The organism is Aeromicrobium sp. UC242_57 (genome assembly GCF_044452305.1).
Taxonomy (GTDB): domain Bacteria; phylum Actinomycetota; class Actinomycetes; order Propionibacteriales; family Nocardioidaceae; genus Aeromicrobium.
This window is the reverse complement of the sequence record NZ_JBIOAM010000003.1, coordinates 853369-907051: the sequence shown is the minus strand read 5'-3', so window position 1 is coordinate 907051 and position 53683 is coordinate 853369. Positions and strand designations below refer to the sequence as shown.

Sequence of the window (53683 nt, the reverse complement as noted above, 5' to 3'; positions counted from 1 at the left end):
GCCCACCACGATGCTCTACCGCAACCTGATGGCGATGGACACCGAGGAGATGGTGCGCGGCCTCCCCATGGACGCGGCGATCCTGCTCGGCGGCTGCGACAGACAGTGCCCGCGCAGCCATGGCCGCCGCATCGTCGGAGAAGCCGGTGATCCTCGAGGTCGTCGGCCCCATGATGACCGGCAGCTGGCGCGGCGAGCGTCTCGGCGCGTGCACCGACTGCCGTCGCCTCTGGGGCAACCACCGGGGCGGCGACCTGTCGACCGACCAGATCACCGAGGCCCGCAGCGAGCTCGTCACGACCGCCGGCACGTGCGCCGTCATGGGCACCGCATCGACGATGGCGTGCATGACCGAGGCACTCGGCATGATGTTGCCCGGAGGGGCCACTCCCCCGGCGTCGACCGGTGAACGACTGCGCCACGGCGCAGCGACCGGTCGCCGCGCCGTCGAGCTTCGCCCGCAACGGCAAGCTGCCGCGCGAGATCATGACCCGCGAGGCCTTCGACAACGCGATCAAGGTGCTCGCCGCGCTCGGCGGCTCGACCAACGCCCTGATCCACATGGTCGCGATCGCCCGCCGCGCCGGCGTCGACGTCAGCTCGACGACTTCGACACCGTGGCCAAGGACGTGCCTCTGCTGGTCGACCTCAAGCCGTCGGGCAAGCTCTACATGGAAGATCTGCACCGTTCGGGCGGGCTCCCGTCCGTGCTCGAGGCTTAGCCCGCACCTCGACACCAAGACGGTCGGCGTGACCGGCAAGACCCTCGCCGACCAGCTCGACCAGATGGATCCGCTCGAGGACTGGCAGCACGCGATCAAGCCGCTGTCCGATCCGCTCGGCAGTCCGGGAGCGCTCGCGGTCGTCCGCGGCACGCTCGCCCCCAACGGCGCCGTCATCAAGACGTCCGCAGCCGATCCGCGCCTGATGCAGCACACCGGTCCAGCCTTCGTCGTCGACGCCGGCGAGAACATCGCCGCGATCCTCGACGATCCCGACCTCGACGTCACCCCCGATCACGTCCTGGTCCTGCGGTTCGCCGGACCGATCGCCGCCGGCATGCCCGAGGCCGGCGCGCTGCCGATTCCCGCCAAGCTGGCCCGTCAAGGCGTCCGCGACATGGTCCGGGTCTCCGACGCACGGATGAGCGGGACGTCGTACGGCACCGTGGTGCTGCACTGCGATCCCGAGGCGGCGGCCGGCGGGCCGTCGGCAATCGTCCAGAACGGCGACATGATCACCCTCGACGTCGAAGGCCGACGACTTGACCTCCTGATCAGCGAGGATGAGATCGCCGACCGGCTGTCGCGGCTGGAGACGCCCGCCCTCCCTGAACGTGGATGGCGCCGGCTCTATGCGGAGACCGTCATGCCAGCCAGCCAGGGTGCTGACCTGTCGTTCTTGTGACGACATGCTGTACCAATAATCCCCATATGCATGCAACATGTAGTGGACAGCCCTATTCTTCGGTCTGACCCGAAATCTGAAAGGTAGGCCCTTGAAAGCAGTCGTCGACGAGTCCTCGCTGACCGAACGCGTCTACGAGGCTGCGCAGCGCGATCCTCTCCGGCGACTCGCGCCCGGAACGCTGCACTCCGTCGTCGAGATCTCCAACCAGCTCGGCGTCTCACGCACCCCCGTGCGCGAAGCGCTCCTGCAGTTCGCGGCCGACGGCGTCGTGCGCTTCGAACGAAGCCGTGGGGTGCGCATCCTCGAGCTCTCGACCAAGGACATCGAAGACATCTACGAGTCTTCGGCTCCTGCTCGAGGTGCCGTCCGCCTTCCGCGCCGCCACCCACATGTCCGAAGCCGATCGCAAGATCATGCGCAAGGCCTTCGCGAGCATGCGCAAGGCCCGCGAGCAGCAGGACGAGCCGCTCTTCCAGCGGCACGACCTCACCTTTCACGAGGCGGTCCTGCGCGGTGCGGGCAACGAGCGCATCGTCGAGGCCGTCGCGAAGACCCGCTCACAGATGCACGCTCGCGGGCTCTCCACCACGGCCACCCGCACCCTCGACGACATCTTCGAGGTGCACGAACGCATCTTCGACGCGATCGAGGCCGAGGACCCGCACGCAGCGGCCCGTGCGGTGCACGATCACCTGGTCGGCACGCTGCGTCTGCTGGTGCAGCAGTCCGCTGGCGAGGAGATTCCGTACGATCCGCCCATCACGCCCTGGCTCGACGTCTCCAACTTGCTGGGCTGAGCCCCCTAGCCGACCGCGCGCACGAGCTCGGCAGCCGCCGTCTCGAGGTCTTCGTCGGTCGTCGTCCGTCCGAACGTGAACCGCACCGCGGTCTGAGCGACCTCGGCAGCGACTCCCATCGCGGTCAGGACGTGGGACGGCTCGTCACTGCCGGCGGCGCACGCCGACCCGCTCGAGCAGATGATGCCGCGAGCCTCGAGGTCGAGCAGGATCGACTCCCCGCTGGTCCCCGGAAGACGAATGACGCGCTGCCGGGCAGCCGGTGAGCGGCGTCACCGGTCAGCCGGGCGTGCGGCACGCCGTCGAGCACGTGGGCGATGAACCTGTCGCGACGCCCGGTCGCGTCATCATTCTGACCACCGGCCAGCCTCAAGGCCACCGACATCCCCACAGCCGCAGCGACGTTCTCGGTACCGGAACGCCGGCCGCCCTCCTGGCCACCTCCGTGGATCAGCGGCTCGCACGGCACGCGACGGTCGACGTACAGGATGCCGATCCCCTTGGGGGCGCCGATCTTGTGCCCCGAGATGTTACATGGCTTGCACCCCCAGCCGCTTGACGTCAAGGTCGAGCCACCCGGCAGCCTGCACTGCGTCGGTGTGGAACGGGACGCCGCGGTCAGCGGCCAGACGAGCCAGCGTCTCGATCTGCTGGATCGTGCCGACCTCGTTGTTGGCGTACTGGATGCTGACCAGCGTCGTGTCGTCACGCAGCGCCGCGGCCAGCGTCTCAGGCGGCACCATGGCATCGTCATCGACCGGCAAGACGGTGATCTCGAAGCCCAGACGTCCAAGAACTCGGCCGACTCCAGCACTGCGGGGTGCTCGACCGCCGACACAATGACGTGCCGGCCACGGGGCGCGCGAGTGCGATGCCCTTGATCGCGGCGTTGTCGGACTCGGTGCCGCCCGACGTGAACGTGATCTCCGAGGACCGGGCTCCCAGCGCCTGCGCGACATCGGATCGCGCCTGCTCCAGGGCACGGCCGCGGCCTCGCCGACCTCGTGATGGCTCGACGGATTGCCGAACTGAGACCCGAGATAGGGCCACATCGCCTCCATGACCTCACGCTTGACCGGAGTCGTGGCGGCTTCGTCGAGGTAGATCATGCGAGCGCGCGCCTCAGGTGACCGTGATGTCGAGACCGAGGTCAAGAGCCCGGACGCTGTGGGTCAACGCACCGACCGAGATGACGTCGACGCCGGTGGCTGCGACCTCGGCGATCGTGTCGAGGGTGATGCCGCCGCTGGCCTCGACGAGCGCCCGTCCGTCGACCTGGCGATGCCCGCACGCAGCTCGTCGGGGCTGAAGTTGTCGAGCATGATCGTGTGCACGACACCTGATGCCAGCACGGCGTCGATCTGCGCGATCCGGTCGACCTCGACCTCGATGTGCGTCGTGTGGGGCAGCAGATCGGCAGCGCTGACCAGGGCCGCGGTGATGTCGTCGATGACGGCGAGGTGGTTGTCCTTGGCCATCACGGCGTCAGACAGCGAGTACCGGTGGTTGTGCCCGCCGCCGCAGCGCACCGCGTGCCGTTCGAGGGCCCGGAGCCCGGGCGTCGTCTTGCGGGTGTCGACGACCCGCGCGCCCGTGCCAGCCACGGCATCGACGTAGGTCTTGGTCAGCGTCGCGATCCCGCTCATGCGCTGCACGAGGTTGAGCCCGACGCGTTCGGCCTGCAGCACCGCGCGAGCGGGGCCCGTGACCGTTGCCAGCGCGTCGCCCTTGTCGAACGAGTCGCCGTCCTCGGCCAACAGGGTGACCGTGACGGCGGGATCGAGCGTCGTCATGGCGATCACGAAGACCTCCGCACCGGCGAACACGCCGGGCTCCCGGGCAACCCAGCTCAGCCCAGGCAACGGCCGTCTCGGGCACCAGGGTCTGCGAAGTCAGATCACCAAAAGGAGCATCCTCATCCAAAGCCATGTCGACGACCCGCTGAATCTGCCGCCGCTCAAGCATCCTGCCCCCCACTCCCTGACGAGGCCCTTGTCGCCCTCTGACGAGGCCATTGTGGCCCCGCGAGGAGGCACACTCTGCCCGACCTTGGGGCGGCAACCCCCTCCTCGAGGGGCCAGAACCCCCTCCTCAGCGTCATTGGGGGGCTCCTATGGATGAGTGCTTCGCCATGGTGGGGCTCGTTTCTGGGTAGTCGGTGCGGAAGTGGGCGCCTCGGGACTCCTCGCGGGCCAGGGCGCTCGCGACGACGGCGCGGGCCACCACGAGCAGGTTGGCATCCTCAGCGGCCTTGGCATCGGTGACCTCGGGCGCCTTCCACTGCCTGAGCGCGGCCACGGCCCGTTCGAGATCAGCGCCGTCACGGGCCAGCCCGGCGGCATCCCACATGAGCTGCTGCAGATCGCTGCGGTTGACGTCCTCAGCCTCGGGATCGTCCGACAGGTCGAGGTCGATCGGCGCGAGCCAGTCGTCGTCGAAGGCCGTGACGGGTTGCGGATCCACCAGCCCCTCGACGACGCGGGCGCCGTAGACCGCGCCTTCGAGCAGCGAGTTGGACGCCAGCCGGTTGGCACCGTGCAGCCCGTTGCAGGCCACCTCGCCGACCGCGTAGAGCCCCGGCACGGACGTACGTCCCCACTCGTCGGTGCGGATCCCGCCCATGTAGTAGTGCGCAGCCGGGGCAACCGGGATCGGGCACGGTCCCCCAGTCATATCCTTGCGCCCGACAGGCCGCATCGATGTTGGGGAATCGCTTGGCCAGGAAGTCCCCGCCGAGCGCCGTCGCATCGAGCCGCACCGGCACCCCTGGCTGCCGAGCCATTTGCTGGGCGATGCCACGGGCCACGACGTCACGCGGCGCCAGCTCGGCGTCGGGGTGGACGTCGAGCATGAACCGCTTGCCGTCGGCATCGATCAGCACCGCCCCCTCCCCTCTCACGGCCTCGGACACCAGGAAGTTGCCGGGAGCATCGAGCGACGTCGGGTGGAACTGGTAGAACTCCAGGTCGGCGGCCACCGCACCGGCGCGCAGGGCCATCGCCAGCCCATCGGCTGTCGCGACCGTCGGATTGGTCGTGTACGGGAACAGCTGGCCTGCTCCGCCCGTCGCCACGATGACCACGTCAGCTCGAAGCTCTGAGCCGTCGAGCAGCCGGACCCGACGCACTGGCCGTCGTCGAGCAGCAGATCGACCACCGTCGTCCGTTCACGGATCGTCACAGCGCTCTCGCGCAGACGGTCGATCAGCGCGTAGGCGATGCCCGCACCGGTCGCGTCACCGCCCGCGTGCAGGATGCGCGCGTAGGCGTGCGCCGCCTCGAGGCCGTGCGACAGCTCTCCGTCGTGCCGGTCGAACTGCACGCCGCGGGCGATCAGGTCATCCATCGCCTCGGGCCCCTCGGCACACAGGATCCCGACCGTGTCGGGTCGCTGAGACCGGCACCGGCCACGAGGGTGTCGCTGATGTGGGACTCGATCGTGTCACCGAGCTGGGGGGCACCCGGATCAGCCATCTCGTCGAGGACGACGGCAACTCCCCCCTGCGCGTAGCGGGTGTTGCTCTGCGCCAGGTCGGCCTTCGTCACGAGCGTCACGTCGAACGTGCCCACCGCGTCGAGCGCCGCCGTCATGCCGGCGACGCCGCTGCCGATCACGATGATTCGCTTCATCTCGCTGCCCTCCATGTGCGTGAGCCTTACTTCGGGAGCGCCGCGAGCATGCGCTCGAGCGCGACCTTCGCATCGGTGGCGATCTCGTCGGGAACGATGATCTGGTTGGTGATCTCGCCGGCGACCAGACCGTCGAGCGTCCAGGCCAGGTAGCCCGGGTGGATGCGGTACATCGTCGAGCAGGGGCACACGACCGGGTCGAGGCAGAAGATCGTCCGGTCAGGGAACTCGGCCGCCAACCGGTTGACCATGTTGATCTCGGTGCCGATCGCGATGGTGTCGCCCGGCTCGGACGCGATCACGAACTTGCGGATCGCATCGGTCGAGCCGGCGGCGTCGGCAGCATCGACGACCGGCATGGGGCTCTCGGGGTGCACGATGATCTTGACGCCGGGGTGCTCAGCGCGCGCCTTGTCGATCTGCGCGACGCTGAACCGCTTGTGGACCGAGCAGAAGCCGTGCCACAGGATGACCTTGGCGTCGGCCAGCTCGTCGGCGGTGTTGCCGCCGAGCGGCTTGCGCGGGTTCCACATCGGCATCTGCTCCAGCGGGACGCCCATCGCCTTGGCGGTGTTGCGTCCGAGGTGCTGGTCGGGGAAGAACAGCACTCGCTGGCCGCGTTCGAACGCCCACTCCAGCACGGTCGAGGCGTTGGACGACGTGCAGACGATGCCACCGTTGCGTCCGCAGAACGCCTTGAGCGCCGCCGAGGAGTTCATGTAGGTCACCGGGATGACCGGCTGACGACCGTCGGCATCAGGCTCGGTGCCGTACAGGGCGAGCAGGTCTTCCCAGCACGCGTCGACGGATTCTTCGTCGGCCATGTCGGCCATCGAGCAGCCGGCCGCGAGATTGGGCAGGATGACCTTCTGCTCGGGACGCGCCAGGATGTCTGCGGTCTCGGCCATGAAGTGCACGCCGCAGAACACGATCGTCTCGGCATCGGGCTTGGTCAGGGCGGCATTCGCGAGCTGGAAGGAGTCTCCGACGAAGTCGGCGTACTGGATGACCTCGTCGCGCTGGTAGAAGTGCCCCAGGATCACGAGCTTGTCGCCGAGGGTCTCCTTGGCGGCCTTGATGCGAGCGTGCAGCTCGTCGTCGCTCATCCGCTGGTAGGCGGCCGGCAGCTGTCCGGGACGGACGACCGGCTCGGGGATGACGTCGTCCTCGGAGGCACCAGGACCGTATCCGGGGAAGGTGTCGAACTCCCACGGCCCCTCGGCCAGCTCGACATCGCACTGGTGGCCGGCTTCTCGACGATCTGGGTGTTGACGGAACTCATCGCTGCTCCTCGGGGGCGGCTGAGGGGGCGCTGGCCTCGAATCGGTACAGCGCAGGTGGACGGTGGCTGGTGCCCTGCAGGCACGTGCCGGTCGGGATCAGGGTCTTGGAGGCGAGCGCCTGACGACGGAAGTTGGCCGGGGTCGAGGGTCGTGCGGAGCACGGCCTCGTGAACTTCGCGCAGGTCGGCCAGGGTGAACTCGGGCGGCAGGAACGCATGTGCGATCGGGGTGTAGGTGATCTTGGCGCGCAGGCGGGCCAGCGCGTAGGTCACGATCTCGGTGTGGTCGAAGGCCAGCGGCGGCAGCTCGTCGGCGACGAACCACTCGACGTTCTCGCCGTCGACAGCGCGGGCGACCTCGTCGGCTCGCACGAGCGCCCAGTAGACGATCGACACGACCCGGTCGTCGGGAGAGCGGTCGACGTTGCCGAAGGCGTACAGCTGCTCGAGGTAGTTCGGGGTGAGCCCGGTCGTGCGCTCGAGCGTGTGCTGGGCGCTGGCGGCCAAGTCTTCGTCGGCTTCGAGCGGGCCACCGGGCAGCGCCCACTGGCCTTCGTACGGTTCGCGGATGCGGCGCACCAGCGGCAGCCACAGCGTCGGCAGACCAGAGACGGGGTGCGGCCGCAAGGCGAAGATCACGGTCGAGACAGCCAGCGACACGCGCTGGTCGACTGACGTCGAGATCGTCATGGCCACACCTCCTGACTTAGGGTCAAGACGACTCTAAGGCGCACTTAAAGTCATGTCAACTCTAAGTCGGAGGATTTGGAGGCACGTCCTCCCTCAGCGCATCGCCGTCTCACCCCGCAAGCTGTTCAGCAGGTCGACGGTCAACAGGACCTCGATCTCGCCGATGTCGACCGAGATGACCTCGACACCCCAGGCCGAGGTCGCCCCTGACACGAGCGACGGAAGGGCCGACTCGAAGCGGTGGCGCGCGCCCCAGCAGGTCAGTCAGGCGGGTGTACCCGATCTCGCGAGCCAGGTGGGTCTCCAGCTCGGCGAACGTCGCTGCCACGGGGCTCGGGGCGACCACGACCGATCTGGCCGGATCAGTCACATGGCACTGGACCGTGGCGCGGACGTGAACAGAGACCCCGTCCTGGGTCGTGGCGGCCACTCCCAGCAGCTGGTGCTCCGGCCGCATCGACACGACGTTCCAGCGTTCAAGCCCGAGGAGCCTCCACACAGGGCCGGGGCCGACGACCCGCACGACCCCGGCCGAGTCGCGTGACCACGACCCGTTGATGTTCCGGCACGACGCGCATCGACGTGCCCAGCAGTGCGATCAGCAGCACCAGCAACGTCAGACCCCACGCGGCTGGGCTGTGTGGCAGTGAATCGATCATCGACGGAGCCTTTCGTGGGACTGCTCCCACTCTTGCCGGACGTCTGCGCAGAAACTATCGGTGCCACCACCCATCTTTGTCTGGCAGGTCTCCCCTGCGTGGACAACCGCGTAGGGAATGCGTGAGGCTGGCGACATGACGGCGCTGACCCGGTTACCGCTGTACTGGCGGATCTGCCTCATCAACGGGCTCGTGTTCGTGATCGGCACGATCGTTCTCGTGGCATCACCGGCCACCGTGTCGACCCGCGTCGTGGTGTCGGAGGCGATCGTCCTGACGACAGGGCTCCTCATCATCCTGACCGCCAACGCCCTGTTGATCAGGTCGACGTTGGCACCGCTGGAACGACTCACGACGCTGACCGCGAGCGTCGACCTGCAGTCGCCTCGGCCGCTCCTGACCGCCGAGGGCCACGGAACGGTCGCCCGTCTGATCAGCAAGCTTCAACGCGATGCTCGACCGGCTCGAGGCCGAGCGCAGCAGCAGTGACGCCAAGGCCCTGGCCGCCCAGGAGACCGAACGCCATCGCATCGCACACAGAGCTGCACGACGAGGTCGGCCAGGGCCTGACCGCCGTGCTGCTCGGGCTCAAGCGCGCTGCCGACCAGGCTCCTGATGACATCGCCGACGACTGCGGACCGTCGCCGAGATTCGCCCGGTCGAGCCTCGACGAAGTACGCGACGTCGCCCGCCGCCTGCGTCCGGGGGTGCTGGACGATCTCGGCCTGCTGAGTGCCATGGCCGCGGGCTGCACCCGACTTCACGACCCACAGCGGGATCCACGTCCGTCGCGGGGTTCGCGCCGGGGCTGCCTGCGCTGACGTCCGACAAAGGGCTCGTGCTCTACCGCGTGGCCCAGGAGGCGCTGACCAATGTCGCCCGTCACGCACATGCCACGACCGTCACCGTGTCGTTGTCGACGCAGGGCGATGCTGTGCGTGCTGATGGTCGCCGACGACGGTCGCGGCCTCGGCGGGAATCGCGAGGGAACCGGCATACAAGGCATGCGCGAGCGCGCCCGAGATGGTCGGCGGCACCCTCGTCACGCGCACCCGGGTGGGCGGTGGCACCGAGGTCCGCCTGGTGGTGCCGATCGCGGTGATCACGCCGTGACACCGACACGCTGACATCCGCATCCTGCTGGCCGACGACCATGCTCTCGTACGACGTGGTGTGCGGCTGATCCTCGACGACGAGCCGGCCTGACGGTCGTCGCCGAAGCAGGCGACGGCGCTGAAGCCGTCGAGCTGATGCGCACTCACGAGGTCGACCTGGCGATCCTCGACGTCTCGATGCCACGGATGACCGGGCTGCAAGCAGCCCGCGAGATCTCCCGGCGCCGCAATCCCCCACACATCCTGATGCTCTCGATGCACGACAACGAGCAGTACTTCTTCGAGTCGCTGCGGTGCGGGGCATCCGGGTACGTGCTCAAGTCGGTGGCCGACCAGGATCTCGTCGGCGCCTGCCATGCGGCGGTGCGCGGCGAGTCGTTCCTGTACCCAGGAGTCATGAGCGCCCTGGTGCGTGACTACCTCGAGCGCAGCCGTCGGGGTGAGAAGGTCTCGGCGAACGTCCTGACGCCACGCGAGGACGAGGTGCTCAGCCGTCGCAGAGGGCTCGACGTCTCGTGAGATCGCCGAGGCCCTGACGATCAGCCTCAAGACCGTCGAGCACCACCGCTCGAACATCTTGGCCAAGCTCGGCATGCGGGACCGGACAGATCTGACGCGCTATGCGATCCGGGCCGGCCTGGTCGAGCCCTGACCCCGGCATCACTGGAAGTCGCGGCCGCGATGCTTGGCGGGGATCGCGCTGGCCGCCTGAGGGTAGACCTCCTCGATCCGCATCAGCTGTCGGCCACGAGGTTGACGACACCTTCAGGACTGCGTTCGAGGATTCCGCGGATGACCATGCCTGCGGCGTTGCGGCCCACGACCCGGTAACGCTTCCAGAGCGGCTCGGAGCACACGACGTTGAGCATGCCGGTCTCGTCCTCGATGTTGAGGAAGGTGACCCCGGCGGCGGTGGCCGGCCTCTGCCGGTGCGTGATGAGTCCGGCGACCTTGACCCGCCGTCTGGCCTCGGCGGCAGCGGTGTCGGCGACCGACAGGATGCCTTCTTGTCTCAGCAGCGGTCTCAGGTGCTCGATCGGGTGGGTGTCGGGCGAGATGCGGGTCGCCCACAGGTCAGCCAACGTCAGCTCGACGTCGCTCATGCCCGGCAGCATGGGTGGCGGCGCCTGCACGGCGGTACCCTCGAGCTGGTCGGCGCTCTCGGCGTAGCCCGCATTCCACAGCGCCTGCCGCCTGGACAGACCGAAGGAGTCGAACGCCCCGGCGGTGGCCAGCGACTCCATCTGGGCGACCGTCAGCCCGGCCCGGCGCGAGACATCGGCCATGTCGGCATAGGGCCGTCGCTCACGTTCGGCCACGATCCGCTGTGCGACGTCCTTGCCGATGCCCTGCACCTCGTCGAAGCCCAGGCGCACCGCGAAGGCACCGTCGCGCCGGTGCTCGGGTGTCGGATCGGGAGTGCCGGGGATGAAGTCGGGTACCGGTGGCTGCACCCGTTCGAGGCAGCTCGCGCCCCGTCGCTCCCCACCTCCGTCGTCGATCGGCTCGAGGTCGGCCACCGCCCGCGAACGCATGATGTCGGGGCGCAGCACCTTGACCCGTGGCGCCGCGCATCGGCGGTCAACGACTGCGGAGAGTAGAAGCCCATCGGCTGGTTGCGCAGCAGCGCCGCAAGGAAGACTCCCGGATAGTGCAAGCTGAGCCACGAGCCGCGTACACCAGCAACGAGAAGCTCAGCGCGTGGCTCTCGGCGAAGCCGAAGTTGGCGAACGACTTGATCTTCAGGTAGATCGCGTCGGCTTCTCTGGGGACAGCCCGTGCCGCGCCATGCCGGCGAAGGCTTGTCCTCCAACGACTCGATCCGTTCGACACCGCGCTTGGACCCCATCGCCCGGCGCAGCAGATCAGCCTCGTCACCGGTGCAGTCGCCGATCGCGATCGCCATCTGCATCAGCTGCTCCTGGAACAGCGGCACACCCTTGGTGCGCTTGAGCACGGGCTCGAGGATCGGATGTGGGTAGGTGACCGGCTCCTTGCCCATGGCGCGGCGGATGTACGGGTGGACGGCGCCGCCCTGGATGGGCCCGGGACGGATCAGGGCGATCTCGATCGTCAGGTCGTACGCCCTGCGAGGCTGCAGCCGCGGCAGGGTGCCGATCTGGGCCCTGCTCTCGACCTGGAAGACCCCGATCGAGTCGGCCCGGCACAGCATGTCGTAGACCCCGGCCTCCTCCTTGGGGATCGAGTCGAGGTCCCAGTGCTCGTCGAGGTGCTCGGCGACGATCTTCATGGCGTGGTCGAGGGCGCCGAGCATGCCGAGTCCCAACAGGTCGAACTTGACCAGGCCCATGAACTCGCAGGCGTCCTTGTCCCACTGCAGGACCGTGCGGTCGTCCATGCGGCCGCGCTCGATGGGGCACACCTCGCCGATAGGGCGCTCGGTCAGGATCATCCCGCCGAGTGGATGCCCAGATGCCGGGGCGCGGTCATCATCTGCCTCGCCAGCCCCACGACCTGTTCCGGCACGCCCTGCGCGTCCTCGCTACCGATCGCGCCCCAGGCGTCGATCTGCTTGGACCACGCATCCTGCTGGCCGACCGAATGTCCGAGCGCCTTGGCAGCGTCACGGATCGCCGACCGAGGCCGATAGCCTGATGACGTTGGCCACCTGTGCGGCATTGCGACGGCCATAGGTCTTGTAGACCCACTGGATGACCTCCTCGCGACGGTCGGAGTCGAAGTCGACGTCGATGTCTGGCTCCTCCTCACGGGTCGTGGCCAGGAACCGCTCGAACGGCAGGTCGTAGAAGATCGAGTCGATCGCGGTGATCTTGAGGGCGTAGCAGAGCGCCGAGTTGGCCGACGATCCTCGCCCCTGGCACAAGATGCCTTGGCGGCGCGCGAACGCCACGATGTCGTGCACGATCAGGAAGTAGCCCGGGAAGTCCTTCTCCTCGATGACCGCGAGCTCACGCTCGATGCGTTCACGGGCGACGGCCTCGTTGTCGGCGTACCGCTCACGGATGCCGCGATCGGCCAGCTCACGCAGCCAGCTCGTCGCGGTGTGCCCCTCGGGGATGCCCCGTCTCGGCAGCTGCGGGGTGGCCGCCCGCAGGTCGAAGGCCAGCTCGTCGGCCAACGGCACAGTACGTTCGACGGCTCCGGGGTAGCGGCGGAACAGCTGCTGCATCTCGACGCCTGACCGCAGGTACGCCGCACCCGTCGCCGGCAGCCAGCCGTCCATGTCGGCGAGGCTGCGCCGGGCCCGGACGGCTGCCATCGACGCAGCGAGGCGTCCGGCGTCGGGACGGGCGAAGTGGACGTTGCTGGTTGCGACGGTCGCCAGGCCGTGGTCGCGAGCCAGCTGCGCCAAGGCATCGTTGACGGAGCTGTCGGTAGGAAAACCGTGATCGGTCAGCTGACCCGCACCCCGTCGTGCCCGAACAGCTGGATCAACCGGGTCAGCGCCGAAGATGCGGCGTCGTGGCCTCGATTGACCAGCGCCTCGCGTACGTGCCCTTTGCGGCAACCGGTCAGCACGACCCAGTGGTCGCGTCCCAGGGCAGCCAGCTCGTCGAGATCGTAGACCGGGCGCCCCTTCTGGTCGCCTCGCAGCTGTCCCTCGGTGATCGCCGCAGCCAGTCGGTGATAGCCCTCGACGCCGCGGGCCAGCACCAGCAGATGATTCCCTTCGGGATCGGCGACACCGTTCTGCGGCGTTCGCAGGCCCAGGGACAGCTCGGCACCGTAGATCGTCTGGAGCCCGGAAGCATACTTGGCTGCTTCCTCGGCGAATCGCGGCGCACCGTAGAAGCCGTCGTGATCGGTGATCGCGATGCCGTGCAAGCCGAGCGCGATGGCCTCCTCGACCAGCGCATCGGGACCGCTCGCCCCGTCGAGGAAGCTGAAGTGGCTGTGGCAGTGCAGCTCGGCATAGGGCACGACCGGCCCCTCTGGCGGTGCGATCTGCCGCGGGCCCGTCTTGGGACGTTTGCGCGACCAGCCCGGAGCATCGCCGCCGTCGGGCTCTGTCCGGCCAAGGCTGGTGGCCGCCCCGAGATCCGCCGCTCGAGCTCACGCCACGAGATGTCCGGATTGTTCCACCCCATCAGCCCCCCACCTCCCCACCACATCCGCGAGTGGTGCAGTTTGGACGTTCTGGGACGGCGTGTCTGTCCAGGTCGCACCGCTCGCGACCCGGAACGCACCACTCGCGGCTAGTCATACTTCGCTTCGGTCCACCAGTGACCGCCTTCGAGCAGCACCAGATAGGCGCTGCCGTCGACGCCGACGATCTGGAAGCGGGCGATCCGACGGGCAGCAGTCTGGTCCCACCACTGCTCGTCGACCGGCCACGGACCCGCCCACGACGCCACCGGCTGCCACTCGTGGCCGGCCGTGACCCGGAACCTGGCTGGCTCCCCCGACACCACCCCGCGGCCGGTGACCCCGATGGGCTGCCCGTCGGCGGCCACGACCATCGCCTGCTGCGGCTCGGCATAGACCGTCGCGGGCGCTGGTGGAGGCAGGCTGCCCGGCCACGGCAGACCCACGGTCCGCGCGATCGCCGGACGTTCGCCCCACGGCGTGAGCAGCCGCCGCTGCGCTGGTCCTCGACCGCCCTGCACCGCCACCGAGACGACCGACTCATGTCCGACGATGCTCTGCACCCGGGCGACCCCGCGTTCGACCCGCTCGTCGGGGCCCCCGCCGAACAAGCTGTCGGCATGATCTCCCAACGGCTCGGTGACCTCGGGGATCAGCCGAACCGCGTCGACCGGCGCCTTGATCGCATCCTTGACCGACAGCTGCCAGCGCAACCTGTCGACCAGGTCGGTGGGCCCGAACCAACGCGGATGCATCCACCGCCTCGACGACGCCAGGGATCCGTCGGCGTCGACCTCGATCAGCACCGTCGTGCACACCAGACCGTGCCCGGCCAGATCGGTCACGAAGGCCTCAGCCGTCGTACGCAGGCTGAACGCGATCGGCTCGACCAGCTCGAGGGGCGGTTCGAGCAGCAAGGTGGCATCGAACTCGACTGGCACCTGGCGGCGGCTGATGGGTCGCGGATCTTGACCACGCGCCAGCCGGTGCAGCAGCGCACCGTGCGTGCCGAACCGGGTGTGGATGTCGCCCGGTGGCAAGCTGGCGAAGTCCCCCAGAGGTCAGCAGGCCCATCCCGCCGCGGCAGTCCGACGAGCTCGGCATCACCCAGCGTGTCGATCGGCAGATCTCGCAGGAACTGTCCTGACTCCCCCGCCTGCACGACGAGGCTGTCCTGGGGCAAGGCCCGACGGGCAGCCTGCTGCCGCGGCGAACAGGCCGTCGGCCACCCCCGCCCTGACGTCCCACACCCCGAGCTCGACGAGCCGTTCGGCGATGACGGCCGCCGCCTCGGCCTCGCCCCCCGTAGAACCTGGCCGGAACCCCCAGAGCGCACAGCCCGGGTCGCAGCGGCGCCACCCCGGGGCTGAGCTTCGATCGCTGCCAGCACCGTCTCGAAGGCCCGCGCATCGGCATCGGGGTTGTAGTCACGCAGGATGAGCCCCGGCGACCTCGACTGGGCGTCACGACGCCGCATGCCTCGGCGGACGCCTTCGGCCCGCGCGACCTGCGAGCACGCCAGCACCTGCCCCTTGTCGAGCACCGCGACCGGTGCAGTCGCCGGCGCCTCGACCGCCACGATCGGCCAGTCGGGTGCCCACAGCACCATGGTGCGCCCCGAGGCCGCCCTCATGAGACGCTCCGCAGGAGGACGGGAGCCGTGTCGACCCGGCGGATGACCTGGGTCGCATCGGGCAGCCACAACCTCGCCCGACGGGGCGGGGCCGTGCCGCGCTGGACCTCGACCGTCGCCTGCCGAGCTTGCAGATGCCCGTGACCGCGGCCGACGCCGACCCATTCGACGTCGCGCAGAGCCACCTGAGCCTCGCTGCGCGGCCAGTCGCCGTGCGCGATCAGGATGCCGCCGCGTTGCCGCAGCCTGGCGCTGATCCGGCTGACGTCCTTGGCCGCGACATGAGCCGGGGCGCGCAGCAGGACGACGCCCAGCACGTCGATCAGCGCAGCCGTGACCTCGAGCCACGCTTCTCCGGGATCGGGCACCAGGATCGTACGGCGCAGCTCGACGCCGGCCGCAGCAGCCGCCTCGAGCCCCAGCTCGGCCGTACCGACCACAGCGCACCAGGCGCCGTCAGCCGAGGGCCCTGCCATCAGCGCCAGTGCCAGGCTCATGGAGCTGACCGAGTCAGCGCGCCGGCCTGCAGCTGCAGGAGACCGGCGAAGACCGGGTGGGTCGCCACCGGCTGGGCGGCCGGGCGGCCCTGCATCTGCTGCACGCGTTCACGCAGCTCAGTCAGGGTCGGCGCAGCAGCAGAGCTCATTGACCCATGATCGAACATATGTTCGATCGAGTCAATCTGGCCTCAACCGCGAAAGGTGCGAACCGATCCCCGAGTGGTGCGCCTTGGACAGACTCACCGTCTCAGAAAGACCAATCCGCACCACTCGCGGTTCTAGGCGCCGAGGGAGATCGACCCTCCGGGGATCGCGTCGAGCAGACGTCGGGTGTAGCCCTCGGACGGGTTGTCGAACACCTGCGAGACCGGCGCAGCCTCGACGACCTTGCCGTTCTGCATCACCAGGACGTCATCGGCGATCTGACGCACCACCGCGAGGTCGTGCGTGATGAAACAGATAGCTGAGCCCCAGCTCGGCCTGCAGGTCGTTGAGCAGCTCGAGGATCTGCGCCTGGACCAGGACGTCGAGGGCCGAGACGGCCTCGTCGCAGATCACGACCTCAGGATCGAGGGCCAGTGCACGTGCGATGGCCACCCGCTGACGCTGACCACCCGAGAGCTCACCCGGGTAGCGCGACATCACGGTCGTCGGCAGCGAGACCTTCTCGAGCAGGTCACGGACCTTGGCCTCGCGGTCCTTCTTGGTGCCGATGTCATGCGTGCGCAACGGCTCCTCGATCGACTGGTAGATCGAGTACAGCGGGTCGAGCGAGGCGTACGGGTTCTGGAACACCGGCTGCATCTGTCGACGCAACCTCAACCGCTCGGTGTTGGACTTCAGGTCACGCAGGTTCTTCCCGTCGAACTCGACGCTTCCGGACGTCGGCGGCAACAGGTCGAGGACCATGCGTGCCACGGTCGACTTGCCCGAACCGGACTCACCCACGATCGCCGTCGTCGTGCCCCGGCGCAGCCGGAACGACACGTCGTCGACCGCCGTGAAGTCGATCTTCTCCCACGGCTTGGCGCCACGGAGCTTGAAGACCTTGGTGAGGTTCTCCACGACGAGGATGTCGTCGCGCCCCTCACCGAGCGCCACGGTGCTCTCGGCAACCTCTGCCGCGATCTCCGCTGCGGTCTGGACGGCTTGTGCACGCACCTCGGCGCGCGCCCTGACCGACGACAACCGCTGCGAGGCGATCGACGGGGCCTTCGACACCAGACGCTGGGTGTACGGGTGCTGCGGGTCTTGCAGGATCTCGAGCGCCGGACCGGACTCGACGATCTTGCCGCGGTACATCACGACGAGGTGGTCGGCCCGTTCGGCCGCGAGCCCCAGGTCGTGGGTGATCAGCATGACCGCCACGCCGAGCGTGTCGGTCAGGGTGTCGAGATGATCGAGGATCTGCTTCTGCACGGTCACGTCGAGCGCCGAGGTCGGCTCGTCGGCGATCAACAGCTTGGGTCGCGCCGCAAGGCCCATCGCGATGAGGGCACGCTGTCGCATGCCGCCGGAGAACTCGTGCGGGTACTGGCGTGCCCGGTTCTCCGCATCGGGCAGACCGGCCTCCTCCAGAAGCTCGACGACTCGCTTGTCGGCCGCAGCTCCGGTCGCGACACCGTTGGCGACCAGGGCTTCCTTGATCTGGTGGCCGACCTTCCACAACGGGTTGAGGTTGGACATCGGATCTTGCGGGACCAGGCCGATGGACGATCCACGCAGCGCGAGGATCGCATCCTTCTTGGCGTGCGAGATGTCGTTGCCCTCGAACAGGATCTCGCCGCCACTGACCTGACCGTTGCCGGGCAGCAGCCCGATCACCGCGTGCGCCAGCGTCGACTTGCCCGAACCGGACTCACCGACGATCGCGATCGTCTGACCGGGATAGATCGTCAGGCTCGCGCCGTCGACGGCGGTCAGGGAGCTCTTTGCCGGCACGGAAGCCGACCTTCAGGTTCTTGATCTCTAGCAGCGGCTGTGCGCTCATGCGATCGGTACTCACTTCTTCCTCGCCTTCGGGTCGAGCGCCCTCGCGAACGGCCTCACCCAGCAGGACGAAACCGAGCACCGTCACGGCCAGAGCCGTGGCCGGAACCCACATCACCGTCAGGTGCTGTCCGGAGCGGACGAGGTTCTGTGCGGCTGACAGGTCATTGCCCCACGACACGATGCCTTGCGGCAGGCCGAGTCCCAGGAACGACAGCGCCGACTCCGAGACGATGAACACGCCGAGCATGATCGTGGCGGTCACGATGACCGGGGACAAGGCGTTGGGGACGATGTGGCGACGCAGGTTGGTCAGCTTGGACGCGCCGATGGCCGTGGCGGCATCGACGAACTCGAGGTTCTTGACCTCGAGCACCGCACCACGCATCTGGCGAGTGACCTGGGGCCACGCGAACAGAGCCAACGCCAGCACCACGACCAGCACCGAGCCCCAGAACCCACGATCGGGGAACACGTTGTTGATCACCGAGATGACCACGATGCAGGCCAGCAGCAGCGGGATGGAGAAGAAGATGTCGCTGAGTCGCGAGACGATCGTGTCGATCCAGCCACCGTAGAATCCGGCGATCGCGCCAGTCAGCATGCCGATCAGCACCGTGAAGATCGTGGCGAGCACGCCGACGGCCACCGAGGCCCGTGCGCCATAGATCGTGCGCGCCCAGACGTCATAGCCCTGCTCGGTGAAGCCGAACGGATGACCCTTGCTCGCCGGCGCGTAGCTGTTGGACAGCGAGCCGGCTTCGGGGTTGGCATCGGTGAACAGGGTCGGGAAGGCGATCATGACCGCGATGACCGCGAGGATCAGCACGGCCAACCAGAACAGCACCGAGCTGCGCAGCCGCTTCCAGGCTTCGCGCCACTGGCTCTCGGGGACGGCGTCGACGTCGACGGCGTCGATGGCCCGCAGCGGGGTCTCGTCGAGCGGGGCCACGAAACGCTCTTGGCCCGGATAGGTCTCAGACATAGCGGATCCTCGGGTCGAGAACGGCATACAGCAGGTCGACGATCAGGCTCATGAACACGTAGATCATCACCATCACCGCGACCACCGCGACGGTCACGGGGGCGTCGCCTCGGCTGACCGCCTGGAAGGCGAGGTTGCCGATGCCTTGGACGTTGAAGATGCCCTCGGTGATGATGGCACCGGCCATCAGCGATCCGAGGTTGATGCCGATATAGGTCACGACCGGGACCAGCGAGTTGCGCAGCACGTGATTGCGGATCACCGAGCCTTCGGAGAGGCCCTTGGCTCGCGCGGTGCGCACGTGGTCGGCGGTCAGGTTGTTGGCCACCGACGTGCGGGTCAACCGGGTCGTGGTCGCGATGTTGGCGATCGCCAGCACGAAGGCCGGCAGGATCAGCTTCTCGATGTTCCAGTCGGCGCCGACCGTGGGCGGGAAGATGCCCCACTTGACGCCGAACAGCAGCCGCAGCACGAAGCCGACCACGAAGATCGGGACGGACAGCAGGATCAGCGAGAGGACCAGCGTGACCGAGTCGAACCAGCCGTTGCGGCGCAGACCGGCGATCGTGCCGACGACGATGCCGATGACGGCGTCCATCGCGAGCGCCATGAGGGCGAGGGTCGCGGTGACGGGCAGTGCGTTCTTGATCTTCTCGAACACCGGCTGACCGTCGAGCCCGACGAAGTCGGGATTGAAGGTGATGACGTCCTTGAGGAAGTAGAACCACTGGACGAGGAAGAAGTCGTTGAGGTGGTACTGGTCGCGGATTGCTTCGCGGACCTCTGGCGAGACGGGCTTGTTGCCGATCAGGCCGTTGATGGGATCACCTGGGCGCAGGAACACCAGCGCGTAGATGATCAGTGTGGCCCCGAGGAACACCGGGATGGTTTGGAGCAGCCGCTTGGCGACATACCACCACACGAGGCCTCCTATGTGTCAGAAGTGTGGAACCGGCGCACTGCCTGGGTCGAAGGCCACTGCCCTGCCCATAAGTCATAGTGCACCGATAACGGACGCGGCGCACGGAGGCAGTCCGGATGAGGACTGCCTCCGTGGCCGATGATGCCGGTCGAGCTACTTCGTCAGTGCGTAGTAGTCGGGCTTCTGCTTCCAGTTGAACACGAAGTCCTTGAGGTCTGTCGTGGTCACTGCTGTGGCGTTCTGGTACCACAGCGGGAGGGCCGGAAGGTCCGTGAGCAGGAGCGACTGGGCCTCGGTGATCAGCTTGTAGCGGTCGTCGCCCTGTGCGGACGAGGCCTGGCTGATCAGCTTGTCGAACTCCTTGTTGCTGTAGTCGCCGTCGTTCGATCCAGCGCCCGTGGCGTAGATCGGTCCGAGGTAGTTGAGCATCGACGGGTAGTCGGCCTGCCAACCGGTACGGAACGGCGTCTTGATCGTGCGGTCGGTGACAACCGTGCGCAGCTCGTCGAACGTGGGGTACGCCTTGGGTGCGGCGTCGATGCCCAGCGTGTTCTTGATCTGGTTGGCCATCGCCTCGGAGAACTCCTTGTTGCCTGCTCCGTCGTTGTTGTAGGCGAGCTCGAACTTGCCGCTCCACTTGCTGATCTTGTCAGCTTCGGCCCACTTGGCCTTGGCCTCGTCGGCGTTGAACTCGAGCACCTCGTTGCCGGGCACGTCCTTGGTCCAGCCATCGAGGACCGGCGACGTGAAGTCGCTGGCCGGCGTACGCGTGTTGTTGAAGATCTTCTCGGTGATCTCGGCACGGTTCGTGGCCATCGAGATGGCCGCACGACGCAGCTTGCCCTCTTCGTCGTTGCCGAAGTGGTCGAGACGCTCGGGGATCGTGAACGACGAGAAGTTCGAGCCGGGCTCGTTGAACGCCTTGACCGAGGAGTCGGTCTCGAACGTCGTCAGCGCGCTCGGGGGAACCTGGTCGAGGACGTCGAGGTTGCCGGACTGCACGTCGGTGTACGCGGCATCGGTCGAGTTGTAGAACTTGAAGACCAGTCCGCCGTTCTTCGGCTTGTGGATTCCGTCGTAGTCCGGGTTGGGCTCGAGCGAGATCTGCTTGTTCTTCTCCCAGCCGGTCTTGGTCAGCTTGTAGGGACCGTTGCCGATCGGCGCGTCGCCGTAGGCCTTGGTGATCTTGCCGTCGGGGCCGTAGGCGGCCTCCGGGACCGGGAAGTAGGCCGAGTAGCCCAGACGCAGCGGGAAGTCGGACTCCGACTCCTTCAGCGTGATCGTGAACGACGTCGGGTCGACGACCTTGAGGCCCGAGACGGTGTCGGCTCCCTCTTCGGTGTTGCCGACCTCGTCGGTGCCCTTGATCGGGTAGAAGAAGTAGTTGTTGAGCTGCTTGTTGGCCGGGTTGGCGCCGTAGTTCCACGCCTTGACGAAGGAGTCAGCCGTGACGTCGGTGCCGTCGGTGAACTTCTTGCCACTCTTGAGCTTGACGGTCCAGACGGTGCTGTCCTCGTTGGGCTCGATCGACTCGGCAACTTCGTTGGTCACCGAACCATCGGTGTTGTACGCGACGAGTCCGGAGAACAGGTTGTCGATGGGATCGCCGCCGCCGACCTCATTGGTCGCGGTCGGGATCAGCGGGTTCTGGGGGTTGGTGCCGTAGACCGAGATGACTGCATCGGTCGATCCACCACCGCCACCCTCGCTCTTGTCATCGCTTCCACCACCACAAGCAGCCAGTACCAGGCTGCTTGCCGCGATCAACGCCACACTCGCGAGGCGAGTACGCCGAGAGAGTCGCATGGATTCCTCCTGTATTTGTCCGGTGCGCGCTGACGCGCGCCTTTAATGACTATCACTGCGGCAACCTGTGCGGACAGCGTAGACGCGCTGCTTAACCACATTGTCATCAAATTCAGCCTGACATGGTGGCCCCTATGTCAATAGCCCAGTTGGGTCATTCATGACAGTTTCTCGCAGCGCGTGACAGAGCCCGAAAACAAGAGCATCGGGCCGACCCACAGACTACGTGGGTCGGCCCGATGCCGCTCGGCTGGTATCAGCCCTTGCGCTTGGCAACCTCGGAGGTCGCCTGCGGCAGGACGGCCTTCAGGTCGCCCACGACGCCGAAGTCGACGAGCTCGAAGATCGGCGCCTCGTCGTCCTTGTTGACCGCGACGATCGTCTTGGACGTCTGCATGCCGGCGCGGTGCTGGATCGCACCGGAGATGCCGTTGGCGACGTAGAGCTGCGGCGAGACCGTCTTGCCGGTCTGCCCGACCTGGAACGAGTGCGGGTACCAGCCCGAGTCGACGGCAGCGCGCGAGGCGCCCACGGCCGCACCGAGGCTGTCGGCGAATGCCTCGACCTCGGTGAAGTCACCCGACGTGCCACGGCCACCCGAGACCACGATGGCGGCCTCGGTCAGCTCGGGACGACCCGAGGCGGCCTTCTCCTTGGACGACGTGATCTTGGCGGTCTTGGCCGCATCGGAGATCGTGACCGAGACGGCCTCGACCGCACCAGCACCGGCCACAGCCTCGGGAGCTGCCGAGTTGGGCTTGACGGCGATGACCGGCGCACCCTTCGTGACAGCAGCCTGGACCGTGAAGTTGCCGGCGAAGACCGACTGCGTCGTCGTGATGGAACCACCGTCGGCCTGGACGTCGACCGCGTCGGTGATCAGACCCGACTCCGACTTGAGCGCGACGCGAGCCGCGATCTCCTTGCCCTCGGTCGACGAGCCGACCAGCACGGCGGCCGGCGACTTGTCGGCGACGAGCTGCGCGAGCGCCTCGGCCTTGGGGCCGACCAGGAAACCTTCGTAGGCGGCGTCGTCGAGGGTGTAGATCTTCTCAGCGCCGTACTCGGCGAGGACACCGTTGTCGGCGGTGCCGAAGACGACCGCGGACGGCTCGCCGATGCGGCGGGCGATCGTGAGCAGCTCGAGCGAGGGCTTGGTGACCTTGCCGTCAGGAGCGTCGATCAGTACGAGAACTTCAGACATGTGGCACGTTTCCTTTTAGGTCTAGTCTTCTCAGACGAACTTCTTGGAGGCGAGGAACTCGACGAAGCTTGACGCCGCCGTCTCCCTCGTCGGTGACGATCTCGCCGGCGGTGCGCGGCGGGCGCGGCGTGAAGGAGTCGACCTTGGTCCACGCGTTGTCGCCGCCGACTGCCGCAGCATCGATGCCCAGGTCAGCCAGCGTCCACTCCTGGACGTCCTTCTTCTTGGCCGCCATGATGCCCTTGAACGACGGGTAGCGAGCCTCGCCGGTCTGGTCGGTGACCGACAGCACGAGCTTGCCGGTGGCCTCGATCTCCTGCGTCGCGACGTCGCCGTCACGCACGATCTTGACCGTGTCGCCGTCAACCGTGATCTCGTTGGCGTAGGTCACTGCAGGCAGGCCCAGACGCTCAGCGACGAGGGTCGGGACGACACCCATGCCGGCGTCGGTCGACGCCATGCCGAACACGACGAGGTCGTAGTCGAGCTTCTTGATCGCTTCGGCGAGCACCAGCGAGGTCGCGAAGGCATCGGATCCGTGGATCGCGTCGTCCTGCACGTGGACGCCTGCGTCAGCACCCATCTGCAGCGCCTTGCGGACAGCGTCGGACGCCTGCTCGGGACCGACGGTCAGGACCGTCACGTCGCCGTCGCCTGCCTCGACGATCTGGAGCGCCTGCTCCACCGCGTACTCATCAAGCTCGGACAGCAGACCGTCAACGCCAACACGATCGACGGTGTTATCGGCGCTGAAGGTCCGGTCAGCCGTAGCATCCGGGACATACTTCACAGCGACAACGATTTTGGTCACGAGGACCCTCCTGTGAATCTGGGACGCGACGAACAAGCGGACGCCGCGGCAGTCGGGGGACTGTGCAAAGGCCACTTTCCCACGCTGACTGCCAGCTTGGTTAGGTGGCCCTACTTCATGTGAATGTTACCCAGGCGTAGCAAAGAGGGCGACCGTCTGGCCGCATGGGCTAGGTCACACTCGGAGCGTCCGGACGCTGTCCCGCGGCCTACTTCCGGGTCAGGAAGAGCTCCATCGACGGCTTGTCGACGAGGGCTGCAGCGCGGTCGACGCTGATCAGCACGACAGCGCCGAGCGCCGACACAAAGGTCACGGCCAGGGCGAGGACGGCCAGGAGGGGCATGGTGGGTTCCGTTCGGGAGCGTCAGGTGAGACGTACTACCTGACAAGACTCCCCCAGGACCGGTTCATGACGCAGTCAGCACGATCGTTCTAGGTCGTGCCTCCTCAGTCGTCGAACCGAGCCCTCAGGAACGACTGCACGAACATCCCGACGACCAGGTAGCCGATCGACCCGGTTCCCCACGCGACGAGCGACTCCTTCAAGTCGGCGTTGGCACCTGTGAAGGAGAAGACGTCTCGCAGCGGCCCCACCAGCACGTCGCAGATCGACGAGATCTGGGCGAAGGCAGAGTTGTCGTCGCCGACCCCGAGCGCCACGAGCAAGGCACCCAGGGCGAGCACGACCGAGCAGAGCAGACCGGCCGCGCCGATCAGACCTGCCACGAGAAGCCCGAGCCGTCTGCTGGACGTCGACGAGGACCGGGTCGATGCAGTCGATGCAGTGGGCGCCGTCCGCTCCCCTGCCGCGACCTGCGACTCACGTCTGGCCCGGCGTCGCCTCTGGAGCAGGCCGACCTTGGGCTCGCGCGGGGCCTCGACGATCCGGTCGTCGGCCTTCGCCCGTCGGGCGGCGTCCTTGACCTCTTGACGTCGGCGCCGAGCAGCCGCCCTGGCTTCGGCCCTGGCGGCAGCCTTGGTCTCGGCCGGGGTCGGTCGGGGTCGTGCCGGCGGCTCGGTCTCGTCGACCGAGCCGATCGGCTCGTCCTCTACCGGCGGCGTGGTGTCGTCACTTGCGTCGGACGACTCTTTTTTTGATCTTGGGGGCGAGCGCCCCGGACCCGTCACTCACCTCCACAGGCTGCGAGTCATCGGTGGGTGCTGGCACGGACGACGGCTCCACGAAGTCATCGACGTACTCGTCGATCAACGGAGCCGGCGCTGCCAGTGGCGTCGACGCCGAGGCGTGATTGGCCATCACGATGTGCTCCTGCGCGACCCGCTCAGCCTCGGCCTCGGCAGCAGCAACCCATTCGAGGGCCGTCCGCTCCGCCTCCTGCAGCTTCTCCTCGGCCGCCGAGCGTGCTGCGGCCACCGCCTGGCTGAGCCGCTCCTGCGCGTCGCGCTTGGACTGCAGGGTGACCCGCTCCGCCTCGCCCTGAGCTGCCGAGATGCGCTCGGCCGCATCGCGCTGCGACTGGTCGGCCACGCGCTGAGCCTCGGCCTGAGCGGCCGCGATGCGCTCAGCAGCATCGGTCTCAGCCTGAGCGATCTTGCGCTCGGCATCGAGTCGAGCCGCCTCGACGTCGCTGGCGAGCTTGCGCTCGGCCTCGGCACGCGACTCGGACGCCAGGCGCGCCGACTCGGCGGCATCAGCGGCCACCCGCTCGGCCTCAGCCTGCGCGGCACGGATCTTCTCGGCCGAGACCCGTTCGGCCTCAGCCAGCTTGGCCGCAGCCTCGGCCCGCTCGGCCTCGGCCTCCTTGGCCAGCTTGTCGGCCTCTTCGTTGGCGCGATCGACCAAGGCCTTGGCGTCGTCCCGCTCACGGGCGAGCTGGGCCGCGGCCTCTTCGTGACGCCTGGCTGCCTCAGCAGCCAGACGATCGGCCTGGACCTTGGCGGCCACCAGCTTCTCCTCGGCAGCACGTTCGGCATCAGCCACCCGCACCGCGATCGCGACCCGCTCAGCCGCAGTCTCCTGGGCGTACTTCTCGGCCTCCGCCTTGGCAGCGGCCACATGACTGGCCGCCGACTCCTCGGCCTCGGCGACCGTGCGCTCGGCCTCAGCCTTGACCTCGGCCAGCCGGGCATCGGCCTCTTCACGTTCCTTCGCCAGCTGCACCAACGCCGCCTCGCGGTCGGACGACGCCTGAGCTGCAACCCGCTCGGCCTCCGCCTTGGCAGCCGCGATGTGGCCGGCCGACGCCTTCTGCGCCTCGGCAACCGTGCGCTCGGCCTCAGCCTTGACCTCGGCGAGCCGGGCGTCAGCCTCTTCACGTTCCTTCGCCAGCTGCGCCAGCGCGGCCTCGCGCCCCTTGGCTGCCTGAGCAGCTACCTGCTCGGCCTCGGCCCGGGCAGCCTCGATCCGACGTTGAGCATCCTGCTCGGCAGCCTCGAGCCGGCGCTGGGCCGCCTCCTCGGCTGCCTTCTCGGCCTCAGCCAGTCGGCGCTCGGCGGTGACCTTGGCCTCGACCTCGGCCTCCTCGGCGAGTCGCTTGGCCTCGGCTTCTGCCTCGGCGATGCGCTGCTGGGCTTCGTCCTCGGCCTTGGCCTTGGCGGCAGCGACCCGCTCGTCGGCGGCCTTCTGCAGCTCGGCGATCTTGGCCGCGGCAGCCTCACGTTCACGTTCGATGTCGGCCGAGACCCGGTCGGCCTCCTGCTGGGCAGCGCTGACACGTTCGGCGGCAGCCTGCTCGGCGGCCTTGAGCTTGGCCGCCGCGACCTCGCGCTGGGCAGCCTCGTCGGCGCTCAGCCGTGCTGTGGCCTCCGCACGCTCGCGGGCGGCCTCCTCCATCAGACGCGCCGCCTCGGCACGGGCCGCAGCAACGCGCTGCTGTGCTGCGGCGCTGGCGGCAGCCAGCTTCTCGGCGAACGTCACCGGCGGGGTCGGCGACTCCGGGGCGGCATAGCTGGCCGCCGGTGCCTCGTCGACCTGTGCAACGGGCTCGGGCTCGGCAACGGGCTCCGGCTCGGGCTCGGCAACCGCCTCGGGCTCGGGCTCCGGTTCGGCAACCGCCTCGGGTTCGGGCTCTGGCTCTGGCTCTGGCTCAGCAGCCTCGGGCTCGGCCTCGGCCGATGCTTCAGGCTCGACGACGGGCTCAGGCTCGACGTCGGCGACCTCAGCCACCGGCGCGGCCTCGCCGACGGCCTCGGGTTCTGCCTCGGGTTCAGCCTCCGCTTCTGCAGACGGCGACACGTCTTCGGCACTGAGCTCGGCAGCAGTCTGCGGCCCCCCGAAACGGGCGAACGGCGAGGGCGTTGCAACGACCGGCGGCTCCTCACGCTCGAACGTCTGCGGCGCCGTCGGCTGCGGCTCCTGCTCGACCACGGCCTCGTCGCGGAACGCGTCGAACACCTGGGTGTCCTGGACCGCGTCGCCAGGCGCGGCTGCATCATCACGCCGATCTGGCGGAGTGGCGACTGCCTCGCGGGCAGCATCGAGCTTCTCGGCGAGCGTCTTCTCCGCTGGCCGCGACTCGGTCTCGTCACTGTCTCCGGCTCGAGCGTCGCGTCGCTTGGTCGATGCCGAGGCCCTCGCGGCCAGGCGATCGCTCTTGCGCTTCTCGGCCGCGGCCTGGCGGAGCGCACGCGCTGCCGCCCGACGGGCTCGCGGACTGTCGTCCTGGGCTGCGACAGCGACGTCCTGGCTTGCGGTGTCGTCGATGCTGGCGGCTGCTCGGCTCAAGGCATCGCCGACGCTCATGGCCGCGCGGGGAGTGTTGTTCTTCGCGGTATGAGTGGCTGGGCTTGAGGTGCTATTTCCCTCGTCGTGCGCAAGCATGTCGGCGGCGATCTGCAATGGATCGGCCCTGCGGCGCTCGACCGGCTGGTTGGATTCTGAGTCGGTCATGACTCCCTTTCATGTACGCACTGACGGCACGTGGGGATCAGTATGCCCCATCAGACTCCTGTGTCACGCTGGTTTCAACGGGCGGTGACACCGCGTCCAACGGGCTCAGGACGGGCCCAGGACGACGTGTGCTACCAAAGATCTCAACGAGTGACCTCGCCCGAGGTTCCGCGTCCCGGCGACTCCATACCGCCGGTGCGTTCTTTGTCCCGACGCGGCATGATGTAGCTCTACTGACGAGTAACCAAGGAGGCCGGGTGCGGATCGCATTGCTGTCGTACCGGAGCAAGGAGCACTGCGGCGGCCAAGGTGTTCTACGTCCGCTACCTGAGCGAGGGACTGGCCGAGCTCGGGCACGACGTCGAGGTGCTCTCCGGACAGCCCTACCCAGAAGACCTCGATCCTCGGGTCCGGCTGACCAAGGTGCCGTCGCTTGACCTCTACCGCGAGCCCGACCCGTTCCGCACCCCCAAGCTCCGCGAGTTCCGCAGCCTCACCGACGTCCTCGAGTACCTGGTGATGGCCACCGGCGGCTTCCCCGAGCCGCTCACGTTCAGCCTGCGCGCCAACCGGCTGCTGAAGCGGCGCTCCGACGACTTCGACATCATCCACGACAACCAGACGCTGGGCTACGGATTGCTGCCGATCCTGCGTCGCAGGCAGCCGCTGGTCGCGACCGTCCACCACCCGATCAGCCGTGATCGCAAGGTCGACCTCGCCGCCGCGACCACCTGGCGGCGCAAGTTCTCGGTCAGGCGCTGGTACGGGTTCGTGCCCATGCAGGCCAGGGTCGCCCGCCGCATACCGTTCATCGTCGCGGTCGCCGGCGCATCGGCCGCCGACTCCGTGGCCGACTTCGACCTCGATGCCGACCGCATGCGCGCTCGTGCCGCCGGGCGTCGACACCGAGGTGTTCGCGCCATCTGAGCACCGGGTGCCCGGAAGGCTCGTCGCGATCGCCAGCGCCGACCGACCGTTGAAGGGCATCGTCCACCTGCTGGAAGCCGTCGCCAAGCCTGCGCACCGAGCACGACGTCGAGCTCCAGCTCGTGTTGAACCTCGAGCCGGGCGGGCCCACGGAGCGGCGCATCGCCGAGCTCGGCATCGGAGATGCGGTGCACGTCGTCAGTGGCATCAGCGACGACGAGCGGCCGCGCTGCTGGCCTCCGCCGAGATCATGTGCGTGCCGTCGCTCTATGAGGGCTTCTCCCTGCCCACCGTCGAGGCGATGTCGTGCGGCACCCCGGTCGTGGCCAGCCGGGCCGGCGCCCTGCCGGAGGTCGTCGGCGACGACGGGCAGTGCGCCATCCTGGTCGAGCCCGGCGACGTCGAGGCTCTCGCGGCGGCCGTGCGCGGCTGCTCGAGTCGTCCGAGAAGCGGGCCCGCCTCGGGGCGGCCGGACGCCAGCGCGCACTCGAGCGGTACAGCTGGAAGTCCGTCGCCGAAGCCACCACCGCCGTCTACGCCGAAGCCATCCACCGCCTCCAGAGGAACCCGCATGCTGACCGTTGACTTCGACCGCCTTCGCGTCGGTCGCCGCACCCGCTTCATCGACGTCGGCGCCGGCGCCGGCCGCCACTCGTACGAGGCGCTGCGCCGCGGCGCTGACGTCATCGCGTACGACATGGACGAGGTCGAGCTCAAGGGCGTCGACGACATGTTCGGCGCGATGCAGGAAGTCGGTGAGGTTCCGCCCCGGCGGCACGGCCAGCGTGCAGGTCGGCGACATCGGCGACATGCCGTACGCCGACGGTGCCTTCGACGTCGTGCTGGCCTCCGAGATCCTCGAGCACGTTCCGGCGATCGAGCAGGCGATCTCCGAGCCTCGTCCGCATCACCGCGCCGGGCGGCATCTTGGCGATCACGGTTCCCCGCTGGCTGCCCGAACGTATCTGCTGGGCGCTCTCCGACGAGTACCACGCCAACGAGGGCGGGCACATCCGCATCTTCAAGGCCGATGCCCTGCAGGCCCAGGTCGAGGCTCACGGCCTGACCATGACGCACCGCGATCACGCGCATGCGCTGCACTCCCCCTACTGGTGGCTCAAGTGCGCGGTCGGCGTCAACCGCGAGCAGCACCCCCTCGTCCGGGCGTACCACCGGCCGTTGGTGTGGACATGACGAAGGCACCCGCCGCGACCCGGTTGGCCGAACGCGCGCTGAACCCGCTGATCGGCAAGAGCGTGGCCCTCTACTTCGCCAAGCCGTTCTGACCATGCAGGTGCCCTCGGTCTCCGGATCCTGACCGTCGATCAGGTCGTCCAGACCGCCGACTCGATCGTGGCAGCCCGCCTGCCGTCCGGCGCGATCCCCTGGCACGACGGCGGTCACACCGATCCGTGGGATCACGTGCAGGGCGCAATGGGTCTCGCTGCCGCGGGACGCATCCGGGAGGCTGAGCGCGCTTACACGTGGTCGCGGGACAACCAGCGTGCCGACGGATCGTGGGCGATCAAGTATCGCGACCAGGTCGTCGAGGACGAGAACACCGACTCCAACTTCTGCGCCTACCTCGCGACCGGCGCTGTGGCACCACTGGCTCGTCACGGCCGACCGCGGCTTCGTCGAGCGATGTGGCCGACGGTCGAGCGAGCTCTCGACGCGGCGCTGACGATGCAACGTCCTGACGGCGCGGTCGACTGGGCGTCGGCCGGTGGCGTGTCGCTGCCGGAGGCACTCGTGACCGGCAACGCCAGCATCCACTTCAGCCTGCGCTGCGGCCTCGGGCTCGCGGACGTCGTGGGCCAGAACCGGGCCGACTGGGAGCTCGCGGCCGCCCGGCTGCGCCATGCGCTCGACGACCATCCCGCTTCTACACGGCCAAGCCGACCCACGCGATGGACTGGCACCACCCCGTGCTGGGCGGAGCGATGGCGCTGGCCGACGCCGAGGCGAAGATCGACTCGCGCTGGGACGACTTCGTCGTCGACGGCCTCGGTTCGCGATGCGTGTCGACCAATCCGTGGGTCACCGGCGCCGAGACGTGTGAGCTGGCGCTGGCACTCGACGTGATCGGTCGAGCCGACGCCGCCCGCGAGCAGCTCGCGGCGATGCAGCACCTGCGTGAGGATGATGGCTCGGTACTGGACCGGTCTGGTCTACGACGAAGACGTGCGCTGGCCGGTCGAGCAGACGACGTGGACCGGCGCCACGGTGATCCTGGCGGCCGATGCCCTGTCGCGCACGACCCGCGGCAACGGACTGTTCCGCGGCGAGGGCCTGCCTCGCTGCGACTGGAAGGTGGACGACGAATGCCCGCAGCGCTGTGACCACTCCCGAAGAGGCACTGCCCGACAAGCTGGTCCGGCTCATCGACGAGACGAGGGGCTTCATGCCCGCCGACGAGGGCCTGGCTCTGCACGCGGCAGCGCTCGACTACCTGGCCGGTGGGGTCGCGGTCGAGATCGGGACGTACTGCGGCAAGTCGTCGATCTACCTCGGTCATGCCGCGTCGGTGCGGCTCGTCGGTCGTGACGATCGATCACCACCGCGGTTCTGAGGAGCAGCAGGTCGGCTGGGAGTATCACGACCCGTCGCTCGTCGACCCCGAGGTCGGTCTGATCGACACCCTGCCGTTCGCCCGCCAGGTGATCGCCCGGGCCGGACTGGAGCAGACCGTGACGGCGTTCGTCGGCCGCTCCAGCGAGATCGCCGCGTGGTGGCGGCTGCCGCTCGACCTGGTGTTCGTCGACGGCGGGCACACCGAGGAGGCCGCCCAGGGAGACTTCCACGGCTGGTCGCCCTGGGTCAGGGTCGGTGGGGCGCTGGTGATCCACGACGTGTTCCCTGATCCGGCCGACGGAGGTCAGGCGCCGTACCGGATCTACCGCGAGGCGCTCGACAGCGGCGAGTTCGTGGAGACTCTCCGTGACCGGTTCGCTCCGCGTGCTGGAACGGGTCCGCCACCCGCCTGCTGGCGGATCCACAACCTCATACCTCCGCCCCGACCCCGGCGCGGTGGTTTATCAACCTCAAAACGTCGAATGCAGTTGATAAACCACCGACCCGGCGCGATGACGTTGCAGAACCACCGCCCCGGCGCGATGACGTTGCAGAACCACCGCCCCGGCGCGATGACGTTGCAGAACCACCGCCCCCCGGGGGCCGTGGATCAAGAGCCGCTGAAGGTGGCCTTGCCGGGACCGTTCTCGACGAACGAGTTCATGCCCGCGGTCCGATCGGCCGTGGCGAAGAGCCCCGAGAACTCGACCCGTTCGATCTCGAGACCGGTCTGCAGATCGACCTCGAAGCCGCGGTCGACGGCGTTCTTGGCTGCCCGCAGGGCCAGGGCCGGGGCCGCCGACGAACTGCGCAGCCCATTCCACGGCCTTGGCGTAGACCTCGTCAGCCGGGTGGACCTGGTCGACCAGTCCGATCTCCAGCGCCTCGGCCGCACCGATGAACCGGCCCGTGAAGATCAGGTCCTTGGCCTTGGCCTGGACCGACCAGCCGGGCCAGACGCTGGGTGCCGCCAGCACCGGGGATGATGCCGAGCAGGATCTCCGGCTGGCCGCTTGGCGTTGTCGGCCGCGAACCGGACGTCGGTCGACATCGCGACCTCGCAGCCGCCGCCCAGGGCGAAGCCGGTGATGGCCGAGACGGTGGGCTTGCCGATCGCGGCGATGTCGCGCGTGAACGCCTGCAGCAGATCAGCCCGCTTGACCATCTCGCCGTGGGTCAGGACGGCCATCTCCTTGACGTCGGCGCCAGCCGCGAAGACCCGCTCGCCGCCGTAGACGACGACTGCTGCGATGTCGTCGCGCTCATCGGCCTCGCGTGCGGCAGCGGACAGCTCCGCCTGCACCTGGGAGTCGATTGCGTTCATCTTCGGCCGGTCGAGCCGGATCGTCGCCACGCCGTCGCTGACCTCAAGTCGTACGAACTCGCCCACACCGTTCTCCAGACCCACTGTGTCCTCCAAGACTCGTCGGCGACCGCTGTCGCCGTCCGCGACCGAGCATAGGACCCTTCACCGCAGGGGCCGCCGGGCTGGTCGGCTCTCAGACCCGGGAACCGGCAGGTCGCGCTGCTCACGGGGGTCCCGCTCACGCACCAGGAACAACGGTGCCGCCAAGGCCAGGACCACTCCGCCCACGATGATCGCCGTACCGGTCGAGGCACCCGTCGCGATCGCGCCCAGCACGATGGCGCCGATGGATCCGCCCGGCTGCATCAGCATCGACGCCAACGAGAGCACAGTGGCGCGGTGCTCGTTGTCGACCTGCTCGTGCAGCAATGTCGCAGATCGCCCCGGATGCCGAGTGCAGTGCGTACGTGGCGAGCAGCCCCGCCACCAGGCCGATCGGTCCCAGGGCCAGGCCCATCGCGACGACGGTGCCGCCCTGCAGGATGCGCAGGGCGACTGACACCTGCACGAGACTCCACCGGCGCAGCAGCAATGGCACCGCCGCGGCGCCGACGGCCGACATCCCCCACGCTGCGGCCGTGACCGGGCCCATCACGGCGGCAGCGTGGTCGCGGTCGCCGAGCAGCTCTGCGAGCCTGATCGGCATCAGTGTCTCGAAGGCGATCATCCCGAAGCCCCAGAACAGCTCCACCATGACGAGCGCCAGCAGGACCCGCGAGCGCGTCAGGAGCCGTGCGCCTGCCAGGATCACGCCCGGCGTCCCGACGACTGAGGCGATCAACCCTGCCGTGCGGCCGCTTCGGTCTTCGTCCATCAGGACTGCAACCGCGATCACCTGCAACAGCGCTATGGCAGCGGCGATCCAGTACGGGACCGCCAAAGACTCGGACCGACCGAACGGCGAGACCGAGATCAGCACGCCTGACAGCACCGCGCCGAGTGCGATCGACACGCCGACTGTGCTGGCGTAGCGCGAGAGCCCGCGCGCAACGGTGCCGGACCGGTCGACGACGGTGCGGTCGTCGTGCACCGAGTCGACGAACCAGGCGTTGAGCGGTCCGCTGTCGAGTGCTCGGAACACGCCCGACAGGGCAGTTGCGACGATGAACGCGGTCAGGGTCTGAGCCAGCGCGAAGGCGACGTAGCTCGCGGCGGCGGCGAGCCCGGCGGCGATCACGACCGGTTTGCGGCCCAGCGCATCCGAGAGTCCCCCGGTCGGCAGCTCGAGGAAGAGCACGACGACTCCCTGCACGGCGAACGCCACGCCCAGCTCTGCCACGCTCAGTCCTCTGTCGAGCGGCAGCAGCGCGACGACGGGGACGATCAGCCCGGTCGGCAGCCAGCGCAGTGCCGCGAGCAGCAGGAACCGGGTCTGGACCGTTGCGCCCCGCATCAGACGGCGGTCTGCGGCAGGGTCAGCAGGTGCAGCGCGAGGTGCTCGGAACCGCCGCGGTGGGAGTAGCCCGCGATGACGGCGTCGAGGTCGGTCAGCAGCTGTTCGACGTCGTCGGGGTCGAGGCGTAGGTCGTAGTCGCTGTGCCCAAGCCATTCATGGTGCTCGGTCCAGGCCTCGAGCCCTTCACGCAGGTGCTGCTCCTGGCGCCGGCGAATCACGTCGACGTACTCACGACCGCCGTCGAGGTCGGCCAGCGATGCCGGGAACGAGGTGGCGTCGTGCAGCGCCATCCAACGCCGTTCACGGCGCGAGGCCTGCTCGGGCGCATCGGCGACGAAGCCGAAGCGCTCGAGCTGGCGCAGGTGGTACGACGTCGCACCACTGGACTCCCCCAGCGCACGCCCCAGCTCGGATGCTGTCGCGGGGCCGGATGTGCGCAGGCGACCCAGCAGGGACAGTCGCAATGGGTGCGAGACGGCCTTGAGGGTCTCGAGGTCCTCGACGATCTTGCGGGTACGGGTCACCCTCCCACCCTAGATTGCAAAGAAGTCTTTGCATAGGCTGCCGCCAGTCATGCCGACCTACCGGCTGACTCACAGCCGGCCCCCAGGATCGCCGACTTCTCTGGAGACATCCCCACCACCGAGGAGTCACCATGACTGAGCAGCACAGCACCGTCGTCGTCCGTCACCGCCCCCGTCGACGACTTGTCGTGGCCGGTGTCGCGGCGTGTGCCATCGGTGTCAGCGCGGCCGCCCTGGGCTCCCACACCGGAGCCTCGGCCGAACCGGCGCTCGCCACGCAGCTCGCCGGGCCGCAGAGCCCCTTCACGGGAGGATTCGGCGGGCCCGACCTGACGACCACCGGCGCCGATCAGACTGAATCCACCGATGCGACGGACGCCCAGGAGACCGGCCTGGTCTACATCACCACGACCCTCGACTACGGCTCCGGGCAGGCAGCCGGAACCGGGATGATCCTGACGTCGGACGGCACGATCCTGACCAACCACCACGTCGTCGAAGGCGCCACCACGATCGAGGTCGAGGTCGTCTCGACCGGCCAGACCTACACCGCAGACGTCGAAGGCTACGACTCCACGCACGACGTCGCGGTCCTGCGCTCGAGAACGCCTCTGGCCTGACCCCGGTCACGACCGACACGTCGGACGACATCGCTGTCGGCGACGCCGTGACTGGCGTGGGGAATGCCAACGGCGACGGCGGGGCAGCCAGCGCGTCGCCCGGCACCGTCCTCGCGCTGGACCAGTCGATCACGGTCGCGGACGAGCAGGACGGCGGTGCCACGACCCTTGCTGGCCTCATCGCGGTCGATGCCGACATCATCTCGGGCGATTCTGGCGGAGCCCTGTATGACTCCGACGGTGAGGTCATCGGGATGAACACCGCGGCGTCCAGCGGGGTTGCCGACGTCACGGGCTATGCCGTCCCGATCGCCCAGGCGCTCGCCATCGTCGACCAGATCGAGACCGGGGCGACCTCCGCCGACGTGCAGATCGGCAACCGGGGCTACCTCGGCATCGAGCTTGTCCTCCCAGGTCACTGGCGCCTACGTCGCGGGCGTGGTCAGCGGCTCGGCTGCCCAGAGCGCCGGGCTGACGACAGGCAGCACCGTCACGTCGTTGAACGGCATCTCGATCGTGTCGGCCGACGCGCTTTCAGCGGCGGTCGCCGGCCTGGGCGAGGGTGACCGGGTCACGGTCGCCTGGACTGACTCGTCGGGTCAGGCGCACACCGAGACGGTGACACTCGGGGACGGTCCGGTCGGCTGATCCCTCGACGCCGTGGCGGTGCGACAGCGTCCACCCAGAGGTGAGCACTGGACGCTGTCGCACCGCCCTGGTCGGGGCGGGTTGGTCGAGGGCGGACCTACCGCACCCGCACCTTCGCCGTAACAACTGTCTTCGCCGCGACCACCGCCGATCCGGAGTAGACGACCTTGTAGCGCACCTTCGAGCGAGGTTGACGGCTCAGGTTGACCGTGACCCGGCCGCCCCGCACCGTCTTGTTGCGGGCCACGACCTTCGCGCCGCGCCAGATGGTGACCTTGCCTGTCGGGGTCACTCCGGATGCCGCCACCTTGACCGACACCCGCAGCCGCGCCTTGCCACGAGCCCTGGCTGTCGCCTTCACGGTTGCCGCAGCCTTCGAGACAGCCGCCGTCGAAGCTGAACGCGACTCCGCATCTGGTCGTCGCGCCGACTGGGCCACGACTCGCAGGGTGATCCGACGCCCGATGTCGGCGGCCCCGAGCCGGTACGACGTCGACGAGGCACCGCCGATCGGCACACCGTCGCGCAGCCACGTGTAGGCGAGCCGATCGGCCGGGCCGGAGAACAGCGGAGGATCCGAGGCCAGTGTCCGCCCGACGATCGCGGGACCGCGCACCGTCGTGGGACGCTCCACGGTCAACGGGGCGAGCACCGCCGCGGTGGGGCCGGTGAACTGGCGCACCGGTTCGTGTGCGGCACGCTCGAGCACGACTCCGGCCGACAACGTCGTACCTGCGTCGGTCGGCGTCACGACGTAGGTCGAGGCGTTGGCCCCGACGATGGCCCCGCCGTTGCGGTACCACTGGTACGTCGTGGTGGTCGGCGCCGGAGCCAGGGTCGGCAACCCCAACGACAGGCGTTGACCGATCACCGCATCGCCACGGACCGCCAGCGTGCCGGTCACGTCGAAGACACGAGGCTGGACAGCCGCCGTAGGCGTCGAGGTCGCCTCGACATCACGGAAGAACTCCTTCTTGGCGGTGACTCGCACTGTCATGACGTGACCGATGTCGGCATCGGTCAACGTGTACGACCCGCCGGAGCCAACCGGAGTTCCCGCACGGAACCACTGTGCCGTCACGCTGGCCTCGGGTGCGAACGTGCCGCCGGTGTACGTCAGGGTCGAACCGGCCCGGACAGTGCCGACGATGCGTGGCGCCTCCGTGCTGCGCAGCGGGCCCATGACCTGGTAGCCAGGAGCCTGGTGCGCACGTTTCCGACCATGTCCTCGGCCCGGACCGTCTCACGCACCACACCGAGGGTCGAGCTCGGGATCAGCTGCCCGGACGCTCTGGGAGCGGTGCACGACTTCACCTGGGTCAGGTCCTCGGCGCACGAGTACGTGAACGGGACCTCCGCCCCCTGACCCAGGACGATGGTGTCGGGCAGCGAACCGAAGCTGATGGTGGGCGCGTCCGGGTCGATGCCGACGCCGTACTTGGCTTCCGCCGTGCCTCCAAACAGGTCGGTGGCCCGGAAGACGTAGTTCGTCGCGCCGCGCTCGGACACCTCGAACGATGTGCCTCCCGCGTCGAAGTGCCCGTCGTCGACGACACCGCCTGGCCGCTTCCGGCTCCAGGTCAAGATGGCCAGGGGAAAGGTCGACCGCGCCTTGACCTGGATCGTGACGGGACGTCGGTACCAGCCTTCCCAAGCGCCATCGGGTGCCTGCACGTCGATGACCGGCTCGTTGGCGGCGTACGCCGGTGTCGTGTGGACCACCTGCACCAACGGTGCCATCAGCAACGCCGCCGGAAGCGCCCAGAGCCCAGGTCTCACAGCTCGACCTGCGTGATCGCGCTGCGACCGACGGCCAGCCAGATGCCGGCGATGAAGATGCCGAGCGCGATCATGAACGGCAGCCCGGGAACCCCGGTGACCGCGACGGCCAGGAGAAGTCCGGCCGCCATCAGACCCGCACCCGCCCCCAGCACCTTCGACACGAGACGTTCACGGAACGCCATGTACGCCAGGCCGAAGGCCGAGGCGAGTGCCGGGACCCACGCGAAGTACGGCCCGAAGTCGTGGATCATGTACAGCACGTAGAGGCCCTGGTCGTCGTAGGTGTTGGCCTCGCCGGCGCCGTGCAGGTAGTTGCCCAACGCGCCCTTCCAGCCGTACACCAGCGCCAAGGCTCCGGCGGCGGAGACGATGCCGAACGTCACGATGCTCGCGCCGACCGACCACGGGTAGCGTCGTTCGACCCGATGGCGCCACACCGCAGCAGCGACGATCAGGACGACGACACACAGGTAGCCGGTCAGGCCGCCGATCCGAAAACGGCATGTGGTCGAGCACCTTGATCGCGTCCGCCGTGATGGGGTACGCGTAGTCGCTGCTGGCGTCGATCCGCTCGTCGGTGACGAGGGTCGAGATCAGACCCAGCAGACCAGCAGCAGAGATCCACAGCGGCCAGGGAGCGAAACGGCGTCCGCGCTCAGCGGCGGACGGATTGCTGATGACGTCTGAGCCGCAGACATGGCAGAACTTCTTTTCTCTCGGGGTGCGGCGTGCTGCCGCCCGACCGTGATGGTCGGCACCGTCGAGACTCGGTGGCCCGGTGTCCCGGTCACCAGTGCGAGTTGTCCTCAATCCACCGGCCGGTCGGCACCCAGGCCGTCCTGCTGTGCCCGGATCATCAGCTGCGGACGCCCCTCGATGTCGAGCTTCGCGGCGATCCCGTAGACGTAGTTGCGCACGGTCTTGCTGCTCAGCACGAGACGCCGCGCGATCGTCGCGTTGTCGAGGCCGCGAGCCACCAGGTCGAGGACCTCGCGCTCACGGTCGGTCAGCTCGGGGAACGGCCGCACGCCCTTGGTCCGCGCGCCGGTCAGGTACGTCGCGGCGCGTTGCGCGACCTGCGGGCCCAGCAGGACCTCGCCGTTGGCGACCGCGCGCACGGCCCGTTCGATCTCGTCGGGGCTGGCCCCCTTGAGCAGATAGCCTCGCGCTCCTGCCCGGATCGAGGCGAACAACGAGTCGTCGTCACCCAGCATCGTCACGACGAGCACCCCCACCCGCGGGTGGGCGCGCAGGATGTCGCGGGTTGCCTCGACACCTGAGGTGGCGCCCAGGTCGAGGTCCATCAGCACGACATCGGGCAGCTGCTCGCCGACGACGCGCACCGCCGCGTCGAGGTCCTCGGCCTGCCCGACGACGTCGATGCCGTCCAGCGAGGCGAGCAGTGCCGCCATCCCGATGCGGAACACCGGATGGTCGTCGACCACCACGACCCGCACCACATCTTGCTCAGTCATGGCAGCACCACCTTGATCGTCGTCCCGTTCTCGCTGTCCGACACTGTCAGCTCGCCACCGAGCTCGGTGGCGCGTTCCTTCATCGACGTCATCCCGATACCGGGCTGGTCCTGCGCGCTGAGTCCGCGCCCGTCGTCCGACACCGTCAGGACCACCTGCCCGGACGACTCGTGCAGCACGCACACGACGCACTCACGCGCGCCCGAGTGCCGAAAGGCATTGAACACTGCCTCGGCGGCGATGTGGTAGATCGCGATCTGGCGCCGCGTGTCGATCCCGTCGGCCTGCGGGGCGTCGATCCGCACGCCGAGCCGGGTGTCTCCGAACGTCTTCGCCAGGACCTCCAGCGCGTCGACGAGGCGGCCGTGGTCGAGCGCTGGCGGCAGGATGGCCCGGGCGATGCCCCGCAGATCGTCCGACCGCTGGGCGAGCTCGTCCTGCAGCTTGCTGGTACGGCTGGGCGTCTCCCGGCCGGATCTCCGGATTGTTGTTGCTGATCGCGGCCAGCGCGAGGCTCGCACCGGCGAGGGCCGGGCCCAGGCCGTCGTGCAGCCGCGGCGCAGCAGCCGACGTTCCTCGTGCCGGACGTCGAGGATCCGGGTGCGGGCTGCGTCGAGCTGTTCATTGACCTGGGCGAAGCTCGAGGGTGATCGCCACGAGCCCGGGAGAGCTGCTCCAGGACGCGGAGCGTGCGCGGGTCGAGCCGCTCGCCGTGGTGCGGCGACACCTCCATCGTGCCGACCTCACGTCCCTGGATCAGCAGCGGCACCGCCACGATCCTGACATCTCGGTCACCGGCCGCGGCCGACATCGCCCCGGCGCCCTGGCTCGACTCGACGCCGACGTAGGCGAGCCGCATGCTGTGCCGCAGGCCTTCGGCCAGGCTGGCCAGGCTGGAGCGGCCGAGTCCTTCACGGCGCAGGTCGGAACCGAGCCGCGACAACAGCACCTCAGGATCGGTCGCGGCCCCGTAGATCAGTCGATCGACGAGTCCCTGCATCCACCGCCGCACCGGTGTCACGGCCAGGGCCAGGGCTGCCGCCACGACGACGCCCAGGTCATCGCGGTTGAGGGGAAACAGCCGACCGGCCAGCCACACGAGTCCGAGGTACGCCGCGACGACCGTGGCCGTCAGCAGACCCGCACACCGTGGCCCGCGACACCGCGACGTCCATCCCCCCACCGCGGCTGCCGCACGACCAGGACCATGACGGCGGCAGCCAGCATGATCTGCGCAGCCATGAGCGACGCTGCAGCGATGCTGAGCAGCGGGCCGTCGAGGCTCAACCCCACTTCGAACGCGATGTAGGACACCGCGACGAGAGCGACGCTGAAGATGACCCAGGCCAGGCCGAGCCGGTCCTGCGCGCTGGCTCGCCAGTAGCGGACCACGAGGTACACCGCGCCGGCGAGCGCGTACAAGAAGTAGAACGGGATGATCCAGGAATCCGCGGCGTAGGCCCACTGGGAGACCTCACGGGACGGCGCCAGCGGATTGCGCGGCGCTCCGGGGGTCTGCACGAGCATGCGGCTGATGAAGGCGAACGCCGTCAGGAGCACCCCGAGCACGGCGGCGCACCGCACCGGGATGCTGCGCGCCGGCCACTCGAGGGTCCACGGGAGCACGAGCAGGGCGCCCAGCGCGCCGATGACCCAGGCGGCCGCCGTCAGCTGCACGACGAATGCGTGGCCAGGCAGACCGCTGTGCACGACACCCAACGCCGAGTACTGCAGTCCGAGCGCACTGACTCCGAAGCCCATCGCGACGGCCGCCAGGATCCAGCCGACCGGATGCCGGGTCCGTGCCAGCACGAAGGCGCTGACCGGACCGTAGATCCCGGCGATGAGGACATCGGGCCAGAAGAAGGCTCGATGGATCTGGAAGGCGGCGTCGACATCTTCACCCCACGACAGCAGGCCGCACACGATGCCTGCCGCAACCAGGCCCCACGCAAGGATCCAGACGGCCGGTGCCACGATGCGACCTGTCCGGTCGTTCGCCGGTGCGTCGAGGGTCCTGCCCACCAGTGCCACCCCTGCCACGCTCCTGTCCGACCCGAGTAGGCCCGGCCGAGCGCCGTCGACCGAGTGCCGTCGACCGAGTATCGCGCAGGAAACGGCCCGAATGGGCGGGTTCTCGTCCCGAAGTCTTGGGCACCGCGGCAGTCAGGACCCCTTGATGAACGCCTTCTTGACGGCCTCCAGAAGCGGATTGCTGCGACTGGACGGCAGCCACCCGTAGTTGAGCGTCCAGATGATCGTGCCGCCGACGCCCGAGTCCTTGACCCACTGGCCCTTCGCAGCGATCGACCGCGCGTCCTCGTACGACAGGAAGCCAGCCGGGTTCGCACGCCGGTCGTTGGCCGGCACGTATCCCTTGCTCCCGTAGGTCCGGTACGTCGACTGTGCGGGTTCGTCCCACTTCGGGGCCCCGTGCCGCAGATAGCCCTTGCGGACCAGCTCGGAGTACGCCAGCGCGACGTCATTGACCTCGTAGATGCGTTCACGGTCGGTCTCCTGGCGAGGTCCGGTGACGCGTGGACCGAAGTAGATGCCGTAGAAGCCGATGCCGATCCCGAGACGGCTGCGAGGAACCCCGCTGCGGACGTACGCCGCGATGCTGCTCTCGATGTCGACCGGGGTGCGAGGGCCAGCACCGGTGAGTGCGCCGGAGAACCACGACAGCCAGCCGGCGCCCGACCAGGTCGTCCCGATCCCGTACGACATCAGGTTGTACTGGTCGACGAGGTTGGCGACCTCGGCCTGCCACGGCTCGACCTTGCCGTCGGTCAGGAAGTTGGTGTTGACGGGGTAGCCGGGAAACGTCACGAGCACGGGTGTGCTGCGGTAGCGCTCGCGCGTCGCGGCTTCGGCCCGGATGTCGACGAGCAGGGCCAGCAGACGTCGCTGCGCCTCGTGCGCCGTGACTGGTGCCGCGTTCGTGGCCTCTCCACAGCCCCGTGCCCCGTCGAGGCAGTTCTCCCAGTCGACGTCGACTCCGTCGTAGTCGTGCTCGACCAGGTAGTCCACGACCCGGTCGACGAACTGCGCCCTGACCGCGTCGTCGGACGACAGCACGAACCCGGCACCGTCGTTGCCGTCGCCACCCAGCATCAGCAACGCCTTGGCTCCTGCGTCGTGCGCCTTCTTGACCAGGTAGTCCTCGACGCTTCGTGTGCCGTCGGGTGACAGGTGCGGGTCGTGGGCGGTCCCGGCGGCCTCCACGACGGTGCCGGCTCGCCCCCCGATCGAGCCGGCACCGGGCGCCACTCGCCCGAAGACGAAATGGGTCATCGCGGACATGTCGACGTGCTCGGGCGGGTACATCTGGTCCCAGAACCAGCCCGCGTAGTAGCCCGTGACCCACGGGTCGTCGGCCGGCGACGTGACCGACGTCGTGCGGCTCGCGGTGCCACGCGCGGCCGCACCACGCCACGCGGGCGTGACCGCCCGGTAGGTCGAGGTGCTCTGCTGGGCGATCTTGAACGACGCACGGCCATGCGCGTCCTGGACGGAGGTGGCGATCGTGGTCCACGCGCCGTCGACCAGCTGGTGCAGGGCCACCGGACGTCCGGGTCGCGCGGGCGAGAACGTGGCCTGGGCGCCCACCCGTCGCCCCTCGACCACGGCCGAAGGGAGCGTCAACGTCGCCCGCTGAGGTGCGACGGCGTAGCGCCGGGTCGTGGAGACCCTTGCGGCCAGCACCTTGCCGTGGACGCGGGTGCGCGGCGCGACGACCCGGTAGCCCGCCGAGTGATGAGGCATCGTGACGACGAAGGTGTAACGGCCCCGCGACGTCGTGCGCGACGCCACGACTCGGGTCCACCGCTTGTGCAGGAAGCGCTCCAGCACGACCGGACGCTTTCCGCGGGAGGCCAGCTTGCCCGAGATCGACACCTTCTCCCCCGCGATGACCGTCGACGTCGCACTGGCAGCGACGGACGGGGCCGGCACGGTGACGACCGCGCCGATCATGGCCATCGAGGCGACGAGCAGCAGCGGGTGTGCGGGGCGCCATCGTGGTGGTGTCATGGTCATCCTGTTCTCTCGATCTCCGGCAGCTCCGGCAGTCCCGGCAGCTCCGATCGTGGAACGGGTGACTGGGGTCTGGCTGGGGCGGCACCGCGCTGCCCCTGCCTCGACAGTTCCGGTCCCGGTGCCCGGTGCACCAGAGCCGGGTGTCCTGGTCGGGCAGGACATCTCGTGCGCCACGGCTCCGAGATAGCCTGGTGCCATGACCGTCACCCTCCGCGACGACGACCTCACGCTCGAGCCCACGTCAGGATCGCCGGAGTTCACCGGGTTCTCGATCGTGCTGGCCGGTGAGCGCGTCGGCACCGTGGCGATCAAGCACGAGAAGGCCGACATCGCCTCGATCAGGTGGAACTCTCGGCTCGAGAAGTCCTTCCTGGTCGCGCGCGCTCTGCGCCTGGCGACCAACTACGCGTTCACGACGCTGGGCATCAACCGGATCGAGGTGCGGCTGTCGGTCGACGACACGTCCGACGTCCGCGCTGCGTCGATCGGCGGTCTGCGACGCGAAGGCGTCCTGCGGATGCCCGACGGGCAGCCCGACCAGGTCCTCATGGCCCGACTGGCCGGAGATGCTCCGTCCAACAGCCACGAAGGTTTCACCGCGATCCTCAATGCCGGGCTGCCGACCAAGCGCGTCATCAGCCAGGGGCTGCTGCGGGACGAGAACGGCAGGGTACTGCTGTGCGAGCTGACCTACAAGCCTGAGTGGGATCTGCCCGGTGGAGTCGTCGAGGTCGGCGAGCCGCCGGCCCTCGGACTCGTGCGCGGAGCTGCAGGAAGAGCTCGGCATCACGGTCGAGGTCCGCGGACTCATCACGGTCAACTGGCTGCCCGCCTGGCGCGGCTGGGACGATGCGTGCATCTTCTTGTTCGACCTCGGAGTCGTCGACAGCCAGGTCACCGAGGGCATGACCTTGCAGGCGACCGAGATCAAGTCGGTCCGTTGGTGCGATCCGGCCACGGTGCGAGAGCGTGGCGCCGCAGCGGCGATCGAGCTGCTCGAGGCGGTTGCCGCTGGCAACCTGCCGACGTACCGCGAGGCCCCCAAGGCAGCGGAGTAGCCTGCGGTCAGCGAGTCGAGAGCACCAGCACGCGTCCGGCGATCACCAGGTGGACGTCATCGCACCCGGCGGCCACCTGCCGGTTGACGGTGCCGAGAAGGTCGCGGAACAACCGGCCCGACCGGTGGGACGGGATGACCCCGAGCCCGACCTCGTTGGTCACGAGCACGACCGGCGCCTCACGCTCGAGCGCCGCGACGAGCCGTTCGGTCGCTGCGCCGATGACCTCGGACAGGTGGTCCATCGGGGCTTCCCACAGGTCGTCCTGGTCGATCAACCGGCTGAGCCAGGTGCCCAGGCAGTCGATCAGCACGGCGTCGTCGGTGGCGCTGATCGCCTCGGCCAGGTCGATCGACTCGACGGTCCGCCATGACGCCGGTCGGCGTGCGCGGTGGCCGGCCAGCCGGTCGGCCCAGTCGGGATCAGGGTCGTCGGCCTCGGTCGGCCCGGCCGCGAACGTAGGTGACCGCCGGGACGTCGGCGAGGGCAGCTGCTCGGCGTGGTGGGACTTGCCCGAGCGCACGCCACCGGTCACCAGGATCTTCATGACTTGTTCCCCTCACGAGCATCGACGCCGAGCCGCCAGGTGCGCTGCACGTGACAGTGACCAGCCTGCCACCACTGCAGCTGCGCTGTTCGGCGCGGCAGGTCACGGGCACCAGGGCGCCGAGCCACTCGCGCACCTGGGCCACGTCGACACCGGGACCGACGGCATCGAGCGTCACGTGCGGGACGACATCGGCGAATCGTCCGCCGTACGGTGGATGGTCAGGGAAGCGCCGTGCCAGCTCGACCGTCATGCAGGCGAGCCGATCGGGCGGATCGGCGAGAAGGTGGATGATCCCGTCCGCGAACACCCCGAGCTCGGCCAGCGTGAGCTCGAAGGGCTCAACCGATCCCGCGTATGACGCCACGAGCGCGAGGTCGCGCTCCGACGGCTCCCTGACCCACGGGCCGAGCACCGTGACGTGCGCCTGCCCGAAGGCTGGGTCCTCGGCGAGGTACGCCGCGTCGTAGTGAGCCGTGCGGGCACGGACGAATGCGTCGAGCGCCGGGACGGGGATCGCGAGCACCGTGTGACCGTGGTCGACGTAGTCGCGCCCCATCGCCAGCCCCTGTCGTGCCGAAGTCGTGCCAGCGACCTTACCGAGGGGTCCTGCGGGGCCCGCTCACCCCCGTGACCAAGGTCCCGGTTTTCGGCGCCCTGGCGACACCCGCCGACGCTACTGTGGTCCGCGGGGGTCGACACAGGGAGAGCAATGGTGCAGTTCGACGATGCCACGACAGCCGGGCCACGACTCGCATTCGAGTCCTTGCTGGCCCAGCTCGTCGACCGGGCCGACGAGGTCATGGCCTCGCATGACCGCCTGCGCGAGCTCATCCGGGTCACGAACGACCTGACCAGCAACCTCGACCTGCCCACCGTGCTCCGCCGGATCGTCGAGATCGCCGTCGACCTGGTGCACGCGAAGTACGGGGCCCTCGGTGTCCTCGGTCCCGACCGCCGGCTCGAGCAGTTCATCCACGTCGGCACCGAGGAAGGCATCGCCCAGCACATCGGCCTGCTCCCCCAGGGCAAGGGCCTGCTCGGCGTGCTCAACGACGGTCCCCCACGCGGTGCGCCGCGACGAGATCTCCCACGACGCCCGCTCGGTCGGGTTCCCAGCCAACCACCCGGCGATGAACAGCTTCCTCGGCGTCCCGATCCGGGTCCGCGGTGAGCTCTTCGGCAACCTGTACCTGACCGAGCACCGGTCCGGGTCGTTCTCGGCCGACGACGAGGCACTCGCCAGCGCGCTCGCCGCCACCGCGGGCATCGCGATCGAGAACGCCCGCCTGTTCGAGGACGCGCTGTACCGGGAGAGATGGTCCACAGCCCTCGCCGCCACGGCCCGTCAGCTCGTCAACGACGACACCGAACCTCATCTCGACCGGCTCGTCGACCAGGTGCGCACCCTCGCCGACGCCGACCTGGTGAGCATCGCCCACCTGACCGCCGACCGAGAGGCCCTCAGCGTCGATCACGCCTCGGGCGTCGGCGCGGAGTCCATCATGACGCTGTCGTTTCCCATCAAGGGCACCGTGACAGGTCAGACGCTGCACACCGGCGAGCCCATGATCTACAGCGGGACACCCGCACCTGACCCCGGCACCTTCGACGAGCAGGGTCTGCTGCGTCACGCGATGGTCATCCCGTTCACGTTCAACAACTCGACTGCCGGAATCCTCAGCCTGGCCCGGTCGCAGGAGCGCGATCCGTTCAGCCCGCGCGACCTCGAGCTGGGCAAGTCGTTCGCGAGCCACATCAGCGTCTCGTTGGCTCGCGCGGACGCCCGCGACGCACACCGCAAGATCGCCTTGATGGAGGACCGGACGCGAATCGCCCGAGACCTGCACGATCACGTCATCCAGCGGCTGTTCGCGACGGCCCTGACCCTGCAGGCCGCCACCTCGACGGTCGATCCTCGGACGACACCACAGCTGCTGACCGCGCAGATCGCCGAGATCGACGGCGCGATCACGCAGATCCGGCAGAGCATCTTCTCGCTCCAGCAGGATGTCGGTGCAGTCGGCGCAGGCGTCAGGAGCCGCATCCTCGAGATCGTCGACCGCCTCCAGGACCAGCTCGTGTCGCGACCGCAGGTGAGCTTCCACGGTCCGGTCGACCTGATGGCCGACTCCGATGTCGCCGACGACATCACTGCCGTGGTCAACGAGGCGCTGTCGAATGTCGTGCGTCATGCCAATGCGACGACCGTCGACATCTCGGTCTCCGCCGCTGGCGGTGTCGTCAGCATCCTCGTGATCGACGACGGCGACGGGCTTGGCGACTCGCCGCGCCTCAGCGGGGTGCGCAACATGCGGTCGCGCGCCGAGGCCCGTGGCGGGTCCTTCGAGATCCGGGCCGTCCCCACGGGAGGCACCCGCGTCGACTGGTCCGTCCCGGCCTGACCTGCGGAGCGTGGTCGGGCTGTGTAGGGCCGGGCCGAACGGGTACCCCCGGTCCATTCACGCCTCCAATGACAGGGACTCCTCATGACTGCGCTGGCCGCCTACCTGCAGACCCACCTCGCCGGCTCACGCGCCGGAGTCGATCTCTTCTCGCGCAGCGCCAAGGGGCAGCTCGATCACGAGATCGGCGTCGCCCTCGACGAGATCCGCCGGGAGGTCGCCGACGAGCGCACCCAGCTCCAGCAGATCATGAGCTCGCTCGACGTCGACGAGAACCTGGTCCGGTCGACCGCAGCCCGCATCGGGGAACGGATCGCCCGGCTCAAGCCCAACGGCAGCCTGCTGCACCGCACACCGCTGACCGATCTCGTCGAGGTCGAGGCGCTCCGCATCGCCGTGTCGGGCAAGCAGGCAGGCTGGGAGTCACTCGTCGCGATCGCCGATCTCGTGCCTCAGCTCGACCTCGACCAGCTCGAGCAGCTCGTGGCCCAGGGCAAGCTCCAGCTCGAACGGCTCGGCGAGCTGCACGCCGTCGTGGCCCGCAGGGCCCTTACCCCGTGACGTCGTCCGGCTCCCTGACCACGTCATCCGGCGACTTGTCGGGGCGCAGGCCACGCCAGGTCGGCTGACGCAGCACGCCGGTGCTGGTCCACTCGACGAACACGACCTCGCCGACCAGACGCGGCGTCACCCAGCAGGCTTCCCGTGCCACGTCGGCCGGAACGTCCGTGAACGGGCTTGTCTTGCGCGTCGACGACTTCAGCGTGCTCGCGAGCCGTTCAAGCGTCCTCTCGTCGAATCCCGTCCCGACCCGGCCGGCGTACCGCAGCGAGTCTCCGTCCGGGATTCCGACCAGGAGCGAGCCGATCGTGGCGGCCCGGGCTCCCTTGCCTGGCCGCCAGCCACCGATCACGACCTCCTGCATGCGCTGGTTCTGAGCTTGAGCCACGCGGCCGATCGCTTGCCGCGTCGGTATCGGCTGTCCCGCCGCTTGGCGACGACCCCTTCCAGCTTCCGATCCCGGCTAGCCTGCACGGCCTCGGCCAGCGAGCCGTCGAAGGCAGGCGGAGTCGTCACGACGTCCCCGTCGATCGCCAACGACTGCAGGGCAGCACGGCGCTCGTCGTACGAGGCATTGAGCAGCGTGCGGCCCCCAGAACGCAGCACGTCGAAGGTCAGGTAGGTCGCGGCACCGGTCCCCTGTTGCAGTCGTCCGAAGCTGGGCACCCCTGACTCGTCGAAGGCGACGATCTCTCCGTCGAGCACGGTGTCTCGCAGATCCAGTGCGGCGAGCTCGGACACTATGTCCGGATAGGTCTGCGAGACGTCGTTGCCGTTGCGGGTGAACAAGGCGACCTCCTCGCCGTCGAGCACCGCGATCGCCCGGATCCCGTCCCACTTCAGCTCGAACGCCCAGTCCGACTCCCGGCCGATGTCGCCGACCTGGCCGGCCGTCGCGAGCATGGGCTCGAGGAACTTCGGCTTCATCAGGTGGATCAGCCAGTTCTCGCCCGTACGGATCAACGCGAACGTGCGGGGTCCGCCGAGACCTCCGTCGGGACGCCCGGTGAGGGTCGCAATGACTTCCTTGCCGTCTCGCCACTTGTCCAGCTGTAGGTTCCCGCATCCCAGATCGTGACCTCCCCGGCCCCGTACTCGCCACGCGGGATCGTTCCCTCGAACGTGCCGTAGTCGAGCGGGTGGTCCTCGGTCTGCACCGCGAGATGATTCTTGGCCGGATCGGTCGGAACCCCCTTGGGCAGCGCCCACGAGACGAGCACGCCGTCGTGCTCGAGCCGGAAGTCCCAGTGCAGCCGACTCGCGTGATGCTCCTGGATCACGAACGACTGCCCGTCCGTCGGCGTGAGCGAGTCTGGCACGGGTTCAGGGGTCTTGCTCGGATCGCGCATCGAGCGGTACTGCGTGAGGCGGTCGTCGGCCGGGCCGGCCCGCCCCAGGGCAGCCAGGGGGTCCTCGCGCCGCTTCATCCGCGCGACGACCTGGTCGAGGGTCAGCTGCTCGAGACGGTCCGTGAGCTCCCGCCAGGTGCGCGGCACCGCGACGTACGGCTCGAGGGTCCCCCGCAACGAGTACGGGGCGATGGTCGTCTTGTTGGCATTGTTCTGGCTCCAGTCGACCAGGACCTTGCCGCCGCGGACGGCCTTGCTCATCGACGACACGACCAGGTCGGGCAGCTCGGACTCCAGCGCCTGAGCCAGCTGCTTGGCGAACCGGTTGACGTATTCCGCGTCGTAGGTGCCATCGAGCCCCGCGTACAGGTGGATGCCCTTGCTGCCGCTGGTCACGGGATACGCCTCCAGGCCCAGCTCACGCAGCAGCGACCGCGCCCGCTTGGCCACCTCGACGCACTCGGGAAGACCGGCGCCAGGCCCCGGGTCGAGGTCGAGCACCAGCCGATCCGGGTTGAGCGGCATGCCGTGTCGATCGACCCGCCACTGTGGGACGTGCAGCTCCAACGCACCGACCTGCCCGGCCCAGGCCAAGGCGCCGGCATCCGAGAACACCGGATAGCTGTTGGTGTGGGTCTTGTGCTGGATCGTGACCCGTCTGATCCAGTCGGGCGCCGAGTCAGGCAGGTTCTTCTCGAAGAACACCTCGCCCGGCCGCTCTGCGGTGCCAACACCGTCGACCCACCGTTTGCGGGTCACGATCCGTCCGTCGACGTGCGGCAGCAGAACGGGCGCGACGTGCATGAAGTACGCCAGGACGTCCGCCTTGGTCGTGCCCGTCGCGGGATACAGCACCTTGTCCGGATTGGTCAGGCGCAGCCGATGACCTGCGACAGACACCGTCTGCGCCTTGGCGTGGGGAGACACGGTCTACGCGCGCTTGCGGGTCTTCTTCGCAGCCTTGGGGGCTGCCTTCGCCTTGGCCGACGTCGCCTTGGCCGCCTTCTTGCCCTCGACGCTGCGCTTGAGCGCCTCCATGAGGTCGAGGACGTCGGCCTCCTCGTCGTCGCGCTCGCCGAACGTCGCCGCAGTGTCGAGATCCTCCCCCTTCTCCAGCTTCGCCTCGACCAAGGTGCGCAGCTGCTCCTGGTACTCGTCGGTGAAGGCGGCGCTGTCGAAGTCGGAGGCGAGCGAGTCGACGATCTGCGCCGCCAGCTCGCGTTCCTTCGCGCTGATGCGCGGGGTCGTGGACAGCACGTCGAAGGCCGGCGCCCGTACTTCGTCGTCCCACAGCAGCGTCTGCAGGAGCAGCACGTCGTCGCGCACCCGCATTGCCGCGAGCCGGGTCTTCTGGCGCAGGGCGAACCGCACGATCGCGGTGCGGTCAGTCTCCTCGAGCACGCGACGCAACAAGGTGTACGGCTTCAGCGCCTGTGCATCTGGTTCGAGGTAGTAGCCGCGGTCGAGCCTCAGCACGTCGATCTGGTCGGCGGGAACGAACTCGACGACCTCGATCTCGTGGTCCCGCTCGGCCGGGAGCGACTCGAGATCCTCCTCGGTCAGCACCACGGTGCGTTCGCCGTCGTCGTACGCCTTGTCGATGTCTTCGTAGGCCACGATCTCGCCGCACACGTCGCACTTGCGCTGATAGCGGATCCGTCCGCCGTCGGCGCCGTGCACCTGGTGCAGCTTGACGTCGTGGCTCTCGGTCGCGCTGTAGACCTTGACCGGCACACTGACCAGTCCGAAGCTGATGTTGCCCTTCCAGATCGCACGCATGGCTCAGTCAACCGCGCCGGGCGCGAGCCCGCCACCTGGACGAGGCACAGCGGCGAAGCTGCATCTGCCCCAACCACACCGGGAGGTCCCGCTGCACGTGGGCCGGCCCCTTCACTGAGACGTCGCCGATGCGCAGCGCATCAGCCCAATGACGGTCGCCTCGCCAGATCTCGGTCATGGTGCGCAGATCTGTCGCGATCGAGACGTCGACCTCGAAGCCCGGGTCGTAGTCGCACACGTCGGCGTCGGCCCGTTGACGCACAACCACCACCTGCCTGCCTTCGGCGCGACGTCGCGAAACGTGAACGCCACGACGGTACGTCCGCGCGGCCAGGCCTGCACCGGCACCGTGCGGCGCATGTCCCACATCAGCAGGTGCGGATCGAGGTCCTCGGCACCGAGCTCGCCGATCCAGCGCACTCCCCACGCGCCGAGCGACTCCACGATCGGTCCGAGCTCGAGCCCGCACGGGGTGAGGCGGTAGCCGTTCGACCCGCCGCGTCGCCGGTACGGGAGACCACGCCGACCCGTTCGAGGGTGCGTAGCCGTTTCGACAGCAGCGCAGGCGACATGCGGGGATTGCCCCGCCGCAGCTCGTTGAAGTGCGTGCTGCCGGCCAGCAGCTCTCGGACCACGAGGAGCGTCCAGCGTTCGTCGAGGACCTCCATCGCTTTTGCCACAGGACAGAACTGGCCATACGTCGTCATGACTACTCCCAGCGCTCGGACGAGGTGACCTCCCTTGCGCCCAGTACACCCCCGATCCTGCGGGAGGTCCAGTACAGATCCAGCACTGGATCGGTGCTGGAACCAGGTGCAGATTGGACAGATCCGCTCATCACCGAGGAGAGAGATCATGAATGACCAGACCATCGCCCCCGCCGACCTGAAGGCACGCCATCGAGCCATGTGGGCGCTCGGCAACTACCCGTCGGTGGCGACCGACGTCATCGCCGACCTCGGCGAGACCCTCGTGCAGGCCACCGGGATCACGGCCGACGACCGCGTGCTCGACATCGCCGCCGGCTCGGGCAACGCCTCGATCCCGGCGGCCCGCACCGGCGCCACCGTCGTCGCGAGCGACCTGACTCCCGAGCTCTCGGACGCCGGTCGGCGCGAGGCCGCAGACCAGGGGCTCGAGCTCACCTGGGAGGTCGCAGACGCCGAGAACCTGCCGTACAGCGATGCAGAGTTCGACGCGGTGATCTCGTGCGTCGGCATCATGTTCGCGCCATTCCACGAGACCAGTGCCGGCGAGCTGTTGCGAGTCACCCGGCCCGGCGGTCGCATCGGGCTGATCGCCTGGACTCCCGAAGGCTTCATCGGCCAGATGTTCGCGGCCATGAAGCCCTTTGCTCCTGCCCCGCCGCCGGGGGCCACTCCACCACCACGCTGGGGCGACGAGACCCACGTCCGCGAGCTGTTCGGCAACGGGGTCGTCGCGCTGCAGGCCAGTCGGAAGAACCTGCTGGTCGACGCCTTCTCGACTCCCGAGGGCTACCGCGACTTCTTCAAGGAGCGCTACGGTCCGACCATCGCGGTGTACCGGGCCATTGCTGACCAACCCGAACGGGTCGCTCAGCTCGACGATGCTCTCGCCGACGTCGGTCGCGCCAGCTATCGACCGGACGGCACGATGCTGTGGGAGTACCTGCTGGTCACGGCCCGTCGGGCGCCAGCAACGACCCCGTGAGCGCCGGGTCGGGCCCGCACCGGCGGCTACCGCGTCGTGCTGGCACGCACGTTCAGCTGGCTGGAGACGATGACGGGGGCGGTCACGTCGAGCCCGCTGATGCGGGCGATCAGCAGCTTTATCGCCGCCGCTGTCTGCTGCTGCGGGCGAAGGTCGACCGCAGTGATCGGCGGATCGCTCTGGCGTGACTCACGACTGTCGTTGCCACACACCAGGAGCACGTCGTCGGGTATCCGCAGCCCACGCTCGGCGCACGCCTTGACGACGCCGGTGCTGTAGCCCTCGGCAGGGGCGTAGAAGGCGTCCGGCGGGTTGGCGCTGTCGAGCAGCGCCGCAGCCGGACCGAAGGCATCGCGCACCTCGATGCGCATCGGCACCGTCGCACGTACCTCGTCCTGACCGTTCTCCTGGCACCACTGGCCGTACGCGTCCTCGATGTCGTGCGCCCAGGCACGGCTCCAGTCGGTCGTCAGCAGCGCAACCCTGCGCGCCCCCGCCGCTCGCAGGTGATCGAGCACCTCGCGCGTGTTGGCGACGTTGTCACCCGACACGTAGTAGGGCCAGTCGGGTCGGCCGCTGTCACGCTCGATCGTGACGACCGGGATGCCGCTGCTCTCGAGCAGGTCGATGCGCGGGTCGTTCTCGACCGGATCGCACAGCAGGACACCGTCAGGATTGATCCTGGCCCAGTCCTCGGCCGTGCTGATGGCAGGCGGCAGGATCAGTGGACGGTTGTGGTCGAAAGCTGTCGACGCGGCGGTCGCCGCGATCTGCATGTAGTAGTCGAGGGCAAGGAGGCCGCGCGCGGCCTCAGGGTTCTCTTGCGGGAGGACCAACGCGATGGCGCCTGTCCGCCCCGTGCGGAGCGCCTGGGCGGTCGCACTGGGCCGGTAGCCCAGCTGTTCGGCGACCAGGCGTACCCGTTCGGCCGTGGCGAAGCTGACTTTCCCCTTGCCGTTGAGAGCGTGCGAAACCGTGGTGACAGAGACGCCGGCTTCTTGCGCGACGACGCGAATCGTGACCCGAGATGTGTTCACGCAGTCACCCTACTGGTCCAGCCTTGCGGTGGGCGCAGACCGAAAAACTTCGTTGAAACTACGTGATACCAATCGTTTTAGGTTGTGATTGACAGTCAGGTAGGTCACATCGATAGCCCCATTCACGCCTCATTTCGGCGTCCCGGCGACCTACCATCGAGCATGCTGACTGACAAGGACCGCACCGCGATCGTGATCGTCCACGGCATGGGTGAGCAGCTTCCCGTCGAGACACTCGCCCAGTTCGCCAAGTCGGCGCTGCCCCAGCACGAAGGCACCCGCTGGTACTTCTCACGCGCCGACAACGTGAGCTCCTCGTTCGAGGCGCGCTGCTATCGCGCCTATCGGCGGCCCTTTCACGGTCCCGCCGAGAAGCTCGTGCACGGCAACGTCGACCTGTTCGAGTACCACTGGTCGTACCTCATGACGGGCAACCGGGTCACCGACGTCGTCAAGCCTGCCCTGCGGCTGCTGGTGCGGTTTCCCTGGCGGGTGCCGTCGGGTCTTCGCGTCCTGTGGGCGCTGATCTGGATCGCGGCCATCACCACGATCACC

General features: G+C 68.6%; 63 protein-coding genes and 12 pseudogenes (1 of these 75 cut by a window edge). 24 read left to right on the top strand and 51 right to left on the bottom strand.

Translation table 11 applies throughout. The annotated features are described in order from the left end of the window. From ACHMWU_RS15710 to ACHMWU_RS15690, 5 genes and pseudogenes are all read left to right on the top strand, one after another. Nucleotides 1-52 (top strand): annotated as a pseudogene (locus tag ACHMWU_RS15710) (hypothetical protein); its annotated part reaches 41 nt to the left of the window's first position; the annotation flags it as partial. 67 nt (nt 53-119) lie between these two features. After that, nucleotides 120-722 carry a dihydroxy-acid dehydratase gene (locus ACHMWU_RS15705; protein WP_396045024.1) on the top strand — a complete coding sequence of 201 codons (603 nt, stop codon included), beginning with the start codon at nt 120-122 and terminating at the stop codon, nt 720-722. Between the two features lie 28 nt (nt 723-750). Next, nucleotides 751-1407: a dihydroxy-acid dehydratase gene (locus tag ACHMWU_RS15700; protein ID WP_396045022.1), complete on the top strand. Its 657-nt coding sequence runs from the start codon at nt 751-753 to the stop codon at nt 1405-1407. Between the two features lie 91 nt (nt 1408-1498). Next, nucleotides 1499-1651: pseudogene (locus tag ACHMWU_RS15695) on the top strand (hypothetical protein); the annotation flags it as partial. A 46-nt stretch (nt 1652-1697) separates the two neighbouring features. Continuing rightward, nucleotides 1698-2207, top strand: a complete 510-nt coding sequence (locus tag ACHMWU_RS15690) for a GntR family transcriptional regulator (protein ID WP_396045020.1) — start codon at nt 1698-1700, stop codon at nt 2205-2207. A gap of 124 nt (nt 2208-2331) precedes the next feature. Here the strand turns inward: ACHMWU_RS15690 and ACHMWU_RS15685 are convergent, their stop codons facing one another. The 12 genes and pseudogenes from ACHMWU_RS15685 to ACHMWU_RS15630 all read right to left on the bottom strand — a co-directional run bounded on the left by ACHMWU_RS15685 (nt 2332) and on the right by ACHMWU_RS15630 (nt 8467). Beyond that, nucleotides 2332-2772, bottom strand: coding sequence for an aminotransferase class V-fold PLP-dependent enzyme (locus ACHMWU_RS15685; RefSeq protein ID WP_396045018.1), 441 nt, complete (start codon nt 2770-2772; stop codon nt 2332-2334). Next, a complete protein-coding gene (locus tag ACHMWU_RS15680) occupies nt 2738-2950 on the bottom strand; it encodes an aminotransferase class V-fold PLP-dependent enzyme (protein ID WP_396046813.1) in 213 nt (70 codons plus the stop codon). The genes ACHMWU_RS15685 and ACHMWU_RS15680 overlap by 35 nt, the downstream gene beginning before the upstream one ends. Before the next feature lie 7 nt (nt 2951-2957). Further along, entirely contained in the window at nt 2958-3257 is a 300-nt protein-coding gene (locus tag ACHMWU_RS15675) for an aminotransferase class V-fold PLP-dependent enzyme (protein ID WP_396045016.1), read from the bottom strand. Nucleotides 3258-3329: 72 nt separating this feature from the next. Continuing rightward, nucleotides 3330-4000 (bottom strand): annotated as a pseudogene (nadC, locus tag ACHMWU_RS15670) (carboxylating nicotinate-nucleotide diphosphorylase). A gap of 304 nt (nt 4001-4304) precedes the next feature. Then, nucleotides 4305-4556: a hypothetical protein gene (locus ACHMWU_RS15665; protein ID WP_396046811.1), complete on the bottom strand. Its 252-nt coding sequence runs from the start codon at nt 4554-4556 to the stop codon at nt 4305-4307. A 216-nt stretch (nt 4557-4772) separates the two neighbouring features. After that, nucleotides 4773-5280: pseudogene (locus ACHMWU_RS15660) on the bottom strand (FAD-binding protein); the annotation flags it as partial. A 101-nt stretch (nt 5281-5381) separates the two neighbouring features. Beyond that, nucleotides 5382-5797: pseudogene (locus tag ACHMWU_RS15655) on the bottom strand (FAD-binding protein); the annotation flags it as partial. Nucleotides 5798-5862: 65 nt separating this feature from the next. Then, nucleotides 5863-7062 carry a quinolinate synthase NadA gene (gene nadA, locus ACHMWU_RS15650; RefSeq protein ID WP_396046809.1) on the bottom strand — a complete coding sequence of 400 codons (1200 nt, stop codon included), beginning with the start codon at nt 7060-7062 and terminating at the stop codon, nt 5863-5865. A gap of 52 nt (nt 7063-7114) precedes the next feature. Beyond that, a complete protein-coding gene (locus ACHMWU_RS15645; RefSeq protein WP_396046807.1) occupies nt 7115-7336 on the bottom strand; it encodes an NrtR DNA-binding winged helix domain-containing protein in 222 nt (73 codons plus the stop codon). A 118-nt stretch (nt 7337-7454) separates the two neighbouring features. Continuing rightward, nucleotides 7455-7808, bottom strand: a pseudogene (locus ACHMWU_RS15640) (NUDIX domain-containing protein); the annotation flags it as partial. Between the two features lie 109 nt (nt 7809-7917). Beyond that, on the bottom strand, nt 7918-8265 hold the full coding sequence (locus ACHMWU_RS15635; protein ID WP_396045014.1) for a hypothetical protein: 348 nt from the start codon (nt 8263-8265) through the stop codon (nt 7918-7920). A 19-nt stretch (nt 8266-8284) separates the two neighbouring features. Continuing rightward, nucleotides 8285-8467, bottom strand: coding sequence for a hypothetical protein (locus ACHMWU_RS15630; protein WP_396045012.1), 183 nt, complete (start codon nt 8465-8467; stop codon nt 8285-8287). Nucleotides 8468-8602: 135 nt separating this feature from the next. Here ACHMWU_RS15630 and ACHMWU_RS15625 point away from each other — a divergent pair, with 135 nt between their 5' ends. Both ACHMWU_RS15625 and ACHMWU_RS15620 read left to right on the top strand, forming a co-directional pair. Then, nucleotides 8603-8956 carry a hypothetical protein gene (locus ACHMWU_RS15625; protein ID WP_396045010.1) on the top strand — a complete coding sequence of 118 codons (354 nt, stop codon included), beginning with the start codon at nt 8603-8605 and terminating at the stop codon, nt 8954-8956. Then, nucleotides 8953-9288: a histidine kinase gene (locus ACHMWU_RS15620; RefSeq protein ID WP_396045008.1), complete on the top strand. Its 336-nt coding sequence runs from the start codon at nt 8953-8955 to the stop codon at nt 9286-9288. The genes ACHMWU_RS15625 and ACHMWU_RS15620 overlap by 4 nt, the downstream gene beginning before the upstream one ends. 81 nt (nt 9289-9369) lie before the next feature. Here the strand turns inward: ACHMWU_RS15620 and ACHMWU_RS15615 are convergent, their stop codons facing one another. Continuing rightward, nucleotides 9370-9729, bottom strand: a complete 360-nt coding sequence (locus ACHMWU_RS15615) for a hypothetical protein (protein WP_396045006.1) — start codon at nt 9727-9729, stop codon at nt 9370-9372. Here ACHMWU_RS15615 and ACHMWU_RS15610 point away from each other — a divergent pair. Next, complete coding sequence (locus ACHMWU_RS15610) at nt 9718-10101, top strand: response regulator transcription factor (protein WP_396045004.1); 384 nt, start codon at nt 9718-9720, stop codon at nt 10099-10101. The two genes, ACHMWU_RS15615 and ACHMWU_RS15610, sit on opposite strands and share 12 nt — an antisense overlap. A gap of 1 nt (nt 10102) precedes the next feature. Further along, nucleotides 10103-10234 carry a response regulator transcription factor gene (locus ACHMWU_RS15605; protein WP_396046805.1) on the top strand — a complete coding sequence of 44 codons (132 nt, stop codon included), beginning with the start codon at nt 10103-10105 and terminating at the stop codon, nt 10232-10234. A gap of 82 nt (nt 10235-10316) precedes the next feature. Here the strand turns inward: ACHMWU_RS15605 and ACHMWU_RS15600 are convergent, their stop codons facing one another. From ACHMWU_RS15600 to ACHMWU_RS15515, 18 genes and pseudogenes are all read right to left on the bottom strand, one after another. Then, nucleotides 10317-11117 carry a hypothetical protein gene (locus ACHMWU_RS15600; protein ID WP_396045002.1) on the bottom strand — a complete coding sequence of 267 codons (801 nt, stop codon included), beginning with the start codon at nt 11115-11117 and terminating at the stop codon, nt 10317-10319. A gap of 341 nt (nt 11118-11458) precedes the next feature. Beyond that, a pseudogene (locus tag ACHMWU_RS15595) lies at nt 11459-11995 on the bottom strand (error-prone DNA polymerase); the annotation flags it as partial. A gap of 171 nt (nt 11996-12166) precedes the next feature. Next, a complete protein-coding gene (locus ACHMWU_RS15590) occupies nt 12167-12916 on the bottom strand; it encodes a hypothetical protein (RefSeq protein ID WP_396045000.1) in 750 nt (249 codons plus the stop codon). Between the two features lie 41 nt (nt 12917-12957). Continuing rightward, complete coding sequence (locus ACHMWU_RS15585) at nt 12958-13485, bottom strand: PHP domain-containing protein (RefSeq protein WP_396044998.1); 528 nt, start codon at nt 13483-13485, stop codon at nt 12958-12960. A 275-nt stretch (nt 13486-13760) separates the two neighbouring features. Further along, the gene (locus ACHMWU_RS15580; protein WP_396044996.1) at nt 13761-14567 is read right to left on the bottom strand and encodes a hypothetical protein; all 807 of its coding nucleotides are present in this window, start codon (nt 14565-14567) and stop codon (nt 13761-13763) included. Further along, nucleotides 14492-15283, bottom strand: a complete 792-nt coding sequence (locus tag ACHMWU_RS15575) for a hypothetical protein (RefSeq protein WP_396044994.1) — start codon at nt 15281-15283, stop codon at nt 14492-14494. The genes ACHMWU_RS15580 and ACHMWU_RS15575 overlap by 76 nt, the downstream gene beginning before the upstream one ends. Then, nucleotides 15280-15780 (bottom strand): hypothetical protein, encoded by a 501-nt coding sequence (locus tag ACHMWU_RS15570; RefSeq protein ID WP_396044992.1) that lies wholly within the window; start codon nt 15778-15780, stop codon nt 15280-15282. Before ACHMWU_RS15570 ends, ACHMWU_RS15575 begins: the two co-directional genes overlap by 4 nt. Beyond that, the gene (locus ACHMWU_RS15565; RefSeq protein ID WP_396044990.1) at nt 15777-15929 is read right to left on the bottom strand and encodes a hypothetical protein; all 153 of its coding nucleotides are present in this window, start codon (nt 15927-15929) and stop codon (nt 15777-15779) included. The genes ACHMWU_RS15570 and ACHMWU_RS15565 overlap by 4 nt, the downstream gene beginning before the upstream one ends. A 132-nt stretch (nt 15930-16061) precedes the next feature. Next, on the bottom strand, nt 16062-16217 hold the full coding sequence (locus tag ACHMWU_RS15560) for a hypothetical protein (protein ID WP_396044988.1): 156 nt from the start codon (nt 16215-16217) through the stop codon (nt 16062-16064). Further along, nucleotides 16195-17724 carry a dipeptide ABC transporter ATP-binding protein gene (locus ACHMWU_RS15555; RefSeq protein ID WP_396044986.1) on the bottom strand — a complete coding sequence of 510 codons (1530 nt, stop codon included), beginning with the start codon at nt 17722-17724 and terminating at the stop codon, nt 16195-16197. The genes ACHMWU_RS15560 and ACHMWU_RS15555 overlap by 23 nt, the downstream gene beginning before the upstream one ends. After that, nucleotides 17642-18757 carry an ABC transporter permease gene (locus ACHMWU_RS15550; RefSeq protein ID WP_396044984.1) on the bottom strand — a complete coding sequence of 372 codons (1116 nt, stop codon included), beginning with the start codon at nt 18755-18757 and terminating at the stop codon, nt 17642-17644. The genes ACHMWU_RS15555 and ACHMWU_RS15550 overlap by 83 nt, the downstream gene beginning before the upstream one ends. Next, on the bottom strand, nt 18750-19679 hold the full coding sequence (locus tag ACHMWU_RS15545) for an ABC transporter permease (RefSeq protein WP_396044982.1): 930 nt from the start codon (nt 19677-19679) through the stop codon (nt 18750-18752). Before ACHMWU_RS15545 ends, ACHMWU_RS15550 begins: the two co-directional genes overlap by 8 nt. Nucleotides 19680-19832: 153 nt before the next feature. Continuing rightward, nucleotides 19833-21485: an ABC transporter substrate-binding protein gene (locus ACHMWU_RS15540; RefSeq protein ID WP_396044980.1), complete on the bottom strand. Its 1653-nt coding sequence runs from the start codon at nt 21483-21485 to the stop codon at nt 19833-19835. Nucleotides 21486-21741: 256 nt separating this feature from the next. Continuing rightward, nucleotides 21742-22689: an electron transfer flavoprotein subunit alpha/FixB family protein gene (locus ACHMWU_RS15535; protein ID WP_396044978.1), complete on the bottom strand. Its 948-nt coding sequence runs from the start codon at nt 22687-22689 to the stop codon at nt 21742-21744. After that, complete coding sequence (locus tag ACHMWU_RS15530) at nt 22682-23500, bottom strand: electron transfer flavoprotein subunit beta/FixA family protein (RefSeq protein ID WP_396044976.1); 819 nt, start codon at nt 23498-23500, stop codon at nt 22682-22684. Before ACHMWU_RS15530 ends, ACHMWU_RS15535 begins: the two co-directional genes overlap by 8 nt. Nucleotides 23501-23708: 208 nt before the next feature. Beyond that, nucleotides 23709-23843, bottom strand: a complete 135-nt coding sequence (locus tag ACHMWU_RS15525; protein WP_396044974.1) for a hypothetical protein — start codon at nt 23841-23843, stop codon at nt 23709-23711. Between the two features lie 104 nt (nt 23844-23947). After that, nucleotides 23948-24628 carry a hypothetical protein gene (locus tag ACHMWU_RS15520; RefSeq protein WP_396044972.1) on the bottom strand — a complete coding sequence of 227 codons (681 nt, stop codon included), beginning with the start codon at nt 24626-24628 and terminating at the stop codon, nt 23948-23950. Continuing rightward, the gene (locus ACHMWU_RS15515; RefSeq protein ID WP_396044970.1) at nt 24570-27350 is read right to left on the bottom strand and encodes a hypothetical protein; all 2781 of its coding nucleotides are present in this window, start codon (nt 27348-27350) and stop codon (nt 24570-24572) included. The genes ACHMWU_RS15520 and ACHMWU_RS15515 overlap by 59 nt, the downstream gene beginning before the upstream one ends. A gap of 309 nt (nt 27351-27659) precedes the next feature. On the opposite strand from ACHMWU_RS15515, the gene ACHMWU_RS15510 reads away from it, so the two are divergent. The 7 genes and pseudogenes from ACHMWU_RS15510 to ACHMWU_RS15480 form a co-directional block, all read left to right on the top strand. Further along, entirely contained in the window at nt 27660-28277 is a 618-nt protein-coding gene (locus ACHMWU_RS15510) for a glycosyltransferase family 4 protein (RefSeq protein ID WP_396044968.1), read from the top strand. Further along, nucleotides 28216-28644, top strand: a pseudogene (locus ACHMWU_RS15505) (glycosyltransferase); the annotation flags it as partial. The gene ACHMWU_RS15510 and the pseudogene ACHMWU_RS15505, both read left to right, overlap by 62 nt. 388 nt (nt 28645-29032) lie before the next feature. Next, nucleotides 29033-29113 (top strand): annotated as a pseudogene (locus ACHMWU_RS15500) (hypothetical protein); the annotation flags it as partial. Between the two features lie 232 nt (nt 29114-29345). Then, nucleotides 29346-29471 (top strand): hypothetical protein, encoded by a 126-nt coding sequence (locus ACHMWU_RS15495; RefSeq protein ID WP_396047012.1) that lies wholly within the window; start codon nt 29346-29348, stop codon nt 29469-29471. A 159-nt stretch (nt 29472-29630) separates the two neighbouring features. Beyond that, nucleotides 29631-30362, top strand: coding sequence for a hypothetical protein (locus tag ACHMWU_RS15490; protein WP_396044966.1), 732 nt, complete (start codon nt 29631-29633; stop codon nt 30360-30362). A 253-nt stretch (nt 30363-30615) separates the two neighbouring features. Next, nucleotides 30616-30849, top strand: a complete 234-nt coding sequence (locus ACHMWU_RS15485; RefSeq protein ID WP_396044964.1) for a hypothetical protein — start codon at nt 30616-30618, stop codon at nt 30847-30849. Then, nucleotides 30794-31072 (top strand): annotated as a pseudogene (locus ACHMWU_RS15480) (class I SAM-dependent methyltransferase); the annotation flags it as partial. The gene ACHMWU_RS15485 and the pseudogene ACHMWU_RS15480, both read left to right, overlap by 56 nt. A 389-nt stretch (nt 31073-31461) precedes the next feature. Here ACHMWU_RS15480 and ACHMWU_RS15475 read toward each other — a convergent pair. From ACHMWU_RS15475 to ACHMWU_RS15465, 3 genes and pseudogenes are all read right to left on the bottom strand, one after another. Beyond that, nucleotides 31462-32241: pseudogene (locus ACHMWU_RS15475) on the bottom strand (enoyl-CoA hydratase/isomerase family protein). Between the two features lie 154 nt (nt 32242-32395). Continuing rightward, a complete protein-coding gene (locus tag ACHMWU_RS15470) occupies nt 32396-33610 on the bottom strand; it encodes an MFS transporter (protein WP_396044962.1) in 1215 nt (404 codons plus the stop codon). After that, nucleotides 33610-34137, bottom strand: a complete 528-nt coding sequence (locus ACHMWU_RS15465) for an ArsR/SmtB family transcription factor (RefSeq protein ID WP_396044960.1) — start codon at nt 34135-34137, stop codon at nt 33610-33612. The genes ACHMWU_RS15470 and ACHMWU_RS15465 overlap by 1 nt, the downstream gene beginning before the upstream one ends. Nucleotides 34138-34268: 131 nt before the next feature. Between ACHMWU_RS15465 and ACHMWU_RS15460 the strand changes: the two are divergent. Then, nucleotides 34269-35068, top strand: a pseudogene (locus ACHMWU_RS15460) (S1C family serine protease); the annotation flags it as partial. Then, a complete protein-coding gene (locus ACHMWU_RS15455; RefSeq protein ID WP_396046803.1) occupies nt 35055-35405 on the top strand; it encodes a PDZ domain-containing protein in 351 nt (116 codons plus the stop codon). The pseudogene ACHMWU_RS15460 and the gene ACHMWU_RS15455, both read left to right, overlap by 14 nt. A 97-nt stretch (nt 35406-35502) precedes the next feature. Here the strand turns inward: ACHMWU_RS15455 and ACHMWU_RS15450 are convergent, their stop codons facing one another. From ACHMWU_RS15450 to ACHMWU_RS15430, 5 genes are all read right to left on the bottom strand, one after another. Then, nucleotides 35503-36588, bottom strand: coding sequence for a hypothetical protein (locus ACHMWU_RS15450; RefSeq protein ID WP_396044958.1), 1086 nt, complete (start codon nt 36586-36588; stop codon nt 35503-35505). Beyond that, complete coding sequence (locus ACHMWU_RS15445; protein ID WP_396044956.1) at nt 36522-37184, bottom strand: hypothetical protein; 663 nt, start codon at nt 37182-37184, stop codon at nt 36522-36524. Before ACHMWU_RS15445 ends, ACHMWU_RS15450 begins: the two co-directional genes overlap by 67 nt. Next, the gene (locus tag ACHMWU_RS15440) at nt 37181-37678 is read right to left on the bottom strand and encodes a DUF4386 family protein (protein ID WP_396046801.1); all 498 of its coding nucleotides are present in this window, start codon (nt 37676-37678) and stop codon (nt 37181-37183) included. The genes ACHMWU_RS15445 and ACHMWU_RS15440 overlap by 4 nt, the downstream gene beginning before the upstream one ends. 315 nt (nt 37679-37993) lie before the next feature. Beyond that, a complete protein-coding gene (locus ACHMWU_RS15435) occupies nt 37994-38662 on the bottom strand; it encodes a response regulator (RefSeq protein ID WP_396044954.1) in 669 nt (222 codons plus the stop codon). After that, entirely contained in the window at nt 38659-39183 is a 525-nt protein-coding gene (locus ACHMWU_RS15430; RefSeq protein WP_396044952.1) for a sensor histidine kinase, read from the bottom strand. The genes ACHMWU_RS15435 and ACHMWU_RS15430 overlap by 4 nt, the downstream gene beginning before the upstream one ends. A gap of 168 nt (nt 39184-39351) precedes the next feature. Here ACHMWU_RS15430 and ACHMWU_RS15425 point away from each other — a divergent pair, with 168 nt between their 5' ends. Next, nucleotides 39352-39510 (top strand): hypothetical protein, encoded by a 159-nt coding sequence (locus ACHMWU_RS15425; protein WP_396044950.1) that lies wholly within the window; start codon nt 39352-39354, stop codon nt 39508-39510. 283 nt (nt 39511-39793) lie between these two features. Here ACHMWU_RS15425 and ACHMWU_RS15420 read toward each other — a convergent pair whose 3' ends face one another. The 3 genes from ACHMWU_RS15420 to ACHMWU_RS15410 form a co-directional block, all read right to left on the bottom strand. After that, a complete protein-coding gene (locus tag ACHMWU_RS15420; protein WP_396044948.1) occupies nt 39794-40639 on the bottom strand; it encodes a hypothetical protein in 846 nt (281 codons plus the stop codon). Nucleotides 40640-40828: 189 nt separating this feature from the next. Beyond that, a complete protein-coding gene (locus ACHMWU_RS15415) occupies nt 40829-42898 on the bottom strand; it encodes a glycoside hydrolase family 18 protein (RefSeq protein ID WP_396044946.1) in 2070 nt (689 codons plus the stop codon). Nucleotides 42899-42941: 43 nt separating this feature from the next. Then, entirely contained in the window at nt 42942-43286 is a 345-nt protein-coding gene (locus ACHMWU_RS15410; RefSeq protein ID WP_396044944.1) for a hypothetical protein, read from the bottom strand. A gap of 130 nt (nt 43287-43416) precedes the next feature. On the opposite strand from ACHMWU_RS15410, the gene ACHMWU_RS15405 reads away from it, so the two are divergent. Then, on the top strand, nt 43417-43758 hold the full coding sequence (locus ACHMWU_RS15405; protein ID WP_396044942.1) for a hypothetical protein: 342 nt from the start codon (nt 43417-43419) through the stop codon (nt 43756-43758). Between the two features lie 7 nt (nt 43759-43765). Here ACHMWU_RS15405 and ACHMWU_RS15400 read toward each other — a convergent pair whose 3' ends face one another. Together ACHMWU_RS15400 and ACHMWU_RS15395 are read right to left on the bottom strand one after the other, a co-directional pair. After that, nucleotides 43766-44281, bottom strand: a complete 516-nt coding sequence (locus ACHMWU_RS15400) for a bifunctional adenosylcobinamide kinase/adenosylcobinamide-phosphate guanylyltransferase (protein ID WP_396044940.1) — start codon at nt 44279-44281, stop codon at nt 43766-43768. Next, nucleotides 44181-44864: a 2'-5' RNA ligase family protein gene (locus ACHMWU_RS15395; protein WP_396044938.1), complete on the bottom strand. Its 684-nt coding sequence runs from the start codon at nt 44862-44864 to the stop codon at nt 44181-44183. The genes ACHMWU_RS15400 and ACHMWU_RS15395 overlap by 101 nt, the downstream gene beginning before the upstream one ends. A 153-nt stretch (nt 44865-45017) precedes the next feature. On the opposite strand from ACHMWU_RS15395, the gene ACHMWU_RS15390 reads away from it, so the two are divergent. The 3 genes from ACHMWU_RS15390 (at nt 45018) to ACHMWU_RS15380 (ending at nt 47271) form a co-directional block, all read left to right on the top strand. Next, on the top strand, nt 45018-45479 hold the full coding sequence (locus ACHMWU_RS15390) for a hypothetical protein (RefSeq protein ID WP_396044936.1): 462 nt from the start codon (nt 45018-45020) through the stop codon (nt 45477-45479). After that, nucleotides 45439-46710 (top strand): GAF domain-containing protein, encoded by a 1272-nt coding sequence (locus tag ACHMWU_RS15385; RefSeq protein WP_396044934.1) that lies wholly within the window; start codon nt 45439-45441, stop codon nt 46708-46710. Before ACHMWU_RS15390 ends, ACHMWU_RS15385 begins: the two co-directional genes overlap by 41 nt. 84 nt (nt 46711-46794) lie before the next feature. Next, entirely contained in the window at nt 46795-47271 is a 477-nt protein-coding gene (locus tag ACHMWU_RS15380; protein ID WP_396044932.1) for a hypothetical protein, read from the top strand. Here the strand turns inward: ACHMWU_RS15380 and ACHMWU_RS15375 are convergent. From ACHMWU_RS15375 to ACHMWU_RS15350, 6 genes are all read right to left on the bottom strand, one after another. Beyond that, nucleotides 47261-47635, bottom strand: a complete 375-nt coding sequence (locus ACHMWU_RS15375) for a hypothetical protein (RefSeq protein WP_396044930.1) — start codon at nt 47633-47635, stop codon at nt 47261-47263. The genes ACHMWU_RS15380 and ACHMWU_RS15375 overlap by 11 nt on opposite strands. Next, on the bottom strand, nt 47620-48234 hold the full coding sequence (locus ACHMWU_RS15370; RefSeq protein ID WP_396044928.1) for a hypothetical protein: 615 nt from the start codon (nt 48232-48234) through the stop codon (nt 47620-47622). The genes ACHMWU_RS15375 and ACHMWU_RS15370 overlap by 16 nt, the downstream gene beginning before the upstream one ends. Further along, the gene (gene ligD, locus ACHMWU_RS15365) at nt 48231-49547 is read right to left on the bottom strand and encodes a non-homologous end-joining DNA ligase (RefSeq protein ID WP_396044926.1); all 1317 of its coding nucleotides are present in this window, start codon (nt 49545-49547) and stop codon (nt 48231-48233) included. Before ligD ends, ACHMWU_RS15370 begins: the two co-directional genes overlap by 4 nt. Nucleotides 49548-49550: 3 nt before the next feature. After that, nucleotides 49551-50399, bottom strand: a complete 849-nt coding sequence (locus ACHMWU_RS15360) for a Ku protein (RefSeq protein WP_396044924.1) — start codon at nt 50397-50399, stop codon at nt 49551-49553. 7 nt (nt 50400-50406) lie between these two features. Beyond that, complete coding sequence (locus ACHMWU_RS15355) at nt 50407-50670, bottom strand: hypothetical protein (RefSeq protein WP_396044922.1); 264 nt, start codon at nt 50668-50670, stop codon at nt 50407-50409. A gap of 97 nt (nt 50671-50767) precedes the next feature. Then, nucleotides 50768-51067 (bottom strand): winged helix-turn-helix transcriptional regulator, encoded by a 300-nt coding sequence (locus ACHMWU_RS15350; RefSeq protein WP_396044920.1) that lies wholly within the window; start codon nt 51065-51067, stop codon nt 50768-50770. 187 nt (nt 51068-51254) lie between these two features. On the opposite strand from ACHMWU_RS15350, the gene ACHMWU_RS15345 reads away from it, so the two are divergent. Next, nucleotides 51255-52091 carry a class I SAM-dependent methyltransferase gene (locus ACHMWU_RS15345; RefSeq protein ID WP_396044918.1) on the top strand — a complete coding sequence of 279 codons (837 nt, stop codon included), beginning with the start codon at nt 51255-51257 and terminating at the stop codon, nt 52089-52091. Between the two features lie 26 nt (nt 52092-52117). Here the strand turns inward: ACHMWU_RS15345 and ACHMWU_RS15340 are convergent, their stop codons facing one another. Then, complete coding sequence (locus tag ACHMWU_RS15340; protein WP_396044916.1) at nt 52118-53128, bottom strand: LacI family DNA-binding transcriptional regulator; 1011 nt, start codon at nt 53126-53128, stop codon at nt 52118-52120. Nucleotides 53129-53683: the final 555 nt, after the last annotated feature.

Bases quoted from the DNA above. Each gene is read 5' to 3' on its own strand.
- ACHMWU_RS15705 (WP_396045024.1), top strand. From the start codon at position 120: ATGGCCGCCGCATCGTCGGAGAAGCCGGTGATCCTCGAGGTCGTCGGC.
- ACHMWU_RS15680 (WP_396046813.1), bottom strand. From the start codon at position 2,950: ATGGTGCCGCCTGAGACGCTGGCCGCGGCGCTGCGTGACGACACGACG.
- ACHMWU_RS15665 (WP_396046811.1), bottom strand. From the start codon at position 4,556: ATGTGGGATGCCGCCGGGCTGGCCCGTGACGGCGCTGATCTCGAACGG.
- ACHMWU_RS15645 (WP_396046807.1), bottom strand. From the start codon at position 7,336: ATGCGTTCCTGCCGCCCGAGTTCACCCTGGCCGACCTGCGCGAAGTTC.
- ACHMWU_RS15635 (WP_396045014.1), bottom strand. From the start codon at position 8,265: ATGCGGCCGGAGCACCAGCTGCTGGGAGTGGCCGCCACGACCCAGGAC.
- ACHMWU_RS15630 (WP_396045012.1), bottom strand. From the start codon at position 8,467: ATGATCGATTCACTGCCACACAGCCCAGCCGCGTGGGGTCTGACGTTG.
- ACHMWU_RS15625 (WP_396045010.1), top strand. From the start codon at position 8,603: ATGACGGCGCTGACCCGGTTACCGCTGTACTGGCGGATCTGCCTCATC.
- ACHMWU_RS15610 (WP_396045004.1), top strand. From the start codon at position 9,718: ATGCGCACTCACGAGGTCGACCTGGCGATCCTCGACGTCTCGATGCCA.
- ACHMWU_RS15600 (WP_396045002.1), bottom strand. From the start codon at position 11,117: ATGCGTTCGCGGGCGGTGGCCGACCTCGAGCCGATCGACGACGGAGGT.
- ACHMWU_RS15575 (WP_396044994.1), bottom strand. From the start codon at position 15,283: ATGAGGGCGGCCTCGGGGCGCACCATGGTGCTGTGGGCACCCGACTGG.
- ACHMWU_RS15570 (WP_396044992.1), bottom strand. From the start codon at position 15,780: ATGAGCCTGGCACTGGCGCTGATGGCAGGGCCCTCGGCTGACGGCGCC.
- ACHMWU_RS15565 (WP_396044990.1), bottom strand. From the start codon at position 15,929: ATGAGCTCTGCTGCTGCGCCGACCCTGACTGAGCTGCGTGAACGCGTG.
- ACHMWU_RS15550 (WP_396044984.1), bottom strand. From the start codon at position 18,757: ATGTCTGAGACCTATCCGGGCCAAGAGCGTTTCGTGGCCCCGCTCGAC.
- ACHMWU_RS15540 (WP_396044980.1), bottom strand. From the start codon at position 21,485: ATGCGACTCTCTCGGCGTACTCGCCTCGCGAGTGTGGCGTTGATCGCG.
- ACHMWU_RS15535 (WP_396044978.1), bottom strand. From the start codon at position 22,689: ATGTCTGAAGTTCTCGTACTGATCGACGCTCCTGACGGCAAGGTCACC.
- ACHMWU_RS15525 (WP_396044974.1), bottom strand. From the start codon at position 23,843: ATGCCCCTCCTGGCCGTCCTCGCCCTGGCCGTGACCTTTGTGTCGGCG.
- ACHMWU_RS15515 (WP_396044970.1), bottom strand. From the start codon at position 27,350: ATGACCGACTCAGAATCCAACCAGCCGGTCGAGCGCCGCAGGGCCGAT.
- ACHMWU_RS15495 (WP_396047012.1), top strand. From the start codon at position 29,346: ATGACGCACCGCGATCACGCGCATGCGCTGCACTCCCCCTACTGGTGG.
- ACHMWU_RS15470 (WP_396044962.1), bottom strand. From the start codon at position 33,610: ATGCGGGGCGCAACGGTCCAGACCCGGTTCCTGCTGCTCGCGGCACTG.
- ACHMWU_RS15455 (WP_396046803.1), top strand. From the start codon at position 35,055: ATGCCGTCCCGATCGCCCAGGCGCTCGCCATCGTCGACCAGATCGAGA.
- ACHMWU_RS15450 (WP_396044958.1), bottom strand. From the start codon at position 36,588: ATGGGCCCGCTGCGCAGCACGGAGGCGCCACGCATCGTCGGCACTGTC.
- ACHMWU_RS15435 (WP_396044954.1), bottom strand. From the start codon at position 38,662: ATGACTGAGCAAGATGTGGTGCGGGTCGTGGTGGTCGACGACCATCCG.
- ACHMWU_RS15415 (WP_396044946.1), bottom strand. From the start codon at position 42,898: ATGGCACCAGGCTATCTCGGAGCCGTGGCGCACGAGATGTCCTGCCCG.
- ACHMWU_RS15395 (WP_396044938.1), bottom strand. From the start codon at position 44,864: ATGGGGCGCGACTACGTCGACCACGGTCACACGGTGCTCGCGATCCCC.
- ACHMWU_RS15390 (WP_396044936.1), top strand. From the start codon at position 45,018: ATGGTGCAGTTCGACGATGCCACGACAGCCGGGCCACGACTCGCATTC.
- ACHMWU_RS15385 (WP_396044934.1), top strand. From the start codon at position 45,439: ATGAACAGCTTCCTCGGCGTCCCGATCCGGGTCCGCGGTGAGCTCTTC.
- ACHMWU_RS15380 (WP_396044932.1), top strand. From the start codon at position 46,795: ATGACTGCGCTGGCCGCCTACCTGCAGACCCACCTCGCCGGCTCACGC.
- ACHMWU_RS15375 (WP_396044930.1), bottom strand. From the start codon at position 47,635: ATGCAGGAGGTCGTGATCGGTGGCTGGCGGCCAGGCAAGGGAGCCCGG.
- ACHMWU_RS15360 (WP_396044924.1), bottom strand. From the start codon at position 50,399: ATGCGTGCGATCTGGAAGGGCAACATCAGCTTCGGACTGGTCAGTGTG.
- ACHMWU_RS15350 (WP_396044920.1), bottom strand. From the start codon at position 51,067: ATGGAGGTCCTCGACGAACGCTGGACGCTCCTCGTGGTCCGAGAGCTG.
- ACHMWU_RS15345 (WP_396044918.1), top strand. From the start codon at position 51,255: ATGAATGACCAGACCATCGCCCCCGCCGACCTGAAGGCACGCCATCGA.